Below are 57,671 nucleotides of genomic sequence, written 5' to 3'. Positions count from 1 at the left end.
GCTTCATGGACACCTACGGCGACGTCCTCTACAACCTGTACGGCTCGACCGAGGTGTCCTGGGCGTCCATCGCCGGGCCCGCCGAGCTGCGGGCCGCACCGACCACCGCCGGCCGCCCGCCGCACGGCACCCGGCTGCGCATCCTCGACGACGAGGGCCGACCGGTCCCCGCCGGCCGGGTCGGGCGGATCTTCGTCGGCAACGAGATGCTCTTCGAGGGCTACACCTCGGGTGCCGCCCGGGAGAGCCGGGACGGGCTGCTGGACACCGGCGACCTCGGCCGGGTCGACGCCGACGGGCTGCTCTTCGTCGACGGGCGGGCCGACGACATGATCGTCTCCGGCGGGGAGAACGTCTTCCCGTCCGAGGTGGAGGACCTGGTCGCCCGGCTGCCCCAGGTGCGCGAGGTGGCCGTCATCGGCGTGCCCGACGACGAGTACGGCCAGCGGCTCGCCGCGTTCCTCGCCCTGCATCCCGGCGAGACCCTGGACCCGGAGGCGGTCCGCGAGTACGTCCGGCACTACCTGGCCCGGTTCAGCGTCCCCCGCGACGTGGTCTTCGTGAAGTACCTGCCGCGCAACGCCACCGGCAAGGTGCTCACCCGCGAGCTGCGCCGCTACTTCGCCTGACCGGGCGACCGCTCGGCGATGAGTTCGTCCAGGGCCGCGGTGAGGTCGGTGCCGGTCGGCACGATGCGGACGTAGAGGCCGGTCAGTGCGCCGGCGAGTTGCGCGTTGAGGCCGCCCTGACCGATGCCGCCACGGTAGAGGTGCCGCTCGACGGCCACCACCGCGTGACCGTCCCGGATGAGCAGGTCCTCGACTCGGGTCGGCTTCATGGCGTTGACGAGATAGGTCCGAGGGTCCCGCGCATAGTCGATGATCTCCAGGCGCTCGCGGCCGAAGGCCCGGTCGAGCATCCGCTGCGCACCCCGCAACCGGGCCACCCCGTGGCCGATGACGGCCCCCCGCGCGTCCGAACCACTCTCCGTGGTCCGGGCGACGGCGACCTTCGTCCGGGTGCCGACGACCCGCGCGACCTTCATGATCACGACTCGTCCCGAGCACAGTTCGTTGACGAAGACCCCCAGGATCCGGGTCACCAACTCGGGTGCCGTGGCGGACAGCATCAGCCGACCGTCTGGTCCCGGCCGCACATCGGTGACCATGGCGGTAACCCGGTCGCCAACCGACCATGTGACCGGTTGGATCCCCTCGGGCAGGTCACCGTGGCGCGGACGGAACAACAGAGCGGATCGGCTGCGGCCGCCATCGTCGACCGTGCAGGTGTAGCCGGCCGCCTTACCTCCGGTGACGCGTGCGGTGACCGTCGCGCCGACCTCCACCGCCGCGTCGTCGTCGAGGACGAAGCTGACCGCCTCGTCCGGGGCCAACTCGCGCGTCTCGGCCACCAACGCGACGGGTGCCAACTCCCACTGGGGACAACTTTTGCACCTGGCTCGGTTGTCGTCGGTGACGTGCACCGTGTCCGCCAGGGTGCTGTCCGGATGCGCGCCCGACCAGGGGCAGCGCCACTTCCCGGACTCGCCCTGGGAGAATCCGAGCCGCTGGAGAACGGACGCGACATCCACCCGGTTGGCCTCGGCGATCCGCCGTAGCCGTGGCGAGACCTCTCGCGGTGCCACGACCGTCGCCGCGTCGGCCGCCGACCGACGCTGCTCCTCCTGGTACCGTCGGGCGGCGTCGACGACCGCGTACAGGTCGATACCCTGAAATGGATCGTCCTTCCTGGTCGGCACGGGCTCGTGGCCGGTCGACAGGTGCGGGAAGCGCTCGCCCTTGGGACGCCTCCGGATCGCCGCCACCCGGACGAACGCCTCCACCGCCGGTCGGGTCCCAGCGGGCGGCACGAACCGCAACCGGTTGGCGTGCCTGATCACCGTCACCTGGTCGGGGTCGTTCCCTTCCAACGGGACCCAGGGGATGCCCTCCGGCGGCGGACCGCCCGCCTGGGCCCACGGAAGCCACCTGGGTGGGCGGCCCGCATCAGGCAGGTCACCGGTCGCCCAGTCCGGCCTGGAGAGTTCGAGCACCGTGCCGCCCGCGTAGACGTCGACATGCCGACCCGCGAGCCCGTACAGCGCCGCATAGAGCACGAGCGTCTCCCGCGCGCCGCCAGTGTCGTCGTTCGCGAGGAGGACCACCCGGGACTTGAAGTCCGCGCGTCCCAGGCTGCTCCGCTCCAACGCCTCGACCGCCCGACCGACCGGATCGTCGTCCCAACCGTCGCCGAGCCGGAGGTCGACCGTCTTCACGCCGTTCGGTGCCGCAGGGGCGCCGGGACAGCGGACCGCGAGATCGTAGCCACTCAGCCCGCGAGACGCGCTCCCGATGAAGGCCATCGACAAAGGTTACTGCGGCAGAACGTCGCCACACGCATACGCGAACGTTCGCGCAGATTCCCGACATTCGGGTTGACCAGTGACCGACCGGTCCCCGGTCAGCCGGGGATCGTGATCCTGCCGTCGATGGCTGCGGCGGCGATGTCGGTGCGGTGGTGCGAACCCGCCAACCCGATGCCGCCCACCAGCTCGTACGCGGCGTCGCGCGCGGCGGCGAGGGTGGGGCCGGTGGCCGTACCGCAGAGGACCCGGCCCCCGGCGGAGAGCAACGCGCCGTCGGCGGCCCGGCGGGCGGTGCCCGCGTGGATGACTCCCGGGCGGTCGGCACCGGTGATCACGTCGCCGGTGCGCGGGGTGCCCGGGTAGTTGCCGGCGGCCACGACCACGGTCACCGCCGCGCCGTCGCGCCAACGCAGCGGCGGGTGGTCGGCCAGGGCGCCGGTGGCGGCGGCGTGCAGCAGGCCGCCAAGCGGCGTCTCCAGCAGCGCCAGCACGACCTGCGTCTCCGGGTCGCCGAAGCGGGCGTTGAACTCGATCACCCGGGGGCCGGCGGCGGTCATCGCCAGGCCGACGTAGAGCAGGCCGGCGAACGGGGTGCCCCGACGGCGCATCTCGGCCAGCGTGGGGTGGACGACGTCGGCCATGACCTCGTCGACGAGGCCGGGCGGGGCCCAGGGCAGCGGCGCGTACGCCCCCATGCCGCCGGTGTTCGGCCCGGCGTCGCCGTCGCCGACGCGCTTGAAGTCCTGCGCGGGCAGCAGCGGCAGCGCCGCCTCGCCGTCGGTGACCACGAAGAGGGAGACCTCGGGGCCCGCCAGGTGTTCCTCGACGACGACCCGGCCGCACTCGGCGGCGTGCGCCAGCGCGGCGGCCCGGTCGTCGGTGACGACGACGCCCTTGCCGGCGGCCAGCCCGTCGTTCTTCACCACGTACGGCGGGCCGAACTCGTCAAGCGCCCGCGCCGTGCCCTCCGGGTCGGTGCAGGTGTACGCGCGCGCGGTGGGCACCCCGGCGGCGGTCATCACGTCCTTGGCGAACGCCTTCGAGCCCTCCAGCCGGGCGGCCTCGGCGGACGGCCCGAACGCGGCGATGCCCTTGGCGCGTACGGCGTCGGCGACCCCGGCCACCAGCGGCGCCTCGGGGCCGATCACCACCAGGTCGACGCCGGTCTCCACGGCGAGCGCGGCGACGGCGGCGGGGTCGGCGGCGTCCACCGGCCGCAGCTCGGCGACCTCGGCGATCCCCGGATTACCCGGCGCCGCGATCAACACCTCGACGGCCGGATCGGCTGCGAGCCCCAGGGCGAGCGCATGCTCCCGCCCGCCACCACCCAGAAGAAGTACGCGCACGCCCACGGACTCTACCGACCCCTCGTCCGCCCCTTCCCCGCCCCTCAGGGGAGGAGGGGGTGGCGGGTGACGTTCTCCTCGCGGCCCGGGCCCACGCCCACCACGCTGACGCGGGTGCCGCAGAGCTCCTCGATGCGCGCGATGTAGCGGCGGGCGTTCTCCGGCAGCTCGTCCTCGGTCCGCGCCTTGGTGATGTCCTCCCACCAGCCGTCGTGCTCCTCGTAGATCGGAGTCGCGTGGTGGAAGTCGGTCTGCGTCATCGGCATGTCGTCGAAGCGCTCGCCGTTGATCTCGTAGCCGACGCAGAGCGGGACCTTCGGCAGGCCGGTGAGCACGTCCAGCTTGGTGATCACCAGGTCGGTGACGCCGTTGAGGCGGCAGGCGTACCGGGCGACGACGGCGTCGAACCAGCCGCAGCGCCGCTCGCGGCCGGTGGTCGTGCCGTACTCGTGGCCGACCTTGCGCAGGTGCTGCCCGTTGTCGTCGAACAGCTCGGTGGGGAACGGGCCGGAGCCCACCCGCGTCGTGTACGCCTTGCTCACCGCGATGACCTTGTTGATCGCGGTCGGCGGGATCCCCGCGCCCACGCACGCCCCGCCCGCCGTCGGGTTCGACGAGGTCACGAAGGGGTACGTGCCGTGGTCCATGTCGAGCATGGTGGCCTGGGCACCCTCCAGCAGCACCGTCTCGCCCCGGTCCAGGGCGTCCCAGAGCATCACCCGGGTCTCGGCGATGTACGGCTTGAGCCGCTCGGCGTACGCCAGGTATTCCTCGACGGTCGCGTCGACGTCGATCGCCTTGCGGTTGTAGACCTTGAACAGGATCTGGTTCTTCTCGCGCAGGGCGAGCTCCAGCTTCTTGCGCAGGATGCCCGGGTCGAGCAGGTCCTGGAGCCGGATGCCCATCCGGGCGACCTTGTCGCCGTACGCCGGGCCGATGCCCCGGCCGGTGGTGCCGATCCGGGCGCTGCCCAGGTAGCGCTCGACCACCCGGTCCAAAGCCCGGTGGTGCGGCATGATCAGGTGCGCGTCGCCGGAGATGCGCAGCCGGGAGACGTCCACGCCGCGCTCGGCGAGGCCGTCGATCTCGGTGAGCAGCACCTTCGGGTCGACCACCACGCCGTTGCCGATGATGATCATCGCGCTCGGCGAGAGCGCGCCCGACGGCATCAGGTGCAGCGCGTACTTCTGCCCGTCCGGGGTGATCACCGTGTGGCCGGCGTTGTTGCCGCCGGAGTAGCGCACGACGTAGTCGACCCGCTCACCCAGCAGGTCGGTAACCTTGCCCTTGCCCTCGTCGCCCCACTGAGCGCCGATGAGCACGATCGCTGGCATCTTCTCCGCCTCCAGAAGGCTCGGGTGCCAGGTGGCGACCGGTAAGCGAGCCCGGGGTGTCAGGCTAACAAGAGGTCACGGCGGGACCGGCAGGGGTTCGTCGAGAGGCAGGAGGCTCCTTCGTGTACGACGTGGTGCTGCTCACCCTCGGCTCGGGGCGGGACGCTCCCGGCGGGGCCTGCGGCAGCGGCGGGGCCTGCTGCGGAGGCGACGGCGGTGACGCGACGACCGACGGCCGGGCGACCGGTGACGACGGTCACGCCCCGGCCGGACAGCACTGCGAGACCCCCCGGGTGCCGGTGCTGGCCTGCGCGGACGCCCTGACCGCCCGGGGCGCCCGGGTGGAGACGGTCACCGCCCGCTCGGATGCGGAGATCGACGAGGTGCTCGCCCGGCTCGACGGCCCGCCCCGGCCCGACGGGCTCACCTGGCCCGACCCGGACTCGAAGACCCGGCTGGTCGTCGCCACGGCCAGCGACGGCCAGTTGCGCGCCGTCGTGCGCCGGCTCGTCCGGCGGTACGCCCCACCGCCCAGCCGCCGCCCGGCCGACCTGCCCGGCAACCGCACGGTGCCGGACCTGCCGCCGGTGGGCGTACTCCCGCTCGACCCGGCCCGGGGCGGCGGGCAGCGGGACCTGGCCGCGCAGCTCGGCCTGCCGCGCGACCCGGCGGGGGTGGCCGCCGCGGTGCTGGACGGCACCGTCCGGCGGCTGGACCTGCTGCGCAACGACGGCGGCTCGGTGACCCTGGACGGCGCGCTGATCGGTGCCGCCGACGACGCCGGCCGGCCGCTGCACTGGCGGGGACGCGTCGAGGTGGACGACGCCGTGCTCTCGGCCGGCGACGACCCGCTGCTGGCCTGCGCGATCGGCAACGCGGCCGGGTACGCCCGGCTCGACGCGCTGCCGCTGCTCACCGCCGGCGACCCGACGGACGGGCTGGTCGAGGTGGCGGTGGCCGTTCCCGTGGTGACCCGCTCGACGTTGGGTAGGAAACGGGTGCGGTTCGAGGTACGCCGCGCGCGGGGGCGCGCGGTGGCCGTCGTGCCGCGTGACGAGCGGGTGCCGTACCTCGACGACGGGGTCGAGGGCGAACTGAGCCGGAAGCGGTCCTGGTGGGTCGAGCCCGCGGCCTGGGCGGTCTACACGGCCTGACCCGGCGCGCCTCCGGGTCGGCCGTCCGCACCACACCGGGTACGCCGGCGGAGACCGGCGTCGATCCTGGCGGCTCGGCTCCGGGGCCTATCCTCGGCAGGAGGAATTGGGAGGAACCGCGTGGACGACAACGCCGACCGGGTCCACGTGCCCGGCCAGCAGCCGGTGCCGGAGCGGGACATCGAGCCGCTCTGGCCGCCGGAAGCGACCGGCCCCGGGTGGGCCGGCGCCGCTCCGGCGTGGGCCACGACAACCGCGGCGGGTCCCGTGCCGTACCGGGAGGAGGCCGAGCCGTCGTTCGTCGCCTCCGACGCCTACCCGTCGCTGGGGGCCACGCCGGGCGCCTACGCGCCGCCCTCCGACCAGGGAGTCGGGTCGCCGGGCGAGGGGTTCGCGGCGACGGGCCCGGAGCAGGGCGGGCCGGGGCCGGACGCCTGGGCCGCGCCCGGCACGGACGGGCCCGATACCTGGGCCGCACCCGGCACGGACGGGCGCGACGCCTGGACGGCACACGGCATGGACAGGCCCGATACCTGGGCCGCGCCCGGCACGGGCGGTCATGCGCCGGTGCCGGCGGAGACGGCCTGGGCACCGCCCGCCGTGGGCGGGGTGCCGGCTCCCCGGGCGGGGCAGCCGACGCCCGGTCCGGTCGACCTGCACCTGCCCTTCACCCTGGACCCGCAGGCAGCGCCGGGCCCGCTCCCGGGCGACTTGGGCGGGCCGCCGGGCGACACCGCGCTGCCGGAGCAGCCCACGGCCGCCGGGGGTCCTGTCGCCACCGACGGGACGACGGCCGCCGGGCCGATCCCGGTGGCACCCGGCGTGACGGCGGTCGGGCCGATGGCGGCACCGGGCGTGCCGGCGGCCGGGCCGACTGCGGCACCGGGCGCGCCGGCGGCCGGGGCCACCGCCACGAACAGCAACGGTGCGGCCGGCGGCGCGGAGGGGCCGGGCGGGGGGCGGGTGGCCGAGTCGCCGTGGGCGCTGCCGCCGCAGCGGCCCGCACCGTCGCGGGCGACCGGGGCGGAGGCGCGCCCGGCACCGCCGCAGCCGACCGTAACCGCGGCCCGTCCCGCACCGCCGGGTCCTGCCGACGGGGTGCCGCGCCCGGTCGAGGCGGTGCCGCCGCAGCCGGCCGACGGGGTGCCGCGCACGGTCGAGGCAGCGCCGCCGCAGCCGCCCGGGCCGTTCCCGCCGGTGATGAACCCGCCCGGGCCGTTGGCCCCCAGCCCGTACCCGCCGGCCGTCGCCGGGCCGGTCGAGCCGTACGCGGAGGGCTATCCGGCCACGGCCGGCGAGGCGTCGGCGGGGTGGGGTCCCGGGCCGCAGCAGCAGCCGCCCGGCCCGGCCCGGCCCGACGCGGCCCCGCCCGGCCCGAGGCGGCCCGGCCAGGGGCACCCCGACCAGGCCCACCCGGTTGCGGGGCAACCCGGGATCGGGCAGCCGGCCACGACGGGGTGGTACCCGCCGGGCTGGCCGCCGCAGCCGACGCCGCAGCAGCCCACGCCGGCCCGGCAGCCGGTGGCACCGGTGCCGCAGCCGCCGTACCGGGAGGCCGACGGGGTGACCCGGGTGCCGCCGGGGTACCCGGAGCCGGCGTGGACGCCGGACACCGGGGTCGCGCCGACCGCCGAGGACTTCGCCCGCCGCCGACAGGTGCGCCCGGCCGACCCGGTGGCCACGATGGGCGTACGGGCGGTGGTGAACAAGACGGGGCTGATCAAGCTCGCGCCGGGGCGGCACGAGCAGGAGATGCGCCGCGACATCGAGATGGTGCGCCGCAACTTCGGTGGGCTGCGCCAGGTGACCGTGGTCAACCCGAAGGGCGGCGCGGGCAAGACCGTGGCCATCCTGCTGCTCGCCATGACCTTCGGCCAGAAGCGCGGCGGGTACGTGCTGGCCTGGGACAACAACGAGACTCAGGGCACCCTGGGGATGCGCGCCCAGCAGGACTTCCACTCCCGCACGGTGCGCGACATGCTGCGTGATCTCGGCCAGTTCCAGGGCGCGCACGGGCGGGTCGGCGACCTGTCGCAGTACGTCCGCTCGCAGGGCGAGGGCATGTTCGACGTGCTCGCCTCGGACGAGTCGGCCACCGGCGGGGAGATGCTCACCGCGTCGGCGTTCGCCGAGATCCGGGAGGTGGTCAGCCGGTTCTACAAGCTGATCTTCGTGGACACCGGAAACAACGTCCGGGCGCAGAACTGGCAGGCCGCGATGGACGCCACCGACCAGCTCGTGGTGACCATGTCGGCCCGTAACGACTCGGCGGAGACGGCCGCCCGGATGCTCGACCACCTGGAGCAGAGCGGCCGGCACCGGCTGGTCCGGCAGGCGGTGACGGTGGTGTCCATGCCGCCGTCGCGCAAGGAGATCGACCTGCCCGCCATCCAGGAGCACTTCGCGGCCCGGACCCGGGCGGTGCTGCTCGCCCCGTACGAGCGGTTGATCGACACCGGGGAGCCGATCCGGTACGGGCAGCTCTCGTCGGCCACCCGCGACGCCTGGCTGAAGATCGCCGCATCGGTGGCCGAGGGCCTCTGACCGGCACCCGGTTCCGACCGGCGCGGCGGCCCTGGCCAGCGCGGCGGCCGGTCCGACGGGTGTCGGACCGGCCGCCGCACCTGCTCGGGAGAGGTCAGGCGCTGGCCAGGGCGTCCCCGGCGGCCGGGTCGCAGTCGCGCAGGAACTGGGCGCAGCGCGCGGCCTCGTCCGCCTCGCCGATCTCGCCGGCGGCCCGGGAGAGCACGTAGAGGCAGCGCAGGAAGCCCCGGTTCGGCGCGTGCGACCAGGGCACCGGGCCGTGGCCCTTCCAGCCGCTGCGGCGCAACTGGTCGAGGCCCCGGTGGTATCCGGTCCGGGCGTAGGCGTACGCGGGGACGACCTGGCCGTCGGCCAGGGCCCGGCTCGCGAGCGCACCCCAGCCCGCACTGTAGGTCGGGAAGCGGGCCGCGACCTCGGCGTACGCCTCGTCGGTGCCGGCCTCCTTGGCGGCGGCCAAGGCGGTGTCGGCCTCGTCGTGGGCCGGCAGGAGGGTGGCCGGCGGCTCAGGCAACAGGTTCTGCATCGTCCCATTCAACCCGCTTCGCTCTGCGCCGCGCGAGGGGGTCCGCAGACCCGGCCACCTGAACGGTTGAGGCTTTCGTCACGCCTGTGGTCGTGACGCCGACCCTGCGGTCCACGATGGCCGGACCTGCGGTCCGCCCCGGCCGGACCTGCGGTTCCCGGGGCCGGACCTGCGGCCCATGCCGGCGGGTGGTGTTTTCCACTACAACTATTGGTCCGGAGCCTCCCCAGGACCCGGTTGGAGCAGGAGCCCGGTGGCCTCGCCACCGGGCTCCTGTGCGTACGCGATGGTTTGCGGGGTTGACCGGGGTGGGCAGGATGGCGTCGTGCCGACCCCACCTCCCGCGGACGTCATCTCCCCGCACGACACCAGCGCCACCGAGATCGAGACCCGCAGCGCGTTCGAACAGCGGCTGTCCGGCGGAAGCCTGGCCGGGCTCACCGTGCAGGGCCTGCGCCTCGACGTGGACCCGATCCCCGACCTGAGCGGGACGGAGGTGACGGGCACCCTCTTCGTCGGCTGCCGGTTCGCCTCCCGCGAGGTGGGCGCGGACCTGGTCCGGCGCGGCGCGAACGTGGTGCCGCCCTTCTCCGGGCTGCCGTACCCGACCCAGCCCTCGCACCTCTACACCCCCGAGGACCTGGCCGCCGGGTTCGCCGAGGGCGGCTTCGCCGGCATGTACGACACCCGGGTGTACGAGCACTTCCGGGCGCACGGCGGTGCGCTGCCGGACGTCCGGGAGGCGCTCGGTCAGCGGCTGCACGATCACGGCGTGGACAACGCGCTGGTCGACGCCACCCGCGCCTGGCTGGCCACGCACGGGCCGCAGTCCGTGGTGGGCGTGATGGGCGGGCACGCGGTGCGCCGGGGCAGCGTGCCGTACCGGATGGCCGCGGTGCTGGGCTGGGAGCTGGCGCGGGCCGACCGGCTGGTGGTGACCGGCGGCGGGCCGGGCGTGATGGAGGCGGCCAACCTGGGCGCGTACCTGTCGACCCGCCCGGCCGGGGAGCTGACGGCGGCGATCGACCTGCTCGCGACCGCGCCGGACTTCACCGACCACGACCGGTACACGTCCGCCGCCCTGGAGGTCCGGGTGCGGTACGCCCCGGCGGTGCCCCGGCAGCGCGACCCGGACCTCAACCTGGACCTGGGCTGGGCGCGGGCCGGCGGGCTGGCCATCCCCACCTGGCTGTACGGGCACGAGCCGGCGAACCTGTTCGCGGGGCGGATCGCGAAGTACTTCTCGAACGCCATCCGGGAGGACACGATCCTGCGGCTGGCCCGGGGCGGGATCGTCTTCGCGCCGGGCCGCGCCGGCACGGTGCAGGAGGTGTTCCAGGCGGCGACGAAGACGTACTACGGCACGGACGGGGCGAGCGGCGCGTACGTCTTCCTCGACCGGGCGTACTGGACGGCGGAGCTGCCGGTGGAGTCGCTGCTGCGCCCGCTGCTGGCCGCCTCGCCGTTCGGCGACCTGTCGGGCACGGTGCACCTCACCGACGACGTGCACGAGGCGGTCCGCGTCCTGAGAGGGTGGTTTGGGAGCCTTTGTCTGGTGTGGGCTTGGCGGTTCGTTGGAGGCCCTGCTGGTGGGGTTACGCCGAGGTCGTCGGCGGGGCCAGGGTGAACAGTCCGGCCTCGGGTTCGGTGAGGATCTGGCGGGCGACGAGGCGTTTGAGCTTGGCGCGGAGATTCTCGGTGTCCTTGGCGGTGGCGCCGGTGCCGAGGGCCTGGCAGATGTCCTTGGCGCGCATCGGCGCGGTCCCGGCGTGGAATACGGCAAGGATCTGTTGGTAGGCGGGGCTGGCGACGGTCGGATCAGCAGGTGCCGTCGTGTCGAGTGGGCCGCCCAGGCTCAGGAGCGTCTTGCGGGTGATGGCGAGTTCGGCGACCTCGGTCTCGGCTGCGGTGAGTTGCTCGTCGAGGGAGGCGATCTGGGTGCGGAGCCGCTCAACGGCGAGGACGGCGGCGGTTTCGCGTTCGGTGAGCAGGGTCAGCAGCGTCGGCTGGGTCACCGTTGGTAGCGCCAAGACGTGGTGGCGGTGCCGGTCAACCGACGCACCAGGTTCGCCGTCGAGGCCCACCAGGTGCGGGACACCGCCGAGGCCGGTCGGCTTTCGTACTCGCGGACCAGGCGGCGGTGCAGCATCAGCGTGCCGTGGGTCTGCTCGACCACCCACCGGCGCTTCACCGGCACGAACCCGGCGGTCGTGTCGGACCGAAGGACCTGCTCGACGTCGATACCGTTAATCGCGCCGTGGATCTGCACGTCGTCCTTGAACCCGGCGTCGACCCACGCCTTGGTCACCGTCGGGGTGTGCGCGAGGACGTTGTCCAGCAGCCGGATGCCGATCGCGTTGTCGGTGACCGACGCCGCCGTGACCACCACGGCGATGATCAACCCGAGGGCGTCGACCGCGAGGCCCCGCTTCCGGCCTGGGACCTTCTTCGCGGCGTCCTTGCCGGTCGTCGCGGCCGGGACGTGGTTCGCCGCCCGGATCGACTGGGTATCCAACACCACCGCGGTCGGATCCTCCCGACGGCCGGCCTTCTCCCGCGCCTGACACCGCAGCAGATCATGAATCACCTGGTCGGTGCCGTCATCACGCCACAGGGCAAAGTAGTAGTAGGTGGCCGACTTCGGCGGCAGGTCGTGCGGCAGGTACGCCCACTGACACCCGGTCCGGTTCTGGTAGAAGATCGCGTTCACGATCTCCCGCAACTCGTACCGACCCTGATGCCCCGACACCGACGGGTGCCGGTCCTTCCACGCCTGCAGGAACGGCCCGACCACCGCCCACTGATCATCGTTCAGGTCGCTCGGATACGCCGCACGCTCACCCATGATCGGCCCAACGCGGCCGGAGCCCTACCGGTTACGACCACGCCTCACATTCACATGCCGGCCCAAACCCACAATGGACGGAAGCTACCGAACCACCCTCTGACGGCGGGCTAGGTGCAAGGAAGGGCCCCTTGTTATCGCTTTGGCGATAACAAGGGGCCCTTCCTTACATCACTTGAGCTTGGTGCCGGTGCTACGCAGGTGCTCGCAGGCCTCGACGACGCGGGCGGCGAGCCCGGCCTCGGCGAGCTTGCCCCAGGTGCGCGGGTCGTACTGCTTCTTGTTGCCGACCTCGCCGTCGATCTTCAGCACGCCGTCGTAGTTGCGGAACATGTGGTCGGCGACGGGCCGGGTGAAGGCGTACTGGGTGTCGGTGTCGATGTTCATCTTCACCACGCCGTAGTCCAGCGCCTCGCGGATCTCGGACAGCAGCGAGCCGGAGCCGCCGTGGAAGACCAGGCTGAGCGGCTTCTCCTTGCCGTACTTGGCGGCGACGGCCTCCTGGATGTTGTTCAGGATCTCCGGGCGGAGCTTCACGTTGCCCGGCTTGTAGACGCCGTGCACGTTGCCGAAGGTCAGCGCCGCCATGTAGCGGCCCTTCTCGCCCAGGCCGAGCGCCTCGACCATGGCCAGGCCGTCCTCGACGGTGGTGTAGAGCTTGTCGTTGATGGCGTTCTCGACGCCGTCCTCCTCGCCACCGACGACGCCGACCTCGATCTCCAAAACGATCTTGGCCTCGGCGGCGCGGTCGAGCAGCTCGGCGGCGATCTCCAGGTTCTCCGCCACGGGCACGGCGGAGCCGTCCCACATGTGCGACTGGAACAGCGGCTCCTGGCCGGCGGCGACCCGCTCCTTGGAGATCTGCATCAGGGGCCGGACGAACTTGTCCAGCTTGTCCTTCGGGCAGTGGTCGGTGTGCAGCGCGACGTTGACCGGGTACTTCTTGGCGACCTCGTGCGCGTAGGCGGCGAACGCCACCGCGCCGGTGACCATGTCCTTCACGGACGGACCGGAGAGGTACTCCGCGCCGCCGGTGGAGACCTGGATGATGCCGTCGCTCTCCGCGTCGGCGAAGCCCTTGAGCGCCGCGTTCAGCGTCTGCGAGGACGTCACGTTGATCGCGGGGTACGCGTACCGGCCCGCCTTGGCGCGGTCCAGCATCTCCGCGTAGACCTCGGGGGAAGCGATGGGCATGTCGAACGCTCCTTACTTACCGCTGTCGGCCGTCACCGGCCGCTGTCTTCCGTGGGTGCGCCGGACCGCGCTGTCCTCCGCCGGAAGTATCCCGCAGGAGGTGGCCACGAGCGAAACCGGCCCGGGGCCGACCCCTCCGCGGGCCGCCCGCCGGGCCCGGGACGGCGGTCGGAGCCTCACCGTTCCGCCAGGCTGTCGGGCACCGCGACGCTGATCAGCCAGCTCACCACCGCCATGACGATGGCCCCCCAGAACGCGGGCCAGAAACCCTCCACCCGGAACGGCAGGTCCAGCTGGCGGGCGATCCAGTCGGTCAACAGGAACAGCAGCGCGTTGACCACCAGCGCGAACAGCCCCAGGGTCAGCAGGTAGAAGACGCAGCCCACCACCTTGATCACGGGCTTGAGCACGGCGTTTACCACGCCGAAGATCAACGCCACCGCCACCAGGGTCAGCGCGGTGTTGCCACCGGTGCGCCCGCCCACCTCGACGCCGGGCACGATCAACGTGGTGATCCACAACGCGATCGCGGTGATCGCCAGCCGGATCAGGAAGCCCACGGCACCATCCTGGCACCGCCGGCCCGGTCCGGAGGGGGGAATCCACCGACTCGGCCACCCGCCGCCGAGCGGCGGCCCTGATCAGCCCGTACGGTGTGGGTAGCTTTCCGCCGATTCAGGGAGGGACGATGGGTCAGCCCGACGAGGACTTCACCCCGAGCGACCACCTCGCGCCGGAGGAGCGGGACCCGGAGGCCCCGGCGGCCGACGCCGTGGAGCAGGCCACCTCCACCGACCCGGCCGACGGCGAGGGCGAGCCGAGCCGGGGCCTGGAGGTCGGCGACTGGGACGCCATGGAACAGGCCCGGATCGTCGCCGGCGACGAGGACGACTACCGCTGACCGGGCCGCCCGCCCAGCCGGCGGCGGCGTACGGGCCGACACCACGAAGGGTTTCCGGGGAGCCCCGCCCGCGCAGGGATCAAGCCTGACCGCCCGGAGCGGGCGGGGCTCCCCGGAAACCCCCACCGCAACCCACCAGGCACCGAAAAGCGGACGACGCAAGATCGACACGCCTGACACCATGGGACCGTGCTGCTCACCCTCACCACGACGCACCGCCCCGCCACCGACCTCGGCTACCTGCTCGTCAAGCATCCGGACCGGATGCACTCCTTCGAGCTGCCCGTCGGCGCGGCGCACGTGCTCTACCCCGAGGCCGACGAGCAGCGCTGCACGGCCGCCCTGATCGTCGACGTCGACCCGCTGCGGCTGGCCGGCGGGCAGGGCCGGGGCCGCCGGCAGGCGGCCACCCCGGACACCTTCACCCTCGGCCAGTACGTCAACGACCGGCCGTACGCCGCGTCGAGCCTGCTGGCCTCGGCGCTGGCCAAGGTGTTCCGCTCGGCCCTGCGCGGCGAGTCCCGGGACCGGCCGGAGCTGGCCGCCGCGCCGATCCCGCTCCAGGTGCGGGTCCCCGTGCTGCGCTGCCGGGGCGGCGGCGACCTGGCGGCCCGGGTGTTCGCCCCGCTGGGCTGGGCCGTGACGGCCGCCCCGATCCCGCTCGACGAGACGCACCCGCAGTGGGGCGACAGCCGGTACGTCGACCTGACGCTCACCGGCACGCTGCGGCTCGCCGACGCCCTCAACCACCTGTACGTGCTGCTGCCCGTCCTCGACGACGCGAAGCACTACTGGGTCGCCCCGGACGAGATCGACAAGCTGCTCCGGGCCGGTGCGGGCTGGCTCGCCGACCACCCGGAGCGGGCCACCATCACCCGCCGCTACCTGGCCCACCGCCGCGCGCTGGCGGGGGAGGCGATGGCCCGGCTCGCCGAGCAGCGGCTGGCCGAGGAGCCGCCGGTCGACAGCGTGGCCGAGGAGGACCGCGCGGAGGTCCCGCGCCGGCCGGCGCTGGCGCTGCGCCGCCGGGAGGCGGTGCTCGCCGCGCTCGCGGAAAGCGGGGCGACCCGGGTGCTGGACCTCGGCTGCGGCCCCGGCGCGCTGCTGTCCGCCCTGGTGGGTGACCGGCGGTTCACGGAGGTCGTCGGCACCGACGTGTCCGCCCACGCGCTGACGCTGGCGGCCCGCCGGCTGCGGCTGGACCGGCTGCCGGAGCGGCAGCGGGACCGGATCCGGCTGTGGCAGTCCGCCCTGACCTACCGGGACGACCGGCTGCGCGGTTACGACGCGGCGGTCCTGATGGAGGTGATCGAGCACGTCGACCCGCCGCGCCTGCCGGCGCTGGAGGACGCCGTGTTCGGCCACGCCCGGCCGGCGACGGTCGTGGTGACCACGCCGAACGTCGAGCACAACGTCCGCTACGAGGGGCTGGGCGCGGGCCGGTTCCGGCACGCCGACCACCGTTTCGAGTGGACCCGGGCCGAGTTCGCGGCCTGGGTGGACCGGGTCGCGGCGACGTACGGCTACACGGCGGAGGTCCGGGGCGTCGGCGACGACGACCCGGAGGTGGGCCCGCCCACCCAGCTCGCCGTGTTCCGCACCGCCGGGACGACGACCGGCGCAACGACGACAACCGCAGGAACGGGCACGAAGGGGAGGGCCGCATGATCGAGATTCCCGAGCTGGCCCTGGTGGCGCTGGTCGGCGTCTCCGGCTCCGGCAAGTCCACCTTCGCCCGGCGGCACTTCGCGCCGAGCCAGGTGCTCTCCTCCGACGCGTTCCGGGGCATGGTCGCCGACGACGAGAACGACCAGTCGGCCTCCGCCGACGCGTTCGACGCCCTGCACCACGTGGCGGGGATCCGGCTGCGGCGGGGCCTGCTCACCGTCGTGGACGCCACCAACCTCCAGCCGCACGCCCGCGCCGGGCTGGTGCGGGTGGCCCGGGAGCACGACGTGCTGCCGGTGGCGATCGTGCTGGACGTCCCGGAGGCGGTGGCGTGGGAGCGCACGCAGGGGCGGGCCGACCGCACCCACGGCCGGCAGGTGCTGACCCGGATGCAGCGGGACCTGCGGCAGTCGTACGGGCGGCTGGCCCGGGAGGGCTTCCGGAAGGTGCACGTGCTGCGTGGCGTCGACGAGATCGACGCGGCGCGGATCCGCTACGCGAAGCTGTTCAACGACCGGCGGGAGCTGACCGGCCCGTTCGACGTCGTCGGCGACGTCCACGGCTGCCGCGAGGAGCTGGAGGCGCTGCTGCTCCGGCTGGGCTGGGTGCTGCGCCGCGACGACGCGGGCCGCCCGGTGGACGCGGCGCACCCGGCCGGGCGTACCGCGGTCTTCGTGGGTGACCTGGTGGACCGCGGCCCGGACTCCCCCGGGGTGCTCCGCCTGGGGATGGGCATGGTGGCGGCCGGTCACGCGATCTGCGTGCCGGGCAACCACGAGCAGAAGTTGCTGCGCCGGCTGCGCGGCCGGGACGTGCGGCTCACGCACGGCCTGGCCGAGACGATGGCCCAGCTCGACGCGGAGGACCCGGCGTTCGTGGCCGAGGTCGCGACGTTCGTGGACGGCCTGGTCAGCCACTTCGTGCTCGACGGCGGCCGGCTGGTGGTCGCGCACGCCGGGCTCAAGGAGGAATACCACGGCCGCGCGTCGGGCCGGGTCCGCGCGTTCGCGCTGTACGGGGAGACCACGGGCGAGACCGACGAGTACGGCCTGCCGGTGCGCTACCCGTGGGCGCGCGACTACCGGGGCTCGGCCATGGTCGTGTACGGGCACACGCCCACCCCGACGCCGGAGTGGGTGAACAACACGATCTGCGTCGACACCGGCTGCGTGTTCGGCGGAAGGCTGACGGCGCTGCGGTACCCGGAGAAGGAGCTGGTCTCCGTCCCGGCGGTCAAGGAGTGGTACGCGCCGGCCCGCCCGCTGGTCGCGCCCGCCCCGGCCCGCCCCGACGCGGTGCTGGACCTGCGCGACGTGACCGGGCGGCGGCACGTCGAGCACGCGTACGGGACGCTGACCGTGCCGGCGGAGAACGCCGCCGCCGCGCTGGAGGTGATGAGCCGCTTCGCCGTGGACCCGCGCTGGCTGACCTGGCTGCCGCCGACGATGGCGCCCTGCTCGACGGCGACGGCCGACGGGTTCCTGGAGCACCCGGCGCAGGCGTTCGCCGACTACCGGGCGGCCGGCGTCGACCGGGTGGTGTGCGAGGAGAAGCACATGGGCTCGCGGGCCGTGGTGCTGGTCTGCCGCGACCCCGGCGGCGGCCCGTTCGGGCCGGGCGGCGGGGTGGTGCACACCCGCACGGGCCGGCCGTTCTTCGGCCCGCCGCTGGACGGCGAGCTGCTCGGCCGGGTCCGGGCGGCGGTCGGCGCGGCGGGGCTGTGGACCGAGCTGGACACCGACTGGCTGCTGCTCGACTGCGAGCTGCTGCCCTGGTCGGCGAAGGCGGGCGGGCTGATCCGCGAGCAGTACGCGAGCGTGGGCGCGGCGGGTCGCGCGGCCCTGCCGGCGGTGCTGGCCACCCTGGACGCGGCGGCCGGGCGGGGGCTGCCGGTGGGCGACCTGCGGGCGCGGATGGCGGCGCGCCGGGCCGACGTCGAGGCGTACTCGGCGGCGTACCGGGCGTACGTGGGGCCGACGGACGGGCTGACCGGGGTGACCCTCGCCCCGTTCGCGGTGCTCGCCTCGGCCGGGGCGAGCCACGTCGAGCGGGACCACGGCTGGCACCTGGACCTGGCCGACCGGTTGTGCGCGGCCGACCCGGAGCTGTTCACCGGCACCCGGCGGCGGGTCGTCGACCTGGCCGACGCCGCGGCCGAGGCGGACGCGACCGACTGGTGGCTGGCGCTGACCGCCGCCGGCGGGGAGGGCATGGTCGTCAAGCCGTACGCGGGGCCGGCCGCCCGGTCGCCGAAGGGGTCGCTGCTCCAGCCGGGCATCAAGTGCCGGGGCCGGGAGTACCTGCGGATCATCTACGGCCCTGGTTACACCGAGCCGGAGCAGTTGGCCGCGCTGCGCCGCCGGTCGCTGGGGCGCAAGCGGGGGCTGGCCCTGCGCGAGCACGCGCTCGGCCTGGCGGCCCTGGCCGCGCTGGCGGACGGCGCTCCGTTGTGGCGTCGGCACGAGCTGGTCTTCGCCGTCCTGGCCTGCGAGTCGGAGCCGGTCGACCCCCGGCTGTGAGGCGGGACCGGGGCGGTCGGCCCGCGGCGACGCGGGGCGGCGGCCGTCCCGGTCCGGGGCGGCGGGGGACGCGGCCGGTTCCGGGTTCGGTACCCTGTGTGGCCGTGGACACAGCAGAGAAGGCACGGGCGGTCTCCGAGACCGTCGCCCTGAACCCGCTCGATCCGAAGGATCTACTCCAGACCTTCGGGCTGATCGGCGTCTGGGTGATCCTGTTCGCCGAGACCGGGCTGCTCGTCGGCTTCTTCTTCCCCGGCGACTCGCTGCTGTTCCTGGCCGGCGTCGCCGCCTCGCCGGTGGCGGACGCGATCTTCGGCGACGGCACCCGGCTCTCCCTGGTCGGGCTGCTGATCGGGGGTCCGATCTGCGCGATCGTCGGCGCCCAGCTCGGGCACTGGCTCGGCGCGCGGTACGGCCGGCGCATGTTCGAGCGCCCCAACTCGCGGCTGTTCAAGCGGGAGTACGTGGAGAAGGCCGAGCACTACTTCCGGAAGTTCGGCCCGGCCAAGGCCGTGGTGCTGGCCCGGTTCATCCCGATCGTCCGCACGTTCCTCAACCCGGTCGCCGGGGTGCTCGGCATGCCGGCGAAGCAGTTCTTCCTGTGGAACGTCGTCGGGGCGATCCTGTGGGTGGACGGCATCCTGCTGATCGGCTACCTGCTCGCCGAGCAGATCTACAACGCGATCGGCGACAAGATCGACCGGTACATCCTGCCGGTGGTCGCGCTGATCATCCTGATCTCGGTGCTGCCGATCTTCTTCGAGTTCCTCCGCGACCGGCGGGCCCGCAAGCGGGGCGAGGTCATGACGGTGATCGCCGCCGCCAGCGCGGCCGGTGCCGTGGAGGCCGTCCGGGACGCGGTCGAGCACCACCACGACCACCACGCCCAGACCCCGCACGGCGGCGAGCAGGGGCAGCAGCCGCCGCAGCAACAGGGCGGCGGTCGGTGGCCGGAGCACGGCGAGGGCCGCTGAGGAAGAAGGCGTGCGTCGATGGCCGGCCCCGTCGAGACGGGACCGGCCATCGGTTCAAGCCGCAATGAAGAAACGAGGCGACTGCCGGTCACCCGGGCAGCCGGCACCGTCCGATGGTGACGCCACCCCTGGCACGCCACCAGATGCCGTCCTGAGGCGGGACGGCCGGAACGGAAACCTCGTCAGCGGGCCTTCTTGGTGGCCCGCTTACGCGGCGGGGTCAGCAGATCCGCGATCGTGGCGATCGCGGTCGGCACCAACCGGTAGTACGCCCAGACCCCGCGCTTCTCCCGCTCCAGCAAGCCGGCCTCGGTGAGGATACGCAGGTGGTGGCTGACCGTCGGCTGGGAGAGGCCGAGCGGCGCGGTCAGGTCGCACACGCACGCTTCGCCCTCGGGGGCCGACTGGATCAGGCTGAGCAGCCGCAGCCGGGCGGGGTCGGCAAGGGCCTTGAGGACCCCCGCCAGCCGCTCGGCGTCGGCGCGTTCGATCGGCTCGCCGGCAAGCGGCGAGATCTGAGGCATGGTCATTTCAGCCAACGCAGTTCCCACGTATTCCATCCTTCCACCAGCAGCATCGATCCGCCTGCATATCAGCAGATCCGAATCGGCAAACTTTTAGGCCACAAGGCCGAGGTCAGCCAACGTATAGGCCGCCCGATACGGCAGTCCGGCGGCTTCCACCGCGTCGCCGGCGCCACGATCAACAATAACCGCCACACCCACTACATCGGCTCCGGCCTCGCGCAGCGCCTCAACTGCGGTCAGCACGCTGCCACCCGTCGTCGACGTGTCCTCGACCGCCAGTACCCGTCGTCCGGCCACGTCCGGCCCCTCGATGCGGCGTTGCAGACCGTGGGCCTTACCCGCCTTACGGACGACGAACGCATCGAGCGACCGGTCGGTCGCCGACGCGGCGTGCAACATGGAGAGGGCCACCGGATCGGCGCCCAGGGTCAGGCCACCGACGGCGTCGTACTCCCAGTCGGCGGTCAGGTCGAGCAGCACCCGACCGACCAACGGAGCGGCCTGGTGATGGAGCGTGACACGTCGCAGATCGACGTACCAGTCCGCCTCCCGACCGGAGGAGAGCACCACCCGCCCATGGACCACAGCCAGGTCGATGATGAATTTACGCAGGTCGTCGTGGTCCCCCATGGCGATAGAGGGTACTGCGCAAGTCTGGGAGGTGTGTGTGGGGTCCACCCCGGTCAGCCCCACGGGCGACCGATGGTTGGCGATATTCCGCTACTCTGTGCGATCGATTTGCCGGGCCGGGTCGGCCGGGCCGCCGCCGAGCCGGCCTGCCGGCGCTGCGCCGCAGGTCAGCCGGGGTGCCGGTCGTCGCGGCCCCGGGTGTCCCGGGCGAACCGGCGCAGCAGCCCGCGTGGGGCGTGCCGCACCGCCGCGACGGCCAGCTTGTAACGCCGTGACGGGACGCTGACCGAGCGCCCTTTCCGCAGGTCACGCAGGGCTTCGTCGACGACCTGCTCGGCGCGCAGCCACATCAGGCGGGGCGTGCCGGACATGTCGATGCCGATCCGCTCGTGCGCGCCGGTGCGGGTGTAACCAGGGCAGAGGGCCATCACGCGTACGCCGCGCGGGCGGGTGGTGAGGTCGATGGACTCGCTGAAGGCCGTCACCCACGCCTTGCTCGCCGGATACGTCGATCCCGGCATCACGGGGCCGAAGCCGGCGACCGAAGAGACATTTATCACTGCCCCGTCGCCCCGTCGGATCATCGGGCCGATCGCCGCGCGGGTCAGCCGCAGCACCGCGTGCACGTTGAGCCCCAGCAGGCGGGACTCGTCGTCCGGCGAGGACCGCAGGAACGGCTGGTTGAGGCTGATCCCGGCGTTGTTGACGAGCAGGTCGACCTGCCCGTCGCCGGTCAGCCGCCGTTCCACTTCGGCGCAGCCGTCGGCGGTGGACAGGTCCGCCGGGATCACCTCGACGGGGTGGCCGTACCGGCCCGTCAGCTCGGCGGCCTTCTCCGCGAGCCGGGCGGCGTCGCGTGCCACCAGCACCAGGGCCCAGCCGTCGGCGGCGAGCCGGCGGGCGAACTCCGCGCCGATGCCGGCCGTCGCGCCGGTGACCAGCGCCCGGCGCACGGCGGGAACCTGCTCTGACGTCACGGACGGTCCTCAGCGGAACGGGTGGTGGGCGGTGGCGGGCGGCGCCGGCGCGGGGGGCCGCCGACGGAACCACGCGCTGGCGCTCGGCGAGACCAGCAACGCGGCTACCCCAAGGTAACCGAGCGCCTGGCCGACCGAAAGCGCGGCGTTGACCGCGAGCCAGAAGCCCGGGTAGGCGTCGCCGACGAGGCCCAGCAGCTCGGCGGCGGACCGGCCGTCGGCGGACAGCCGCAGCGGCACGGCCCGCTGGCCGACCAGCGCCGTCACCGCGCAGCAGCCGAACAGCGCGCCCAGCCCGCAGACCGCCCAGGTCGCCACCCGGGCCCCGGGCCGGCCGGCGCGCAGCCCGGCCGCCAGGCCGACCAGCACGACGCCCACCAGGACCGTCACCACCGCCGAGGCGACCGTCGCGCCCCGCAGCAGGAGGACCACGTCGTCGACCTGCGTCGCGGCGGCCGACGTGCCGGCCGCCGCCGACCGGAACCGCTCGACGGTGCCGCCGAGGACGAGCAGCGCGGCGACCGCCGAGGCCACGGCACCGGCGGCCATCAGCACCAGCACCGTCGCCGCCAGCCCGACGGCTGCGGGGCGGCGGGCCGGCGCCTGATCGGGGTACGACACGACGAGGTCCCTCCGGTAGGCGTCCGGTTGGAACCTACTCGGAGGGACCGTCGGTGTCGCCGATATCCGGCGTCGCCCCGCCCGGCGGTCACGGGCGGGGCGACGCCGGCGCTCAGTCCGACGAAGAGGACGAGGACGAGCCGGAGTCCGACGAGCCGCCGGACGAGGAGCCGGAGTCCGAGGAGCCACCGGACGACCAGCCCGAGTCCGACGAGCCGGCGGAGGGCGACGGTCCGGGGTCGCCGCCCTGGCCGGGCCCGTACGGGTCCGGCCGGTCGGACGCGGACGGCCCCGGCTGGTCCGGGTACGGCGGCTGGTCCGGGGTGGACGAGCCGTGGGTGCCGTGCGGGTACGTCGCGTGGCCGGGGGCGCCCGGGTAGCCCGGGGCCGGCGGGTAGCCGGGCTGCTGCGGGTACGCCGGGTAGGCGGCGCCCGGGACCGGCGGCTCCCAGCCCTGCTTCGGCTTGCGGAAGAACTCGTTCGCCTTCGGCAGGGCCAGCAGGATCAGCGCGGCCAGCACGGCGAGCAGGCCCACGACCCCGAGCAGCATGCTGACCGGGGTGTACCAGGAGGGCAGCGCCGCGTTCAGGCTGCGCTCGATCTCCTCGGCGCTCGGCGCGTCGCCGCCGGCCGACGGCCCGCCCATCGAGCCGGCCGCGCCGTTGAGCAGGCTGCCGCCGACGCAGCAGAGCAGGATGCCGCCGAGCACCCAGGTGGTGATGCGGCTGCCGTTGCTGCCGCGGTTGTTGAAGATCCCCAGGACGACCAGGACCAGGGCGAGGACCAGCATCAGCACGGCGCTGCCGATGGCGAAGCCGACGACGAAGGTGCCCAGCCCCTCGGCCCCGCCCGTGGTGCCCTCGAAGGCGTCCTCGAAGCCCTGCCGGAGCTTGCCGCTCACGGCGATCGTCGTGACGAGGTTGAACAGCTGGAGCAGCGCGAAGAACATGAGCAGGTAGGTGGAGATCGTCACGATGCCCGGACGGGCCCGCGACGGCGTGCTGTGGGTATCGACCATGACTTCTCCCTTCTAGATCACGACGTCACGGTATCGTCCGCAGTCCCGTGCCGCCCGTCGGCGAACCGCGCCGGGCCGCCCGTCGTGTCGACGGCCCGCCCGAACGGGCGCGGCGGGGGTCAGCCGGCCCGGGACAGCCGGCGGTGCTCGGCCGTCACCACGGCGAGCAGGAACAGGTCGAAGACCAGCGCGGCGACCGCCCCGAACTGGTTGACGGTGAAGTTGAAGATCTGCCCGAACAGCAGGTCGACCAGGATCGCCAGCTTGAACAGCCGGAACGCGCCGATCCGGTCCCGCCGCAGCCGGACCGCCGCCGTGACGCTGAGCACCGCCGTGGCCAGCGCCGACGCCGACACGCCGAGCACCGCGCCCCACTCCCGCTGTTCGTCCAGCGCCCCGGTGACGCCGTCGACCGCCACCCCGACCACGGTCAGCGCCGGCTCCACCACGAGGTAGAGCACCACGAAGCGGACCACCCACCGCTGGTCGGTCAGCCCGACGGCGACCCGCCGGGCGCGGGCCAGCCAGGGCTGCCAGAACCTGGGCGGCGGCGGTTCCCGGCGGGGCACCGCGTCGAGCAGCGCGGCCACGGCGGCCTCGGTGCCCGCGCCGGAGCCCCGGGCCAGCCGCAGCACCTGCGCCCGCCGCCGGTCGGTGAGCCCGTCGATGAGGCCGCCGGCCACGGCGTCCAGGGCGTTCGCGGTGCGTTCCTCGGGGATCAGCCGGGTCCGCTCCCGGACCGCCTGGGTGATGACCACGAGCACCGCGAAGACGGCGTAGATGATGCCGGCGGCGGGGGCGTAGAAGTAGTCGGTGCGGGCCGTGACGAACTTGCCCACCTCGTCGATGAACAGGCCGAACCCGATCCCGCCGAGGATCGCGCCGGTCATCCGGGCCGCGCCGCCGAGGAAGACCAGCGCCACGCCGAGGCCGGCGGCCAGCAGCAGGCCGCCCCAGAGCACGTGCGCGATGTGCAGGCCGCCGCCGCCGAGCTGGGGGTAGCCGGTGGCCCGCAGGAGCACCCGGGTCAGCAGCACGGCGGCCACCCCGGACAGCACGAACGCCTGGAGGTACGCCGCCGCGGCCAGCGCCCGGGGCGGCATCCAGTGACGACGCGACGGTCCGCGCACCATGGTCCCGACGCTAGTAGCCGCGCCACTCGACGCGGGCGTACTCCAGCACACGGGGTCGCAGCAGCGTGGAGGCGGGCACGTCGAGCCGGCCCCGGTCGGCGGGGAAGTTCGCGGCCGACGCCAGCGTGCCGGCGGTGAGGAAGCGCAGCCGGGGCGCGTCGGCCGGCAGCGCCAGCGGCGGCGGGGCGGCCCCGGGCGCGGCGAGCACGAAGCCCCAGTCGCCGAAGCTGGGCACGTCGACGTGGTACGGCACGGTGGCGAAGCCGGCCTCGCGTACCGACGCCTCGATCGACCAGTACGACCGGGGCGCGAAGTACGGCGAGCCGGACTGCACGACGAGCCGCCCGCCGTCGGCGAGCACGGCCCGGACCAGCGCGTAGAACTCCACGGTGTAGAGCTTGGCGGTGGCCGTCTCGTCGGGGTCGGGCAGGTCGGCGACGACCACGTCGAACCGGTCGGTGGCGGAGCGCAGCCAGCCGAACGCGTCGACGTTGACCACCCGCACCCGGGGGTCGGCGAACGCGTCGCCGTTCAGCTCGCGCAGCTGCGGTTCGCTGCGGGCCAGCGCCACCACGGCCGGGTCGAGGTCGACGACGGTCACCCGCCGCACGTCGGGGTAGCGCAGGATCTCCCGCACCGCGAGCCCGTCGCCGGCGCCGAGCACCAGCACCTCGCCGCGCGGGCCGTTCAGCACGGGATGCACGAGCGCCTCGTGGTAGCGGTACTCGTCGACGGAGCTGAACTGGAGGTCGCCGTTGAGGAACAGCCGCAGGTCGGTGTCGGCGTGGCCGACCTCCCGCACCGAGCGGGTCAGCACGATCTCCTGGTAGCGGCTGCGCTCGGCGTGCACCACCGGGTCGCGGTAGAGCTGCTGGCGGGCGGTCACCTCGAAGTCGGCGGCGGTGATCCAGGCGTACCCGAGGCAGAGCGCGACCACGACGGAGCCGGCGCCGACGGCGACGCGCGCCCGGCGGCTCAGCTCCGCCCGGAACACGGTGCAGACCAGCGCCACGCCGGCCACCGCGTTCACCGCGCCGACCACCAGGGCGCCCTTGAGCTGCCCGAAGACCGGGATCAGCAGGAACGGGAAGGCCAGCCCGCCGAGCAGCGCGCCGACGTAGTCGGCGGCGAACAGGTCGGCCACGGCGCTGCCGGCGGACTGCTGGCGGATGCGTTGCAGCATGACCATCAGCAGCGGGATCTCCGCGCCGATGAGCAGCCCGAGCACGAACGCGGTGCCGACCAGCGCCGGGCCGTACAGGTCGAGCCAGGCGAACGCGGCGTAGAGGCCGAGCACCGACAGCCCGCCGAGCAGGGCGAGGACCAGCTCGACCAGGGCGAACGCGGCGGCGGCCCGGGACTGCAACGGCTTCGCGGCGAGCGCGCCGACGCCCATCGCGAAGACCATCACGCCGAGCACGATCGACGCCTGCCCGACGGCGTCGCCGATCAGGTAGCTGCCGAGCGCGACCAGGGCCAGCTCGTAGACCAGGCCGCAGGCGGCGCAGACGAAGACCGCGACCAGCACCGCCGAGCGGGCCAACCGCCAGCGCGGCCGGGCGGCGGCGGGGGCACCGCCGTCGACCGCCGCCGCCGGCGTCTCGGTGGTCACGCCTTCCCCGGGGTACGCCCGACGGACGCCGCCGCCCGCTGCCGGCCCCGCTGCACGAAGCCGACGGTGAACAGCAGCGCGGTGACCAGCAGCAGCCCGCCGGTGGCGAGCAGCCAGCCCCAGCGGTCCCGCCAGAAGTCGCTGCCGGCGTCGGGCAGCGGGGCGGCGGTCGCGCCGGGCTGCGCGGTGGGGGCGGCGGCCGGCGGCACCACGCCGGTCTCGGCGAGCAGCAGCGGCAGCGCCACGGCGGCCCGGCAGACCGCCCAGCCGGGGTCGTCGACGAACACGTCCTCCACGAGGCCGAAGCGGGCGAGCCCGGTCTCGACGGCGTACAGGTCGGCGCGGTCGATGTCGGGCGAGCCGTTCACGTCGATGAGCGCGTAGTCGCTGCTCTCGCTGCTCTCCGACGTGTAGCGGACGTCGGCGGTCACCTCGACCCAGCGCGGGCAGGCCGGGTCGTCGACCACGGGGACCCCGTCGCCGAGGTTGGAGCCGACGCTGACCGGGTCGGAGGCGTACCAGCTCTCCAGCCGCCAGCCGTAGCAGATGCCCTGGCTGGTGGCGGCCTGGGCGAGGATCGGCACGGTGTCGGCCCGCTCGTCGGCCGCCGGGGCGGGGACGGTGGTGCCGCCGGAGTCGCCGTTGACCACGCTGATGCCGACGCAGCCGCCGACGAGGACGACGGTCACCAGCGCGACGACCCAGCCGCTGGCGGCCGACGACTTCTTCGCCGCCGCCGGCTGGCCGGGCCGCCCGCCGCCCGGGTGCTTGCCTGCGGCCATCAGCTGATCGCGGCGGCGATGATCGCGCCGGTGGCAAGGTGCACGACGGCGGACACCCACACGGCGGGGTGCGGCTCCGGGTCGACCAGCAGCTCGCCGAGCCGCCCCGGGGTCACGGCGTCGAGCAGCAGGAACGCGGCGGCCATGATGACCAGGCCGACGATCCCGTACGCCGCCGCCCCGACGAGGCCGAGCACGAAGTCGTCCTCGCTGGCGACGATCGCGGCGACCACGATGGTGCCGACGCCGAGCAGGTTGGACGACAGCAGCAGGGCGGCGTTGCGGTTGCGCTCGGTCCAGATCAGCTCGTGCAGCTTGCCGGGGGTGGCCACGTCGACCAGCCCGTAGCCGACGCCCATCAGGACGACGCCGACCACGCCGTAGGCGAGGGTGACCAGCAGATCGGTGACGAGGTTCTGCAAGGGGGACACTCCAGGGTGAGGGGCGTTCGTCGGGCTACTTGCCGGCGCCGGGGCCGCCGCCCCGGACGGTGCTGCCGCGTCCCCAGCCCCAGTGCGACCCGACGGTCGAGTGGTAACGGGGGTAGGCGGTGGTCATGCGTTCGAGCAGGATCACCGAGCCGGCGGCGATCGGCAGGATCACCACCGAGTCGTCGTCGTAGCGCAGGTAGACGCCGCTGCCGTCGACGTACTGGTCGGCCGGCTGCCAGGCGTCGGTGACCTCCTTGGCGACCTGGCTGGGCGTCTTCGACGAGGTGTACGCCACGGCGTCCCGGCCGATGTCGCGGCTGGCGGCCCGGGTGTACCGGTCCTGCACGTAGCCGCGCGGGGAGAAGTTGCCGTAGAAGATCGCGAAGGCGGCGAGCAGCGCGCCGACCACGGCGACCGCCGCTCCCACCACGAACCAGCGTCGGTACGTCATAGGGACACCACCGTCTCGGTCAGGACCAGCTCGTTGGTCTGGGGGTACGCGTGCCAGGTGCGCCAGCCGACCGCCCCGTCCGGCGGGTCGGTGCGCACGGCGAGGGCCGTCACCGCGTCGGCGTCGCCGGGGAACACCCCGACCAGCGCGTACGGGTCGCCGGCCAGCTCGGCGCGGAGCGCGGCGACCCGGGTGCTCAGCTCCGCCCCGGCCGGGCGCAGCACGGTGGCGGTGAACCGGTAGCCGTTCGCCTCGTCCAGCCGGGTCGCGGGCAGCTCGGGCGGGCGGCCGGGGAGGCAGGCGACGGTCTCGGTCAGCTCGGTGCCGGCCGCGCGCAGCACCACCTGGTGTGACGCGCCGAGCAGCCGCAGCCGCAGCCGGATCCCGGCGGGCAGGTCGAGGTCGAGCACGTGCAGCGCGGGGCGTTCGCCGTCGCCGAGGGCGAGGCTGAGGTCGGCGGCGCTGGTGTCGACGTACGGGGCGTCGAGGGTGACCAGCACGGGGTCAGCCCACCTTCGCCGGGCCGGACTGCGGGTAGATCATCACGTCGGAGCGGTGCAGCTCGTCGCCCCGGGCCACCTCCCACGCGGCGTTGCCGTACGCCTCGAAGGAGAGCCGCAGCTTCCCCGGCCCCCGGTAGTCGTGGTAGCGCATCGCGCCGGACGGGTCGAGGCCCGTGCTGCCGGTGGCGGTGAACCGCGCGTGCCCGGCCTCCTTGCTGACGTACCGGTGGCCGTCGAGGTCGATGCTCGGCGCGCCCGGGGTGATGGTGAGCGCCGGGTCGGTCGTCCAGAGCACCATGATCACGTCGGGGTCCTCCTCGACGGAGAGCCAGAGCTGACCGCCGGCCGCGTCGTCGAGCAGGTGCTCCGACCAGGTCCAGCTGCCCTCCTTGAGCAGCACGGAGCCGCGCACCCCGTACGAGGTGCCGCGGATCTCGACGATGTCGCCGGGGCTCAGCCGGCGCGGGTCGCCCCGCAGCGCGTCGGCGTCGCGGTCCCGGAACGGGTCCACCGGGCCGGGCCGCCCGCCCGTGCCCCTGCGGGAGCGCTGCATCGCCACCACGGCGACGACGATGCCGGCCACCGCGATGAGGCAGCCCAATCCCGTCACCAGATACGCCACCGAACCGTTCAACCCGATCGCCTCCCCCAGTCGCGTCGGCGGAGACGGTAACAACCCCGCGCACGTGGGGAAACCCGAGCACGACTGAGTAACTACTCAGTTACGAGCCGTCGTCGGCGCTGTTGAGCTGGGCGGCGGCGTAGTCACCGAGCCGGGTCCGGCCCATGATGCAGCCGGCGAAGGTGACGAACTCGGCCTCGAAGCCGCGCAGCGCCTCCCAGGCGGCACGGGCGGCGGCCGGGTCGACCCGCCCCAGCAGGGTCGCCGCGTACGCCCGACCGGCCGGCGAGCCGTGCGCGAGCAGCCAGTCGACCTTCCGCCGGGCCCGCCCCGGGTGCGCGTCGAGCTGCCGCTCGACCTCGAAGTACGCCTCGGTCTCCGGCAGCACCGTGCCGGCGAAGCCGACCCCGCCGAAGGCGAGCGTGTCGGTGTCCGCCAGCTTCCGCACGGCCGCGTCGAGCCGATCGCCCATCCCGAACCCCCTTGGAAGGAAGGGCCCCCTGTTAACGCAAAACGTTGTACAGGGGGCCCCTATTAACATTCACGCCAGCGGGTCAGGCCGCGGCGACCGTCAGGCCGTCCTTGCCGTCGGCCAGGTCGACCTGGACCGTGTCGCCGTCGCGGATCGCGCCGGACAGCAGCGCCCGGGCGAGCTGGTCGCCGATGGCGGACTGCACCAGCCGGCGCAGCGGGCGGGCACCGTAGATCGGGTCGTACCCGTGCTCGGCGAGCCAGCCCCGCGCGGCCTCGCTGACGTCCAGCGTCAGCCGGCGGTCGGCGAGCCGCTTCCGCATCCGGTCGAGCTGGATGTCGACGATGGCCCGCAGGTCGTCGCCCAGCAGCGCGGCGAAGACCACGATGTCGTCGAGCCGGTTGAGGAACTCCGGCTTGAAGTGCGACCGGACCACCGCGAGGACGCCCTCCCGGCGCTGCTCCTCGGCCAGCGTCAGGTCGCTGATCACCGACGACCCGAGGTTGGAGGTGAGGATCAGGATCGCGTTGCGGAAGTCCACCGTGCGGCCCTGGCCGTCGGTGAGCCGGCCGTCGTCGAGCACCTGGAGCAGCACGTCGAAGACGTCGGGGTGGGCCTTCTCGACCTCGTCGAGCAGGATCACCGAGTACGGCCGACGGCGCACCGCCTCGGTGAGCTGGCCGCCCTCCTCGTAGCCGACGTACCCGGGCGGGGCGCCGACGAGCCGGGCGACGGAGTGCTTCTCGCCGTACTCGCTCATGTCGATGCGGACCATGGCCCGCTCGTCGTCGAAGAGGAACTCGGCGAGCGCCTTGGCCAGCTCGGTCTTGCCGACGCCGGTCGGGCCGAGGAAGAGGAAGCTGCCGGTGGGGCGGTCCGGGTCGGCGACGCCGGCCCGGGCGCGGCGCACCGCGTCGGAGACGGCCGAGACGGCCTCGGCCTGGCCGACCACGCGCGCGCCCAGCGACTCCTCCATCCGCAGCAGCTTGGCGGTCTCGCCTTCGAGGAGCCGGCCGGCGGGGATGCCCGTCCAGGAGGCGACGACGGCGGCGATGTCGTCCGCGCCGACCTCCTCCTTGAGCATCGCGCCGTCGGCCTGGAGCCGGGCCAGCTCCTCCTCGGCCTTCGCGAGGTCGGCCTTGAGGGCGGGGATACGGCCGTAGCGCAGCTCGGCGGCCCGCTCCAGCTCGCCGTCGCGCTCGGCCCGCTCGGCCTCGCCACCGAGCCGCTCCAGCTCCTCCTTGGCGGTGGACAGCTTGGTGATGTGGCTCTTCTCCGTCTGCCAGCGCTCGGAGAGGGCGGTGAGCTGCTCGCGCTTGTCGGCCAGCTCCTTGCGCAGCCGGTCGAGGCGCTCGGCGGAGGCGGCGTCGGGCTCCTTGGCCAGCGCCATCTCCTCGATCTCCAACCGGCGCACGGCCCGCTCGATCTCGTCGACCTCGACCGGCCGGGAGTCGATCTCCATGCGCAGCCGGGACGCGGACTCGTCGACCAGGTCGATCGCCTTGTCCGGCAGGAACCGGTCGGTGATGTAGCGGTCGGACAGGGCGGCGGCGGCGACCAGGGCGGCGTCGGTGATGCGTACGCCGTGGTGCACCTCGTAGCGCTCCTTGAGCCCGCGCAGGATGCCGATGGTGTCCTCGATGGTCGGCTCGCCGACCAGCACCGGCTGGAAGCGGCGCTCCAGGGCCGGGTCCTTCTCGATGTGCTCGCGGTATTCGTCGAGGGTGGTCGCGCCGACCATCCGCAGCTCGCCGCGCGCGAGCATCGGCTTGAGCATGTTGCCGGCGTCCATCGAGCCCTCGCCCTTGCCCGCGCCGACGACGGTGTGCAGCTCGTCGAGGAACGTGATGACCTGGCCGTCGGAGTTCTTGATCTCCTCCAGCACGGACTTGAGGCGCTCCTCGAACTGGCCCCGGTATTGCGCCCCGGCCACCATTGCGCCGAGGTCGAGCGAGACCAGCTTCTTGTCGCGCAGCGACTCGGGCACGTCACCGGCCACGATCCGCTGGGCGAGGCCCTCGACGATCGCGGTCTTGCCGACGCCGGGCTCGCCGATCAGCACCGGGTTGTTCTTGGTACGCCGGGACAGCACCTGGATGACGCGGCGGATCTCGGAGTCCCGGCCGATCACCGGGTCGATCTTCCCGTCGCGGGCGCTGGCGGTCAGGTCGACGCCGTACTTGGCCAGGGCCTGATAGGTCTGCTCCGGGTCGGCGGTGGTGACCCGCCGGTCCCCGCCCCGGACGGTCGGGAACGCGGCGACCAGGCTCTCCTCGGTCGCACCGGCGTTGCGCAGCGCGGTGGCGACCGCGCCGCCGACCCGGGCCAGGCCGGCGAGCAGGTGCTCGGTCGAGGTGTACTCGTCGCCGAGCGGCCGGGCGATCTGCTCGGCGGCGCCGATGGCGTTGACGAACTCGCGGGCCAGCGTGGGCTCGGCGATGCTGGAGCCCCGGGCGGCCGGCAGGGCGTCGACGGCGCGCTGGGCGGCCCGGCGCAGCTCGGCGGGGTCGGCCCCGGCGGCGCGCAGCAGGCCGGCGGCGGTCGACCCCTCGGTGTCCAGCAGCGACAGCAGCAGGTGCCAGGGCTCCACGGTGGCGTGACCGCGCTGGTTCGCCAGCGCGACGGCACCGGTGATGGTCTCGCGGCTCTTGGTGGTGAGACGTTCCGTGTTCATGGGCTCCCCCGGATCGGCGTGTCCACTAGGAAGGACACAACCAGAGTTGAGCCTATTCCGCTCAACCTTGCCAGTGTGACCCGAGTCACTTCCACCCTGGTTCGGTCGGGACGGCGGTGCGGCACGGACCGCCCGGCCCGCAGGCGCGCGGCACGCCCGCTCAGGCCGGGTCCAGCACCACGCGCACCCAGCGACGGTTGCCGACCGGCCCGGCGGCCAGCAGCACCTCGTCGGGGGCGCGGCCCACCAGCGTGCCGTCGGCCAGCAGGGTCAGGTGGTGCTTGGGGGCGACCGGCCAGTCGAGCCGGTCGTACCGGCCGTCGGCCACCACGCCCGCGCCGTCCGGACCGTTGACGGCGAAGCGGCCGGTGGTCAGCGGGACCACGGAATCCGCCCGCGCGGGATGCCCTGTGGCGAACACCGGCACCCACCGGCCCAGGTACCGCCAGAGCGCCGGGAAACCCGTCCGGTCCGGCGGCCAGCCGACCAGGCGTGCCTCGCCGTCCGGCCCGACCACCGGCCGCAGCACCCCGACCTCGCCGCCGGGCGCGGGCACCGGGGTCTGCTGCCAGGTGCGTCCCCGGTCCGTCGAGACCGCCGCGTACGGCCTGCCGCCGTCGACGCCGGCCACCACCAGCAGGCCACGGGCCTCGACGACGCCGTGCAGGGGCCGCACGGGCGGCTGGGCGGGCAGGGGCGTCGCCCGCAGCCCCGCCCAGCGGACCACCCGGCCGGTGGCCTCGTCGATCTGGAACCGACCCTGGGCGGCGCGCCAGGCGACGGGCTCCTGCCCTCCGGTGGTGTGCGCGAAGGTGCGCCCGCCGTCGGTGGAGGTGTACCAGCCGTGCGGCTCGGCGAGCAGCGCCAGCACCTCCGGGGCGGCGTAGAGCTGCGGGTTCTCGGCAACGAGGCGGGGGAGGACGAGCCGCCGCCAGGACCGGCCGCCGTCGACCGTGGCGTAGAGCACCGCCGGGCAGTCCCGCGTCGGGCAGCTGGAGAAGAGGGCGTACGCCTGCTCGGCGGTGACGAACTCGACGTACGGAAGGTCGTACCCCTTGCCGACCGGGACCCGGACCTCGCGCAACTCGACCTCGGGGGCCGGGGGCGACGGCGTCGGTGCGGTCGCGGGCGGCCGGGGCGACGGGGCGGCGCGGTCCGGCGGCGGGCGACGGACGTCGCCGATCGAGCAGCCGGTCAGCAGGGGCGTGAGCAGCAGCGCGACCATTCTGCGGCCGAACCGACGAGTCATCGGCCTACCCCCCAACCGGTAGCCTGACGCCGTGCGAGTACGTGTCGAACAGACTGCCCTACCCGGGATCGGAATGCGTCACGACCTGTTGACGGAATCCGGACGCCGGCTCGGTGTGGTTTCCCACCGCAATGGCCGCCGCGACCTTGTCCTCTACGACCCCGATGATCCCGATTCCTGCCAGCACGACATACCGCTGACGGACGACGAGGCGGAGGCGCTGGCGGACATCCTGGGCGCGTCGCTGATGCTCGGCCAGCTCTCCGGGCTGCGCGAGCAGGCCGCCGGGCTGCTCACCGAGCAGATCGCCATCCCGGCCAGCTCCAAGTACGTCAACAGGCGGCTCGGCGACACGAAGGCCCGCACCCGGACCAGCGCCTCGATCGTCGCGGTGCTGCGCCAGGGCGAGGTGATCGTCTCGCCCGACCCGGCCTTCCGATTCGACGCCGGTGACGTGGTGGTCGTGGTCGGCACCCGCAAGGGGCTCGACGGCGTGACCGCCATCCTCGCCGACAGCGACCCGGACGGCTGAGGCGCGGATGCACGAGGAAACCACGATTCTGCTCATCGAGGTCGGTGCGCTGCTGTTCCTGCTCGGGCTGCTGGGGCGGCTCGGGCGGCGGATCGGCCTCTCCCCCATTCCCCTCTACCTGCTCGCCGGGCTCGTCTTCGGCCACGGCGGCGTGCTGCCGCTGACCGCCAGCGAGGAGTTCTTCGCCGTCGGGGCGGAGATCGGCGTGATCCTGCTGCTGGTCATGCTCGGCCTGGAATACTCGGCGGGCGAACTCGTCGGCAACCTGCGCTCGGCGGCGCCAGCCGGCCTGATCGACGGGGTGTTCAACGCGCTGCCCGGCGCGGCCTTCGCCTTCCTGCTCGGCTGGGACTGGGTGGCCGCGATCGTGCTGGCCGGCATCACCTGGGTCTCCTCCTCCGGCGTGATCGCCAAGGTGCTGGCCGACCTGGGCCGGCTCGGTAACCGGGAGACGCCGGTGGTGCTGTCGGTGCTGGTCATCGAGGACCTGGCGATGGCGCTCTACCTGCCGTTGCTCACCGCCGTGCTGGCCGGCACCGGCCTGCTCGGCGGCGGCATCGCGCTGGGCGTCGCCGTCGGCACCGTCATGCTGGTGCTCGTGGTGGCGATCCGGTACGGCCACCTGATCTCCTCCGCGATGTCGGCGAAGGACCCGGAGGCGCTGCTGCTCGGCGTGCTCGGGCTCACCCTGCTGGTCGCGGGCGTCGCGGCGAAGCTCCAGGTGTCGGCGGCGGTCGGCGCGTTCCTCGTCGGCATCGCCCTGTCCGGCCCGGTGGCGCACCACGCCACCGAGATGCTCTCCCCCCTGCGGGACCTGTTCGCCGCGGTGTTCTTCGTCTTCTTCGGCCTGGTCACCGACCCCCGGGACATCCCGCCCGTGCTGCTGCCGGCGCTCGCGCTGGCCGTGGTGACGATGGGGACGAAGACGCTGACCGGATACCTGGCCGCCCGGCGGGTGGGGATCAAGGAACCCGGCCGGTGGCGGGCCGGGCTGGCCCTGGTGCCGCGCGGCGAGTTCTCCATCGTCATCGCCGGGCTCGCCGTGGCCGCCGGCAGCGTCGAGCCGAAGCTGGCGGCGCTGGCCACCGCGTACGTGCTGATCACCGTGGTGACCGGGCCGATGCTGGCACGGCTGCCCGACTTCGCCTGGTTCAAGCTGTGGCTGCGGCAGCGGGCCGTCACCCAGCGCGCCGAGCCGCTGGTCACCACCGACTGAGCAGTCACTCAGTTTCCGTCCGCCGGGGCGGGGTCGGCCGTACGGTCGGCCCCGCCCCGCGTCCATCGGATGCCGAATTGTGCTGGGAGCCCCTTCCCCCTGGTCGGCGCAGCGGGTTACCGTTTCGCCCCAGCAGCAAGGGTCCGTGGGTGGCCGGTCGGTCGCCCCGGGCGCGAGCGGAAGGTTGGCCGGTGAGCGTGCAGGACTCGACGTTCCACGGCTTCGCCAACCCCGTCGACCCGTCCCCGGCGGAGTTGCGGGCGTGGGCGTACCACCCCGACTCGGTGCCGTTGACGTCGATGCCGCCGGACTGGGACCTGCTGGTCTCCGGCGACCACCTGGTGCAGACCCTCTTCGAGCTGGCCATGGACCCGGCCTGCCCGGCCCGCCGGTTCGCGCTGCACTGCCTCTACATCTACGCCGCCGACGGCATCCGGACGAACTTCCGCGCCCACCCGAAGCGCCGCTTCCGCAAGCTGGTCGAGCAGTCGGAGCGGACCGGCGACGAGATGATGCGGACGTGGGCGCACAACAGCCGCGTGCTGCTGGCCCGCCCGCACCTGTTCGTCTACCGCGACTGGTGCGAGGGCGGCCTGGTCCGCGAGAACCGCCGGATCGGCTGACGCCGGGGCCGCCTCAGGCGGCCGAGCCGCCGCGCCCCTCGCCCCGATCCCGGTCGGTGCCGTCGCCCCGGTCGGCGAACCGGCCCTCCCGGACCTTGTCGGTGAACCGCCCCTCGGTGATCTTGTCGAACTGCTGTCGGGCGGACCTGGCGACCCGGTCGAGCCGCTCCTCCGCCTGCTGCGCCACCTTCTTGGCCTGTTTCGACATGGCTCCCCCTCGCCAGCGCGGTGGGCCCGGATCGCGCGGGCCGGCCTGATTCGCAGGTTAGTGGAGCCGGCCCGGCCCGCGCCGGGGTTCCGGGAAGCGGACCGGGCCGTCGGGGCTCCGGCGGGGCGAGCGGCGGGTCAGCGGTCGCGCCGGGGACGCCAGACCACCAGGGCGGTGGAGGTGCGGTTGGTCGGCACCAGGTCGCTGCCCGGGAACCGGGCGAGGGACTCCAGCTCCACCACCCGCCGGTACGCGGCGTCCAGCTCGGCCTCCAGCCGCGCGATCCGCTGCTGGGCCTGCTCCAGCAGGCGTTCCAGCCCGATGATCCGCTTGACGCCGGCGAGGTTGACCCCCTCGTCCTGGCTGAGCCGCTGCACCTCGCGCAGCAGCACCACGTCCCGGACGCTGTAGCGACGCCCGCCACCGGCCGCCCGGCCGGCCTGCACCAGGCCGAGCCGGTCGTACTGGCGCAGGGTCTGGGGATGCATCCCCGCCATCCGCGCCGCGACCGAGATCATCAGCACCTTGGCCTCGTAGGCAGGGTCACCCGAGCCGACGTGCTCTCCCGCCATCCCCGCTCACCTCCGCACACACTCCAGCAGGCTCAACTGAACCGACGCACCCGGGCGTCGAGATGTTCCCGGGCGGCCGGCGGGGTCTGCTCGGCGAACGCCTCCAGCGCCGCCCGCGCCTCGTCGGACACCCCGGCCGGCACCACCACGTCGAGGGTGACCAGCAGGTCACCGGCCTTTCCGTCGCGGCGCACGACGCCCTTGCCCCGGGCACGCAGCACCCGGCCGCTCGGCGTGCCCGGCGGGACCCGCAGGGTCACCGTGCCGTCGAGCGTGGGCACCCGCAGGTCCGTGCCGAGCACGGCCTCCGGGAAGGTGATCGGCACGGTCAGGGTCAGGTCGTCCCCGGTGCGCCCGAACAGCTCGTCCGGCCGCACCTTGACGTGCACGTACAGGTCGCCGGCCGGGCCGCCGCGCTCGCCCGGCTCGCCGCGCCCGTTCAGCCGGATCCGCTGGCCGTCGGCCACCCCGGCGGGGAAGCGGACGTTCAGCGTGCGGGTCTTGGTGACCCCGCCGGTGCCGTGGCACTCCGGGCACTTCTCCTCGACGACCGTCCCCACGCCCTGACAGTTGCGGCACGGCTCGGAGAAGCTGAACGAACCCTGGTTGCGGTTGGTCACCCCGGCGCCGTGGCAGACCTGGCAGGTCACCGGCGAGGTGCCCGGCTTCGCCCCGCTACCGGAGCACGTGTCGCAGACCCCGGGCGCGCGCAGGGTCAGCGGGAGGGTGACCCCGCGTACCGCGTCGCCGAAGTCGAGCGCCACCTCGGTCTCGATGTCCCGGCCCTTCGCCGGGCCGCGCGGGCGGGCCGGGCCGCCGGCACCGCCGCCGCCGGAGAAGATCGAGCTGAACAGGTCCTGGAAGCCGGCCCCGCCGAAGCGCCGGTCACCGCCGCCCGCCGCGCCGCCGAACAGGTCGGACACGTCGAACGGCTGCCCGCCGGGGCCGCCCGCGCCCCGGGCGTTGCGCCGGAACTGGCCGGAGCCGAACAGCGAGCGCATCTCGTCGTACTCGCGGCGCTTGGCCTCGTCGCCGAGCACGGCGTACGCCTCGGAGACGGCCTTGAACCGCTCCTCGGCCCCGGTGTCGCCCGGGTTGTGGTCCGGGTGCGACTCCCGGGCCAGTTTCCGGTACGACTTCTTGATCTCGTCCGAGGAGGCGGACTTCTGCACGCCCAGCGTGGCGTAGTAGTCCTTCTCGATCCAGTCCTTGGTACTCACCGGTCCACCCCCTTCCACGGGACGTACCCCGGACGTCCCGCCCGCCCGGTGCGGGCGGACGGGACGACACGGGTCGGCACTACTCCGGGTCGGCGACCGCGACCATGGCCGGCCGCAGCAGCCGCTCGCCGAGCTGGTAGCCCCGGCGCATGACCTGCACGCAGGTCGGCTCGGTCACGTCGGCGGACGTCTGGTGGGCCACCGCCTCGTGCCGGGTCGGGTCGAACGGGTCGCCCTGCTCGCCGAACGCCGACAGGCCGAACTTGCCCAGCGCGGTGGTGAGCTGCTCGGCGACGGTGCCGAACGGGCCCACCAGGTCGCCGTGCTCGCGGGCGCGGTCCAGGTCGTCGAGGATCGGCAGCAGCGCGGCGAGCACCGAGCCGGTCGCCTGCTCCTGGACGAGGCTGCGGTCCCGGTCGACCCGCTTGCGGTAGTTGGCGTACTCCGCCGTCACCCGTTGCAGGTCCCGGGTCCGCTCGTCCAGCTCGGCCCGCAGCGCCTCCAGCTCGGCGCCGAGCGGTGCCGCGGCGGGCGGCGCGCCGCCCTCGACGGGCTGGGCCGGGGCGTCGACGACGGGCGGCCCGTCGACCGACGCGGCCTCGACCTCGATCTCGTCGACCACGATCTCGGCGTCCTCGACCAGGCCCTCCGCCGGGGTGTCGGCCCCGGCGTCGGCCGCGGCGGGCACCTCGGACTTGCTGATCTTGCGATTGTCACGGATGACGACCCGCGGCTGCTCACCGGCGGACTGGCCGGCGGTCGCGGAGCCACCCGGCGTCGACCCGGACTCCACCGGGTCGGCGGCTCGTGGCTTCTCCGTCATGCGGTTACCTCATCCCTTGGCCGTCGATACATGTCCGAGGCGCATCGTCACTTCTTGTCCTCGTCCACGATCTCCGCGTCGACCACGTCGTCGGCGCCGCCGGCCTTCGCGCCGCCGGTTGCGCCGGCGCCCGGGCCGGCCGCCCCCGGCTGCTCGCCCTGCTCGGCCTGCTGCGACGCGTAGAGCAGCGAGCCGGCCTGCTGGGAGACCTGCGCGAGCTTCTCGTGGGCCGCCTTGATCTTGTCGATGTCCTGGCCGCCGAGCGCGCCGCGCAGCTCGCCGAGCGCCTCGTTGAGCTGCTCCCGGTTCTCGCCCGGCAGCTTGTCGCCGCTCTCGGCGAGGAACTTCTCGGTCTGCCACTGGAGCGCCTCGGCGAGGTTGCGGGTCTCCGCCTCCTCGCGGCGACGCTTGTCGTCCTCGGCGTGCTCCTCGGCGTCGCGGCGCATCCGCTCGATGTCGTCCTTCGGCAGCGAGGAGCCGCCGGTGATCGTCATCTTCTGCTCCTTGCCGGTGCCCAGGTCCTTCGCGTGCACGTTCACGATGCCGTTGGCGTCGATGTCGAACGTGACCTCGATCTGGGGCACGCCGCGCGGCGCGGGCGGGAGGCCGGTCAGCTCGAAGGTGCCGAGCTTCTTGTTGTAGGCCGCGATCTCCCGCTCGCCCTGGAACACCTGGATCAGCACCGACGGCTGGTTGTCGTCGGCCGTGGTGAAGACCTCGGAGCGCTTGGTCGGGATGGTGGTGTTGCGCTCGATGAGCTTGGTGAAGATGCCGCCCTTGGTCTCGATGCCCAGGCTCAGCGGGGTCACGTCGAGCAGCAGGACGTCCTTGACCTCGCCCTTGAGCACGCCGGCCTGGAGGGCGGCGCCGACGGCGACGACCTCGTCGGGGTTGACGCCCTTGTTGGGCTCCTTGCCGGTGAGCTGCTTGACCAGGTCGGTGACGGCCGGCATCCGGGTGGAGCCGCCGACGAGGATGACGTGGTCGACGTCGGCGACCTTGATCCCGGCGTCCTTGACGGCCTGCTCGAACGGGCCCTTGCAGCGGTCCAGCAGGTCCTGCGTCATCCGCTGGAACTCGGCGCGGCTGAGCGTCACGTCCAGGTGCAGCGGGCCGGCGGAGCCGGCCGTGATGTACGGCAGGTTGATGTTGGTGGTGGTGGCCGCCGACAGCTCGATCTTGGCCTTCTCGGCCGCCTCGCGCAGCCGCTGGAGGGCCATCTTGTCCTGGGCCAGGTCGATGCCGTGCTCGCCCCGGAAGGTCTTCACCAGGTGGTCGATGATCCGCTGGTCCCAGTCGTCGCCGCCGAGCTGGTTGTCGCCGCTGGTCGACTTGACCTCGACGACGCCCTCGGCCAGCTCCAGCAGCGACACGTCGAAGGTGCCGCCGCCGAGGTCGAAGACCAGGACGGTCTGCTCCTTGGAGCCCTTGTCCAGCCCGTACGCCAGGGCCGCCGCGGTCGGCTCGTTCACGATCCGCAGCACGTTGAAGCCGGCGATCTCGCCGGCCTCCTTGGTGGCCTGACGCTGGCCGTCGTTGAAGTAGGCCGGGACGGTGATCACCGCGTCGGTGATCTGCTCGCCCAGGTACGCCTCGGCGTCCCGCTTGAGCTTCATCAGCGTCCGGGCCGAGATCTCCTGCGGGGTGTACTTCTTGCCGTCGATGTCGACGGTCCAGTTGGTGCCGATCTCCCGCTTGACCGACCGGATGGTCCGGTCCGGGTTCGTCACCGCCTGGCGCTTGGCGACCTCGCCGACGAGGACCTCCCCGTTGCGGGCGAACGCGACGATCGACGGGGTCGTCCGCGAGCCCTCAGCGTTCGCGATGACGGTGGGCTCACCGCCCTCGAGAACGCTGACGCAGGAGTTCGTCGTGCCGAGGTCGATACCGACCGCACGTGCCATCTTCGCTTCCTCGCTTCTTACGTTGGAGGCTTCTCGCGTCGGAGCAGGTGACGGGGGCTCTCCCGTCGCTCGCTCGCCACAAGTTGAGTGAACTTGACTCAATAGTGCCACGCGTACGGCGATCGTCAAGTCGAGTTGAGCCGACCCGACGCAACCTCGCGTTCGGGGGAGCCCGGTTGTCTTACCTTGCGTCGGTCGGGCACGCTTTAGCGGTGACGACGCACGGCGAGCCCGCCATCGATCCCGGTTCGCCCGCCGTCGCCGCCCGTACCGGCACGGGGGATGCCGGGGAGGACCCGTCCGGCCCTTCCGCGGACGGCCTGCCCGCCGCGCTCACCGCCCTGCGGGCCGCGATCGGCGCGGCCCGGTTCCCGCTCGCCCTGCCCTCGGCCGAGGCCGCCCGACAGCTCGGCGCGAGCCTCACCGCGCAGCTCGACGACTACCTCCTGCCCCGGCTCGCCCGGCTCGACGCGCCACTGCTCGTGGTCGTCGGCGGCTCCACCGGGGCCGGCAAGTCGACACTGGTCAACAGCCTCGTCCAGGCCCGGGTCAGCGCCGCCGGGGTGCTCCGGCCGACCACCCGCTCGCCGGTGCTCGTCTGCAACCCCGCCGACTCCGGCTGGTTCCGCCAGGGCGAGCTGCTGCCCGGCCTCACCCGCACCAACGAGCCGAGCGAGGACCCGGGCACCCTCCAGCTCGTCACCGCCCCGGCGCTCCCCGCCGGGCTGGCCTTCCTCGACGCCCCCGACATCGACTCCGTGGTCGACGCCAACCGCGCGCTCGCCGGCCAGCTCCTCGCCGCCGCCGACCTCTGGCTCTTCGTCACCACCGCCGCCCGCTACGCCGACGCGGTGCCCTGGGAGCTGCTGCACACGGCCCGGGCCCGGGGGGTGGTGATCGCCATGGTGCTCGACCGGGTGCCGGCGGAGGCCACCGACGAGGTCGCCGCCCACCTGGCCGAGATGCTCGCCGAACAGGGCCTCGGCGCGGCGCCCCTGTTCGTCCTCCCGGAGACCTGGGTCGACGGCCAGGGCCTGCTGCCCGACAAGGTCACCGACCCGCTGGGCGGCTGGTTCTCCCGGCTCGCCGCCGACGCCGAGGCACGCGCCGCCGTCGTCCGGCAGACCCTCGACGGCGCGCTCGCCGCGCTCGTCCCGGCCGTCGTGGGCCTGGCCGACGCCGCCGACGAGCAGGGGGACGCCGCCGACGCCCTCGACGACCGGGTCACCGCCGCCTACCAGGGGGCCGAGCGCACCGTGGAGCAGGGGCTGCGCGACGGCCGGCTGCTGCGCGGCGAGGTGCTCGCCCGGTGGCAGGAGTTCGTCGGCACCGGCGAGTTCTTCCGCACCCTGGAGGCCCGGATCGGCCGGCTGCGCGACCGGCTCCTGGCGGCGGTGACCGGCCGGCCCGCCCCCGCCACCGAGCTGCGCGACGCCATCGAGTCGCAGCTCGTCACCCTGCTGCGCGGGGTCGCCGCCGAGGCGGCCGAGAACACCTACACCGGGTGGCGGGCGCACCCCGCCGGGGCGGCCCTGCTCGAACCGCCGCTGGCCCATCCGGGCGCCGACTTCCCCGACCGCGCCGAACGGCTGGTCCGCGACTGGCAACGCGGGGTGCTGGAGCTGGTCCGGTCCGAGGGCGCCGACCGGCGGTTCGTCGCCCGCACCGCCGCGTACGCGGTCAACGCCACCGGGCTCGCCGTGATGATCGCCGTGTTCGCCTCGACCGCGTTCATCCCGACCGGGCTGGAGGTCGCCACGGGGGCCGGCACGACGGTCGCCGGGCAGGCCGTGCTCCAGGCGATCTTCGGCGACCAGGCCGTGCGTACGCTGGCCGCGAAGGCCCGGGGCGACCTGCTGGCGCGGGTCCGCGAGCTGCTCGACGCCGAGGCCACCCGGTTCCTGTCCCGCACGGCGACGGCCCGGCCGGCGGCGGACGCGGGGGACGCCCTGCGGGCGGCGGCCGAGCGGGTGGAGCAGGCCCGGCACCGCAGCGGCCTCGCGGCGGCCGGCGCGGCCGCCCTGCCCCCGGCCCTGGCCCCGGAGGGTGGGGCGCGGTGAGCCCGAACATCGTCGGCCGCGTACGCGAGGCGCTGCGCGGCGGCCAGCGGGTCGACCCGGACGCGCTGATCGCCCGCCTCGCCGCCGTCCGGCGGTTCCTCGAAGCGGCCGACGGCCAGCTTCCCGACACCCAGCTCGTGCCCGCGCACACCCTCGTCGAGCGCGCCGGCACCCGACTCTCGCTCTCCCGCGACCACACCGTCGTCGCCCTCGCCGGCGCCACCGGCAGCGGCAAGTCGAGCCTGTTCAACGCGCTCGCCCGGTTCGAGTTGTCCCCCGTCGGGGTACGCCGCCCCACCACCGGCGTGGCCCACGCCTGCGTCTGGGGCCCGCTCGACGGCGCGACCCGGCTGCTCGACTGGACCGGCGTGCTGCCCCGGCACCGGTTCGTCCGGGAGAGCGCGCTCGACGGCGACGACGAGTCGGCCCTGCACGGGCTGGTCCTGCTCGACCTGCCCGACTTCGACTCGGTGCAGCGGTCGCACCGGCTGGAGGTCGACCGGCTGCTCGGCCTGGTCGACCTGGTGATCTGGGTCGTCGACCCGCAGAAGTACGCCGACCGGGTCGTCCACTCCAGCTACCTGCGCGAGTTCCACCGGCACCGGGACGTGACGCTGGTCGTGCTGAACCAGGCCGACCGGCTGCCCCCGGCCGAGCTGCCCCGCGTCCTGGCCGACCTGCGCCGGCTGCTCGACGCCGACGGCCTGGACGGGGTGCCGCTGCTGGCCACCACCGCCGTCGACCCGGGCGGGATCACCGAGCTGCGGGCCACGCTGGAACGCACGGTCGCCGAGCGGCAGGCCGCCCTGCTCCGCCTCGCCGGCGACGTGGACACGGTCGTCGCCGGGCTGGCGGAGCTGGTCGCCGCCGAGCCCCCGGCCGACGTGCCGGACGCCGGGCCCGCCTCCGGGCTGAACCGGGCGCTGGCCGGGGCGGCCGGGGTGCCGGCGGTGGCCGAGGCGGTCGAGGGCGCCTACCGGCACCGGGCCGCCGCGAGCACCGGCTGGCCGCTGGTGCGCGGCTGGCGGCGGCTGCGCCCCGACCCGCTGCGCCGGCTGCACCTGCCCGGCCCGACCGGCGGCGGCGACGCCGGCGACCCGGCGGAGAGCCTGGTCGCCGCGACCTCCGTACCCGATCCGACCGCCGCACAGCGCTCGGCGCTGGGCCTGGCCGTGCGGGCGGTGGCCGACCGCGCCGGGGCCGACCTGCCCGACGCGTGGGCGACCGCCGTGACCACCGCCGCCCGGTCCCGGCTCGGCGACCTGCCGGACGCCCTGGACCGCGCGGTGGCGCAGACCGACCTCGGGCTGGACCGGCGGCCCGCCTGGTGGCGGATCGTCGGCGGGGTGCAGTGGCTGGTCACCCTCGCGGCCGTGGCCGGCCTCGGCTGGCTCGCGCTCGGCTACGCGCTGCGCGCCCTCGGCCTGCCCGCCCTGGACAATCCCCGCGTCGGCGAGGTGCCGCTGCCCACCGTGCTGCTGCTCGGCGGCCTGCTCGCCGGGCTGCTGGTGGCAGCCTCGACCAGGCCCGTGGTGCGGTGGGCGGCCCGCCGGGCGCGCGGCCGGGCCGAGAAGCGGCTCGCCCTCGCCGTCGGCGCGGTCGGGCAGGAGCACGTGGTGGAGCCGGTGCGGGCGGTGCTGGCCCGTCACGGGCAGGCGTGGCAGGCGTTGCACGACGCCGCCGGCCGCTGACGACCGGCGTCTTTCTTCGCTGTTCGGGGACCGTCGGCGGGCGTAGGGTCGACGCATGGCCACGCCTCAGACCCCCTACGACGCGGTGCTGCACGCCGCACGCGACGTGACCAGGCTCGACACCGCCCTCGATGCCGAGATGCTCGGCGCGGCGCTGCTCGGCAGCGTCTACTCGGTCGCGGAGACCGACCGGGAAACGGCCGTCCGGGAGTTCGTCACGGGCTTCCTCGCCGCCACCTCCCGCCGCCGCACGGCCGCGGCGAGGACCATCCGCTCCGTCTTCGCCGCCCTGGTGCCCGACGCCGAGGGCGCGGCGAAGGTCAACCCCGGCACCCAGGCCCCGGCCTGGGCCGCGCACCTCGGGCGGGTGCGCCTCACCGGCACCTGGAGCTACGGCGACGTGTACGGCGACCAGACCTCCTACCTCGCCACGTTCGCCTACGACGACGCTGCCGGCGGCCCCGAGCACGCGCTGGTGGCCCTGGTCGACCACAACATCGGCATCACCAAGGACGTCTTCGTGGGCGGCCCTGCGGGGCGCATCGTCGAGCAGGTCCGGGAGATGGTCGACGGCGACGAGCTGACGTGGTTCCGGGAGGAGGACCCGGCCCGGATGCACGGCGAGGTCGGCCGGCACCTGGCCGTCACCGACGACCTGGGCGAGCTGCCCGCCGAGGGGTCCCTCGCCACCGACCGGGCGCTTGCCGGTGCCCGGCTGGCGTTGCTGCCCCCGCCGGCCCCCGGGTCCACCCGGGACGCCGAGCCCCTCTCCGGCGACCAGCGCACGGAGCTGGTCCGGGCGTTCCTCGCCTCGCCCGAGGCCGCCCGCTACGACCTCGACCCGTCCGACGACGCGGGGTTGGCCTCGCTGCACTTCTGCCTCAGCCTGCTGCTCGACCACGCGGCGAGCTTCCCCGACGCCGACGCGCTGCGCTGGAGCCCCACGGTCGCCGAGCTGTTCCTGCTCGACTGGGTCCACCGGCGGGCCGTGCTCGACATGGACGACGCCGCGATGCTGCCCCGGGTGCTGCGCGGCTGGGCGGCGTACGCGGCCCGGCGCAAGGGGCTGCCGCAGGCGGCGGCGGAGCGCACCGACACGGCGGTCGAGGAGATGATCCCCGAGTTCGCCCGGCTCTACTCCACCGGTGAGCGCCGCAGCCCCGCCACGGCGGCGGTCGCTCAGCTGATGGCCGACGGGGTGGACCCGGACGACCCGGCCGCCCTCGACGCCTGGATCGAGGCGAACCGGCACCGGCTCGCCGACGACGGGGCCTGACCCGACGCGGCCCGGGCCCGACGGGGCCTGACCCGACGCGGCGCGGCCCCGGTCGCAGCGCCCTGGCCGGGCCCGGCCCCGGTCGGGGGCCCGGCCGGGGCCGCGCGGGGGTGGTCAGGCCAGCGCGCCGTAGACGGCTCCGGCCACCAGCCCGCCGACGGTCCCGCCCACCAGGACCTGCGGCAGGGTGTGGGCCCGCAGCCGCACCCGCGACCAGCCGGCCAGCACCGGCACCGGTGCGGCGGCCACCAGCGGGGGGCCGAAGGTGAGCACCAGCACCACCACCGCGCCGGCGGCCACCGCCGTGTGGATCGACATCTTCCACCGGTGGCTGACGGTCACCGCCACCACGAGCCCCACGACGCCGGCCGCCACCAGCGCCAGCAGCGGGCGGGGCGCGCCGAACGCGGCCAGCAGGACCCAGCCGGCCGCCGCCGAGGCGAGCCCGAACAGCAGCGGCGTCCGGCGCTGTTCGCGTACGCCGACGTGGTGGTCGGTGAGCCGCCCACGACGTACCCCGCCGACGATGTACGCGAACGGGATCCCGCTGGCGAAGACGGTGGCGAGCAGCCCCCAGGCCAGCCCGTGCGCGCCGCCGTCGCCGCCGAACCAGCCAACCAGCATGGTCAGCGTGGTCACCAGGACGGCGGGCGCGGTCAGCTCGGTGACCAGGCGGGCGACGCGCAGCCCCGGGCCGGGCGTGACGTGGCGGCGCTCCTGTCCCGCCGGGGGGCGATCCGGTCCGCTCAGCCCTGTCGCTCCCCGGTGGCGGTGGGCCGGGGCGGGACCGCCGGAGCCTGCGGAGCCGGGCTGGGGCGGCGGCCGGGCGCGGCGGCCGTCGGGCGACGCTGCGGGGGCGGGCCGGGCACCGCCCTGAGCGCGGCCGGGGCAGGTCCGCCACCCGTCGTCGGCCCGGGGTCCGGGGCGGGTTCCCCGGTCGCCGTCGGGCCGGGGCCGGCCGTCGGGCCGGGGCCGGCCGTCGGGCCGGGGCCGGCCGTCGGGTCCGCGCTCGCGGTCGGCTCGGTGCCCGAGGACGGTTCCGGCACCTGGGCCGAGGCGGAGAGGGTCGCCGTCGGCCCGGTCGGCGGGGTCGGTTCCCCGCTCGGGGCCGGCGCCGGGGAGGGGCGCGGCGTCGGGGTGGGGCTGGGGGTGACCGTCGGCGGCGGGGGCAGGGTCGGCACCCGCAGCGGCGGCGGGCGGTGGACCACCTCGGGGTCCGACCGGTCGGGAGCGGCCGGCACGATCGGCGCGGGCGCGGGCGGCGGGAGACCCGGGCCCGGCAGCCCGGTCTGCGGCGTCGCCACCGGGCCCTTCGGGGTGGCGGGGGCGACCGCGGGTGGACCGGTCGCCGGCACGATCACCGGCCCGACCGAGCGCGTGGGGATGAACGGGGTGCTGCTGTCGGGGAGGGCGGTGCTGCCCACCGTGGCCGACCCGGTGCTGATGGCGGCGAGGATCGGCATCGAGGCGGTGCCGGCGAGCAGGGCGACGGTGAAGAGGTATCCGCGCCCGGGGCCGCCGGAGCCGGGGGCGCGGTGGACTCCCACGACCCGACGGTAGCCGCCCCCGGCCGCACGGTGCCGGCCGAGCAGCGGCACGGTGGGACCCTCGCCTGGCTGGGACACGCGCACTCCTCGTCCGTCGTCGGTCATCGATGCAGGCCGGTGAACCACCAAGGGTCGAAACGGGCATAAACCCATGAAACACCCACCGACTCCATCAGCTTGACTCAGTGACGGCCAGTTCACCAGGAGCCACCGCGTGTCGACACACAAATTGTCCGGCCCGCCCCGGCGACTCACGGTCCTCGCCGGACAGAGGGCCCCACCAGCCACAAACCCGACAGCCCCCGGAATCCGGGGCGGGCGTACTGTGGGCGCGCTCACCTCCTCTGCCATGATTTGTGGCACGACGGCAACGCAGCCGCGACCTCCGCGCACCCTGCGGCAGGCGCGGTACGACGCCGGCGCTCCCGAACCGGGTTCGCACGGAATCCGGCTCACGCCGCGCGGCAACCCTCACCGGGGCTAGGCGCGGCCGCCAGGAACCAGCCCGGCACCAGCCGGGCGGGTGCACGCACTGCGCGGAGCGGGTCACCCCCGGTGCCGGCGCAGACCACGACAGGGAGAGACGGATGGCAAAGGGCGACCCCGGGGTCACCACCACCCGCGGCCGGCGAGCCGCACCCCGTGCCAAGCGAACGGCCGCGACGGCTGGCGGCGACCCGGAACTCGTGCAGCTGCTCACGCCCGCCGGCGAGCGCATCGAGAGCGCGTTCGGGCCGGACGGCACGGAGTACCGCGCCGACTTCACCGACGAGGAGTACCGCGGGCTCTACCGCGACCTCGTGCTGGTCCGCAAGCTCGACGCCGAGGCCACCGCCCTGCAACGGCAGGGCGAGCTGGGGCTGTGGGCCAGCCTGCTCGGCCAGGAGGCGGCGCAGGTCGGCTCCGGGCGGGCGCTGCGCCGGCAGGACATGGCCTTCCCGACCTACCGCGAGCACGGCGTGCTCTATTGCCGGGGCATCGACCCGATCATGCCGCTCGGCCTGTTCCGGGGCGTCGACCAGGGCGGCTGGGACCCGAACGAGTTCAAGTTCAACATGTACACGATCGTGATCGGGGCGCAGACCCTCCACGCGACCGGGTACGCGATGGGCGTCCACATGGACGGCAAGACCGGCGGCGACGACGGCGAGGCGGTGATCGCCTACTTCGGCGACGGCGCGACCAGCCAGGGCGACGTGAACGAGGCGTTCGTCTGGGCCAGCGTCTTCAACGCCCCGCTGGTGTTCTTCTGCCAGAACAACCAGTACGCCATCTCCGAGCCCCTGGAGCGGCAGACCCGCGTCCCGCTCTACCAGCGGGCGCGCGGCTTCGGCTTCCCCGGCGTACGGGTGGACGGCAACGACGTCCTCGCCTCGTACGCGGTGACCCGGCACGCGCTGGACAACGCGCGGCACGGCCAGGGCCCGAGCCTGATCGAGGCGTACACCTACCGGATGGGGGCGCACACCACCTCCGACGATCCGACCCGCTACCGGATCGCCAGCGAGGTCGAGGCCTGGCAGGCCAAGGACCCGATCGCCCGGATGAAGACGTTCCTGGAGAAGCAGAAGATCGCCGACGGGGCGTTCTTCGCCGAGGTCGACGAGCAGGCCCGCGCCGAGTCGGTGCACCTGCGCGAGCGGGTGCTCGCCATGCCCGACCCCGAGCCGGTGACGATGTTCGACCACGTCTACCCGCACGGGTCCCCGGAGCTCGACGAGCAGCGGGCGCAGTTCAGCCGCTACCTGGAGTCGTTCGAAGGGAGCGCCCACTGATGGCCACGGAGACGCTCACCCTCGGCAAGGCCCTCAACGCCGGCCTGCGCCGGGCCCTGGAGCACGACCAGAAGGTCGTCATCATGGGCGAGGACGTCGGCAAGCTCGGCGGCGTGTTCCGGATCACCGACGGCCTCCAGAAGGACTTCGGCGACCAGCGGGTGATCGACACCCCGCTCGCCGAGTCCGGCATCATCGGCACCGCGGTCGGCCTGGCCATCCGCGGCTTCCGCCCGGTCTGCGAGATCCAGTTCGACGGCTTCGTCTACCCCGCGTACGACCAGATCGTGTCGCAGGTGGCGAAGATGCACTACCGCTCGCAGGGCAAGGTCCGCATCCCGATGGTCATCCGGATCCCGTACGGGGGCGGCATCGGCGCGGTCGAGCACCACTCGGAGTCGCCGGAGGCGTACTTCGCGCACACCGCCGGTCTGAAGGTCGTGACCTGCGCCAACCCCCAAGACGCCTACTGGATGATCCAGCAGGCGGTCGCCTCGGACGACCCGATCGTCTTCCTGGAGCCGAAGCGGCGCTACTGGGAGAAGGGCCCGGTCGACCTGGAGGCCCCGCTGTCGGCGGCGTACCCGCTGCACTCGGCCCGGGTGGCGCGGGCCGGGACGGACGCCACCGTCCTGGCGTACGGGCCGATGGTGCGGACCTGCCTGGACGCGGCGGCCGCCGCGGCCGAGGACGGCCGGGAGCTGGAGGTCGTCGACCTGCGCACGCTCTCCCCGCTGGACCTGACCGCCGTCTACGAGTCGGTGCGGCGCACCGGCCGGTGCGTGGTGGTGCACGAGGCCCCGGGCAACCTGGGCCTGGGCGCGGAGATCGCCGCCCGGGTCACCGAGGAGTGCTTCTACTCGCTGGAGGCCCCGGTGTTGCGGGTGACCGGCTTCGACACCCCCTACCCGGCGTCCCGGGTGGAGGAGGAATACCTTCCGGACCTCGACCGGGTGCTCGACGCCGTCGACCGCGCCTTCGGGTGGTGAGCGGGGTGTCGCGGATCAAGGAGTTCAACCTGCCCGACCTGGGCGAGGGGCTGACCGAGGGCGAGATCCTCGCCTGGCTGGTCAAAGAGGGCGACACGATCGAGCTGAACCAGCCGATCGTGGAGGTGGAGACGGCGAAGGCGGCCGTCGAGATCCCCGCCAAGTGGGCCGGCCAGGTGCGGTCGATCTTCCACCCGGAGGGGAGCACGGTCGAGGTCGGCACGCCGATCATCGCGATCGACACCGACCCGGGCGCGGGCCCGGTCGAGGCGTCGACGACGGGCGCGCCGGCCGCCGACCTGCCGACCCCGTCGGCGGCGTCCCTGGCCGCCGTCGAGATCGCGCCCGCGGAGGGCATGGTCGAGCCGGGGCTGATCGGCGGCGTGGCGCCGGGCGGGCGCACCGCCGTGCTGGTCGGCTACGGCCCGCGCAACGCGCCGGCCAAGCGCCGCCCGCGCAAGGGCACGCCGCCGGAGCGGCCCGCCACCGCTCCGGCCGCGTCCGCCCCGGCGGCGGCTCCTGTCACTGCGGCGGCCCCGGTCGCTGCGGCGCCGGCACCCGTCGCACCGGCACCGGCGACCGTGAACGGCAACGGGCGACCCGGCGGGCTGGTGCTGGCCAAGCCGCCGGTGCGCAAGCTCGCCAAGGATCTCGGCGTCGACCTCGGCGCGCTGACCGGGTCGGGGCCGCTGGGCTCGATCACCCGGGAGGACGTACAGCGGGCGGCGAGCGGCACCGCGACGGCGGCCGGGCCGCCGACGGTCGCGGCGCCGGCCGCGTCGGCCGCGTCGTTCGGCGCGGACCGCGAGCGGCGCATCCCCGTCAAGGGGGTACGCCGGCTCACCGCCGAGAACATGTCCCGCTCGGCCTTCACCGCGCCGCACGTGACGGAGTTCCTGACCGTCGACGTGACCCGGGCGATGAAGGCCCTGGACCGGCTTCGCGGCCGGCGGGAGTGGCGCGACGTGCGGGTCTCGCCGCTGCTGCTGGTCGCCAAGGCGGTGCTGCTGGCGGTGCGGCGGCACCCGATGGTCAACTCGACGTGGGCCGGCGACGAGATCGTCGTCAAGGAGTACGTCAACCTGGGCATCGCGGCGGCCACGGAGCGCGGCCTGATCGTGCCGAACGTCAAGGACGCCGGCCGGCTCACGCTGCGTGAGCTGGCGGACGCGCTGACCGACCTGGTGCAGACGGCGAAGGCCGGGCGGACGTCGCCGGCCGACATGTCCGGCGGCACCCTGACGATCACCAACGTCGGGGTGTTCGGGGTGGACACCGGCACGCCGATCCTGCCCCCGGGCGAGTCGGCGATCCTGGCCTTCGGCGCGGTCCGCGAGATGCCCTGGGTGCACAAGGGCAAGGTCCGCCCACGCCAGGTGACCACGCTGGGGCTCTCCTTCGACCACCGGATCATCGACGGCGAACTCGGCTCGAAGTTCCTCCGCGACATCGGGGACTTCCTGACCGACCCGGAGGCGGCGCTGCTCGCCTGGACCTGACGGATCACGACACCGCAGCCACGGCCGGTGTGCCACGGGTGAACGCCCGGCACACCGGCCGTGGCCGTTGGAAGAAGAAAGCGCCGCCACATCACCCCGTTGACCTACGATCCTTAGGCAGGTGTCTCAGCTCACCTACTAATCGTTGGAAGTTCCGGGCTGGATGCGGTTCAATTGAGTCATCAAGGGGTCGACAACCGAATAGCCAGGAGGAGAACCCAGATGAGCATGATCGAGCGAATCCGCAACCGCCGCGACGCCAACCGCCGGGCCCGTGCCATCGAGCACGCGCTGCGGTCCGCCAACTCGCCCGCGGTCCGCGAGGAGCTTCTCGCCATCGCCCAGCGTCACATGAGCTGACGCCCCACACTTTTCTCACCCTCCTCCAGTTCGACGACCCGCCCGGTTCGCCCGGGCGGGTCGTCGGCGTTTCGGGCCTATTGACACCGGGATTCCGCCTCGCCGCACCGCCCGGTACGGTGGGGCTCGGTCGTCAACCGCCCGCCCGGACCCCGTCGCGCCGATAGAAGCTGCTCGACACCGTCCGGCGACGCGGAGTGACGGCCGGTGCTCCCCGGAGGCCGCGGGCGGCCACCGGATACGGTGCGGGGAGTCCCCACGGCCGGCACCGCCGGCCACACCGGCACCCACGCCGACGCACCGTCGGCATCGGCGGCCGACATGTGATGGAGGAGGCGCACCGATGACGTCCGAGGGCCCGCACCACCCCGGCCAGGAGCCGGACGAGGTGTCGCCGGGCACCGGCGCACCGGCGCCGTACGGCGTCGCCAACCCGGACCTGGGCTGGGCGCCCCCGCCCCCCACGGCCCGGCCGAACCCGCCCGCCCCCGCCTGGGCTACCCAGAACGACCAGCCGCCGACCGCCGCTTGGGGCGCGCCCCCGCAGGGCGAGCAGCCGCCGACCGCCGCCTGGGGCGCGCCTCCCCACGGCGAGCAACCGCCGCCGGCTGCCTGGGGTGCCGGGCCGCAGGGCGACCAGCCGGCCACTCCCCACTGGGGCGCGGCACCGGGCGACCAACCGCCGACCGCCGCTTGGGGCACGCCCCCGCAGGGCGAGCAGCCACCGACCGCCGCCTGGGGTGCCGCCCAGGTGCCGGCGCAGCAGCCGGAGCCGAACCGCCCGGCCGCCTGGGGGCCGCCGGCCGCCGCGACGCAGCCCTCCTGGGAGCAGAACGAGCAGTCCGGCCCAGGCTGGCAGCAGAACGAGCAGGCACCGGGCTGGCAGCAGAACGAGCCGGCCAGCCCCGGCCGGGCCGCCGTGAGCGCGCCGAACGGCGAGCCGGCCCAGCCGGCCTGGGCCACGCAGCCCGAGCAGTCGGCCCCGGCCTGGGCGGGCGCGGCCGAGCAGCCGCCGGCCCCGTGGGGCCAGGCCGAGTCCGGTGCCCGGGGCGCCGCCCGCGTGCCCGGCCAGGCGACCCCGCCCCCGGACTGGGCCGCCGCGCAGGACGACCCCGCCCGCTCCGGCGGCTGGAACGGCGGCCAACAGGCCGACGGCCCCGCCAGCGGAGAAGGCTGGAACACCACGCCGCAGCAGGCCGACGACCCCGCCCGCTCCGGTGGCTGGCCACGGGCCGAGCAACCCGACGCCCCCGGCCAGGCGGGCCAGGCCACCCCGTCCGGGCAGCCCGGATTCGGCGGCCCGGCCGCGCAACCCACGTTCGACGGCGCGTCCGGGCAGCCCGGATTCGGCGGGCCGGTCGAGCAGCAGCCGCCGGCCCCGTGGGGCCAGGCCGAGTCCGGCGCCCGGGGAGCCGCCCGCGTGCCCGGCCAGGCGACCCCGCCCCCGGACTGGGCCGCCGCGCAGGACGACCCCGCCCGCTCCGGTGGGTGGGCGGCCACGGCGGTCCACGCCGACGATCAGCCGCAGCCGAACGCCTGGCCCGCCGCAGCCGACGAGTCGGGACAGCCCGGCGCGTGGGGCGCGGCAGCGGTGCCGCAGCGGCAGGACGACCGGCCGGAGGTTCCCGACTGGGCGGCGGCCGAGCCGACCTCCGTCCCACCGGCGCGGGCCACCGCCACCGTCGGCACGGACGGGCCACCCGCCTGGGCGACGCCCGGCGAGAGCCCGCAGCGGCCCGGTGCCGACCGGGCCGACCGGCCGGTCATGCCGGATGTCGAGCCGTGGGCACCGGGCGAGGCGTGGGGGCGTACCGAGGCGGAGACCGCCGCGCCGCCGCAGCAGGCCGGCAACGGCTGGGAGCCCGAGCGGTCCGAGGACCGTCCGCTCTACCAGCCCGCCCCCGGGCCGGGGATCTCACCGGCCAACGCCGTGCCGCTGCCGCCGCAGGAGCAGCGCGTGCCCGGTGCCAGCCTGGCCGCCCTGCCGCCGGCCGACTACGCCCCGCCGGCCCAGTTCCCACCGGCGATCGAACCTCCGGCGGCCGGCGATCCGTCGGGTCGGGAGGGCGCCCCGCCGCCGTACGCGCCCGACTCGGGTGCCGGCTGGGGCCGCGCCGAGGAGCCGCACCCGCAGGGCACCCCGTTCGTGCCCGCCCCCCGGGTCTCGCCCGAGTCCGGGGCGGCCGCCCGGGCCGCCGTACCCCCGGCGGAGGCCGGGGAGATCGGAGCCGGCGCGGTGGGCAGCGTCTCGGCGAGCGCCTCCGTGCCCATGGCCAGCCGGGTGGTGCCCCCCACCGACCAGGCGCTGCACCCCGGCGGCGCGCCCGCGCCGCAGCCCCGGGTGTACGGCCGGCCGGCCCGCCCGGAGCCGGCCGACGAGCCGGAGCCGGCCGACGAGAGCCCGTTCCGCCCCGAGCACAACCCGCCACCGTCGCGGTTCGACGAGCCGGGCCCGCAGGGTCGCTTCGACGATGCCCCGGGCCGGTTCGACGAGCCGGGCCGGTTCGACGATGCCCCGGGGCGCTTCGAGGAGCCGGGTCGGTTCGACGAGCCGGGCCCGCAACGGCGCTCCCCCGAACACGACCACCCGGGCGGCTTCGACGGGCGCGACCAGCACCGCGGGTTCGACGATGTCGGTCCGCCGCAGCGCTTCGACGACCGGGGGCCACAGGCGGGGCAGCGCTTCGACGCCCCGGACCGGCAGGCCGGCCAGCCCCACGGCTTCGGCGACGGCCCGGCGGCCGGGGTGGCCGGCGCGGCGGCCCCGCCGACCTTCCCGCCCGGGGTGCCGTCCTTCGTGGACCCGCCGGCCAGCAACCGGCCCGTCAACGGCGTCCGCCCCCACGAGGGCGACCGACCGGGCGACCAGTTCGGCGGCCCGATGGGTGGGGCCACCGCCGGGCAGGGCACGATGCCCGGCCACGGTCCCGCCCCGTACGGCGAGCCGACCCAGGTCGGTTTCCCGGCGCAGGGGGCGCAGTCCGGCCCCGCCTGGGGCCAGGAGCCCGAGGAGCAGGGCCGGTTCGACGCGTTCAAGCCGGAGGCGGACGCGCCGAAGGCCGAGGCTCCGCCACCGAAGGTCCGCAACGGCCGGGTGCTGGCGGCTGTGCTGGTGGCCGCCGTGCTGATCCTCGCGGTGCCGCTGGGGCTGCTCATGCTGCTCGGCAAGGTGGGCGGCGACAACACGAAGGCGTTCGACCCGGCCGTCGGCTCCTGCGTCAAGCAGTCGGGCGGCAACGCCACGGCGGCCACCTGCGGCGAGGCCGGATCGTTCACGATCGTGTCCAAGGTCGAGGCCAAGGAGAAGTGCGCCGACCCGGCCCAGCCGCACGTCGTCCTCCGTGGCGACGTGCCGAAGAAGGTGCTCTGCCTCAAGCCGGCCGCCAAGTAGCGACCCCCGGGGGCGGGGCCACGGACCGTCGTGGCCCCGCCCCCGTCGTACGCCCGGGGGTGTGACCGGGCCGCGCGGGGTGCCGGCCGGTCGGGGCCTCGCGGTCGGGCAGACTGGGGGCATGAGCGCACGAGTACGGGCTCCCGAGCTGCGCGGACGGGGCTGGCTGAACACCGGCGGGCGGGACCTGAAGCTGGCCGACCTGCGCGGCAAGATCACCATTGCCGACTTCTGGACATCCTTGCCGGTCTAACGATCTCGGCCCTACGCTCGCCGCATGACCCGCCCCCACGAACCACTAGACCCCTCACGCTGCTGCGCCCTCTACCTGCGACGGTCGCACCGCCACGCCGAAGGCGACGCCCGTAACGGCCGGTCGCTAGCCGAACAGGAATCCGAGTTACGCGACCTCGCGGCCCGCCTCGGCCTCATCGTCGTATACGTCTTCATCGAACGCGAGGGAACCGGCGCGTCCCGGTTCTCACTGAAGGCCCGCCCCGAGTGGACGAAGGGCCTAGAGTGCCTGCGCGTCGGTGATCGCTTCCGGACCCTCCTTGCGTGGTCGCTGGACCGCGCCGACCGCCGAGGCGCGGTCGAGATCGGCAAACTGCTGGACGAGCACGCCGACGGCTCTCGGCGGATCGTCGGCGCGGACGGCACCGACACAGGCGACCCACGCCGCCGGCTGGAACTCATCATCCGCGCCGAAATCGCCTGTGAGGAGGTCGAGAACCTATCGCGCCGGGTCAGCCGCGCGAAGAAGTTCCGCCGCGCCGAGGGTCGCTGGCTGGGCGGCCCCGCCCCGTTCGGTCTGCGCGTCGCGGACGGCCAACTCGCCCGCGATCCCGACTCCTACCCGGTCGCCCGGCGCATCGCTGACGAACTGCTCGCCGGGCGGACGATCTGGCAGACCGTAAAGGGCCTCAACGACAACGGCGTGCCCTCGCCGCGCGGAAAGTCCTGGGGCATTGGCACCGTATCCAGCATGGTCCGCTCGCCCGGCTGGGCGGGCCTTCAGAGCATCCGCGAGCGCTCGGCCTCGGGCCGCTGGGCGACGATCGCCGAGCCGTTTCGCGACGAGCACGGCCAGACCGTCAGCGTCGGCGAAGGCGTCATCACCCCGGGCGAGCGTGCCCGCATTCTGAACGCCCTCGATGGTCGCTCGGCAACCCTCGCCGAGGGCGGGCGGTTCGTCCGGCGCGGCGACCGGCGCTCGGCCGCGCTGCTGGCCGACATCCTGCGCTGCGCCGAGTGCGACGGCCGGACGGCACAGAGCGGGGCGGTCGGTAAGAAGGTCTATCGCTGCGGTCGGTACGGCAACGGCCGAGACTGCGCCGGGTTCACCGCCCCTACCGCCGAGACCGAGGACGCCGTGTCGCTCGCCTTCCTTGGCCGCCTCGCCGCTCTGGAGCCTGGCGACCCGTTGCTAGAGGCCGTCGCCGATGCATGGGTCGCCCGCGTCGCCCCCGACGACATCGCCGCCCGTAATGCCGCTCAGGACGCCCTAGACGCCGCCCGCGCCGACCTCGCCCGCGTGCGCCGCCTCGCCGCCTCGGGGGCGTTCACTGAGGAGGACGCGGCCGAGGTCATGCCCGAGCTGCGCGCGAAGGTCAAGGCCGCCGAGGACACCTTAGCCCTTATCCCGATCTCCGAGGCCGATATTTCGCCCCTCCTCGACCTGGCGCAGAGCGTGCCCGCGTTCTTCGATCTGCCCGAGCTCGAGCGCCGGGGACTCCTCAGCCTCGCCATTGCCAAGGTCACCGCTACCCGCGCGGGCACCCGCGGCGTACGGTTCAAGCCCGCCGAGCGACTGGTGATCACCTGGGCGGACGGTACGACCTCGCGGCCCGCCGCCTGAGACCTCACCACGCATCAACAGCCAAAAGGCAGGCCCCAGCCGAGCGATTCCGCCGCTGACCAGGGCCCTAACGGAACATCAAAGGTTCCGCTAATGCTCAACACTATCCACCCCCTCGCCTACGTCGCCGCCCCCGCGCGCTCTATCGCCGCGCTCGCTGCCGCCCTGCTGGGCCTCGGCTTCGAGGTCGCCACCGCGACGCCGTTCGGCTCTGGTAGACGACCTCCTCGCGGCGGTCGCCGCCGATTAGGACACTGTCGAGCGCGCCGCTCTGGTCGTCACGCTGCCCGGCGCTGACGACCTCTGGGAACCCGCCTACGCCGCCGAGTACGGCGTCCCGGTCGTCACTCTCGCGGACGCTCTCGGGTCCGCCTGACGCGCGGGCGGGTGCGGGGCGTCTCCCGGCGAGACGCCCGGCACCGCCCGAGCTACCCGCCCGACGTACGCCCGCCACACGCCCAGCTCTGCTCGGCGCCCGCCCGGGTCACGCCCGGCGGACAAGGCGAAGGGCGCCCATCCCTACGCCGGCGGCGGGCGCTCTTCGGGCGTCCGCGACCGCACCGCCCGGCGCTACCTGCCTGCCGACGAGGCGCCGCCAGGGTGCGACGGTGCCCGCGTTGGCGGACGCCTGGCCGCTGCCCCTGGGGTCGGCCCTTGGGCTGGGTCCCGCAGCCCGCGGGGCGGTCATCGGGCCGCCAGCGCAACGACAAGGCCCGTCACCGCCGCGAGAAGGGCGCTCAGGCTCGAGAGGAAGCCCGGGGCAGTCCGCAGGTATTCGAGGATCAGGCCGTGCCGGTCGCGCGGCGCGCTGCCTGTCTGCTCTTCGGTCGTCACGCTGTCGAAGGTAGGACGCTTCGGGGTTAGTGTCCCGCAGCCCTTTTGCGCTGTGCGTTGCGCTTCGTCTGCGGATCACCGCGCTCCGTCATCGCCGCCGGGAAGCTATGCAGAACTATTCGCAGTAGTGCAGTTGATCTATCCATTCGGGGGAGGCGTCAGCCCAGCCGTTCACCACGCAGACTGTGCGCATTCGGGCGCACTGAGCGCAGTGCGTCGTATGT

General features: G+C 74.4%; 52 protein-coding genes (1 of these 52 only partly in view). 21 read left to right on the top strand and 31 right to left on the bottom strand.

Features of this window, described 5'->3' with window-relative positions; genetic code table 11:
* On the top strand, positions 1-629 hold the final stretch of the coding sequence (locus tag O7633_RS19825) for an AMP-binding protein (RefSeq protein ID WP_282323483.1). Its footprint begins 934 nt before the window's first position; only the last 629 of its 1,563 coding nucleotides appear in the window; the start codon falls outside the window, past its left edge; the stop codon is at positions 627-629.
* Here the strand turns inward: O7633_RS19825 and O7633_RS19820 are convergent.
* The 3 genes from O7633_RS19820 to O7633_RS19810 form a co-directional block, all read right to left on the bottom strand.
* Positions 617-2,275, bottom strand: a complete 1,659-nt coding sequence (locus O7633_RS19820; RefSeq protein WP_282323482.1) for a hypothetical protein — start codon at positions 2,273-2,275, stop codon at positions 617-619. The genes O7633_RS19825 and O7633_RS19820 overlap by 13 nt on opposite strands.
* Before the next feature lie 185 nt (positions 2,276-2,460).
* Positions 2,461-3,711, bottom strand: coding sequence for a phosphoribosylamine--glycine ligase (gene purD / locus O7633_RS19815; RefSeq protein WP_282323481.1), 1,251 nt, complete (start codon positions 3,709-3,711; stop codon positions 2,461-2,463).
* A 44-nt stretch (positions 3,712-3,755) separates the two neighbouring features.
* Positions 3,756-5,045 carry an adenylosuccinate synthase gene (locus tag O7633_RS19810; protein WP_043961166.1) on the bottom strand — a complete coding sequence of 430 codons (1,290 nt, stop codon included), beginning with the start codon at positions 5,043-5,045 and terminating at the stop codon, positions 3,756-3,758.
* 122 nt (positions 5,046-5,167) lie between these two features.
* Here O7633_RS19810 and O7633_RS19805 point away from each other — a divergent pair, with 122 nt between their 5' ends.
* Together O7633_RS19805 and O7633_RS19800 are read left to right on the top strand one after the other, a co-directional pair.
* Positions 5,168-6,199 carry a hypothetical protein gene (locus O7633_RS19805; RefSeq protein WP_282323480.1) on the top strand — a complete coding sequence of 344 codons (1,032 nt, stop codon included), beginning with the start codon at positions 5,168-5,170 and terminating at the stop codon, positions 6,197-6,199.
* Between the two features lie 516 nt (positions 6,200-6,715).
* Entirely contained in the window at positions 6,716-8,743 is a 2,028-nt protein-coding gene (locus O7633_RS19800; protein WP_348776341.1) for a chromosome partitioning protein, read from the top strand.
* A 94-nt stretch (positions 8,744-8,837) separates the two neighbouring features.
* On the opposite strand, the gene O7633_RS19795 is transcribed toward O7633_RS19800, so the two are convergent.
* Complete coding sequence (locus tag O7633_RS19795; RefSeq protein ID WP_043961161.1) at positions 8,838-9,266, bottom strand: DUF3151 domain-containing protein; 429 nt, start codon at positions 9,264-9,266, stop codon at positions 8,838-8,840.
* A gap of 325 nt (positions 9,267-9,591) precedes the next feature.
* Between O7633_RS19795 and O7633_RS19790 the strand changes: the two genes are divergently transcribed.
* Positions 9,592-10,893: a hypothetical protein gene (locus O7633_RS19790; protein WP_282323478.1), complete on the top strand. Its 1,302-nt coding sequence runs from the start codon at positions 9,592-9,594 to the stop codon at positions 10,891-10,893.
* On the opposite strand, the gene O7633_RS19785 is transcribed toward O7633_RS19790, so the two are convergent.
* The 4 genes from O7633_RS19785 to O7633_RS19770 all read right to left on the bottom strand — a co-directional run bounded on the left by O7633_RS19785 (position 10,862) and on the right by O7633_RS19770 (position 13,865).
* A complete protein-coding gene (locus tag O7633_RS19785) occupies positions 10,862-11,281 on the bottom strand; it encodes a hypothetical protein (protein WP_043960814.1) in 420 nt (139 codons plus the stop codon). The two genes, O7633_RS19790 and O7633_RS19785, sit on opposite strands and share 32 nt — an antisense overlap.
* The gene (locus O7633_RS19780) at positions 11,278-12,111 is read right to left on the bottom strand and encodes an IS5 family transposase (protein WP_229406985.1); all 834 of its coding nucleotides are present in this window, start codon (positions 12,109-12,111) and stop codon (positions 11,278-11,280) included. Before O7633_RS19780 ends, O7633_RS19785 begins: the two co-directional genes overlap by 4 nt.
* 171 nt (positions 12,112-12,282) lie before the next feature.
* On the bottom strand, positions 12,283-13,305 hold the full coding sequence (fbaA, locus tag O7633_RS19775) for a class II fructose-bisphosphate aldolase (RefSeq protein WP_007073962.1): 1,023 nt from the start codon (positions 13,303-13,305) through the stop codon (positions 12,283-12,285).
* A gap of 176 nt (positions 13,306-13,481) precedes the next feature.
* Complete coding sequence (locus O7633_RS19770; protein ID WP_278130604.1) at positions 13,482-13,865, bottom strand: phage holin family protein; 384 nt, start codon at positions 13,863-13,865, stop codon at positions 13,482-13,484.
* Between the two features lie 128 nt (positions 13,866-13,993).
* On the opposite strand from O7633_RS19770, the gene O7633_RS19765 reads away from it, so the two are divergent.
* The 4 genes from O7633_RS19765 to O7633_RS19750 all read left to right on the top strand — a co-directional run bounded on the left by O7633_RS19765 (position 13,994) and on the right by O7633_RS19750 (position 19,367).
* Complete coding sequence (locus tag O7633_RS19765) at positions 13,994-14,206, top strand: hypothetical protein (RefSeq protein ID WP_282323477.1); 213 nt, start codon at positions 13,994-13,996, stop codon at positions 14,204-14,206.
* A gap of 189 nt (positions 14,207-14,395) precedes the next feature.
* Positions 14,396-15,874, top strand: a complete 1,479-nt coding sequence (locus O7633_RS19760) for a 3' terminal RNA ribose 2'-O-methyltransferase Hen1 (protein WP_282323476.1) — start codon at positions 14,396-14,398, stop codon at positions 15,872-15,874.
* Positions 15,871-18,393 (top strand): polynucleotide kinase-phosphatase, encoded by a 2,523-nt coding sequence (locus O7633_RS19755; RefSeq protein ID WP_282323475.1) that lies wholly within the window; start codon positions 15,871-15,873, stop codon positions 18,391-18,393. The genes O7633_RS19760 and O7633_RS19755 overlap by 4 nt, the downstream gene beginning before the upstream one ends.
* 98 nt (positions 18,394-18,491) lie before the next feature.
* On the top strand, positions 18,492-19,367 hold the full coding sequence (locus O7633_RS19750; protein ID WP_246384253.1) for a DedA family protein: 876 nt from the start codon (positions 18,492-18,494) through the stop codon (positions 19,365-19,367).
* Between the two features lie 182 nt (positions 19,368-19,549).
* On the opposite strand, the gene O7633_RS19745 is transcribed toward O7633_RS19750, so the two are convergent.
* From O7633_RS19745 to O7633_RS19675, 15 genes are all read right to left on the bottom strand, one after another.
* Complete coding sequence (locus tag O7633_RS19745; RefSeq protein WP_007073957.1) at positions 19,550-19,927, bottom strand: metalloregulator ArsR/SmtB family transcription factor; 378 nt, start codon at positions 19,925-19,927, stop codon at positions 19,550-19,552.
* Positions 19,928-19,984: 57 nt separating this feature from the next.
* Positions 19,985-20,524 carry an orotate phosphoribosyltransferase gene (gene pyrE / locus O7633_RS19740; protein WP_074475750.1) on the bottom strand — a complete coding sequence of 180 codons (540 nt, stop codon included), beginning with the start codon at positions 20,522-20,524 and terminating at the stop codon, positions 19,985-19,987.
* A 167-nt stretch (positions 20,525-20,691) separates the two neighbouring features.
* Positions 20,692-21,501: an SDR family oxidoreductase gene (locus tag O7633_RS19735; RefSeq protein ID WP_178062801.1), complete on the bottom strand. Its 810-nt coding sequence runs from the start codon at positions 21,499-21,501 to the stop codon at positions 20,692-20,694.
* A gap of 9 nt (positions 21,502-21,510) precedes the next feature.
* Entirely contained in the window at positions 21,511-22,122 is a 612-nt protein-coding gene (locus O7633_RS19730; RefSeq protein WP_282323474.1) for a hypothetical protein, read from the bottom strand.
* Between the two features lie 112 nt (positions 22,123-22,234).
* Complete coding sequence (locus O7633_RS19725; RefSeq protein ID WP_278130595.1) at positions 22,235-23,140, bottom strand: hypothetical protein; 906 nt, start codon at positions 23,138-23,140, stop codon at positions 22,235-22,237.
* A 119-nt stretch (positions 23,141-23,259) separates the two neighbouring features.
* Positions 23,260-24,243, bottom strand: coding sequence for a hypothetical protein (locus tag O7633_RS19720; protein WP_282328599.1), 984 nt, complete (start codon positions 24,241-24,243; stop codon positions 23,260-23,262).
* 40 nt (positions 24,244-24,283) lie between these two features.
* Positions 24,284-25,885, bottom strand: a complete 1,602-nt coding sequence (locus tag O7633_RS19715; RefSeq protein WP_282323473.1) for a polyamine aminopropyltransferase — start codon at positions 25,883-25,885, stop codon at positions 24,284-24,286.
* Positions 25,882-26,667 (bottom strand): hypothetical protein, encoded by a 786-nt coding sequence (locus O7633_RS19710; RefSeq protein WP_282323472.1) that lies wholly within the window; start codon positions 26,665-26,667, stop codon positions 25,882-25,884. Before O7633_RS19710 ends, O7633_RS19715 begins: the two co-directional genes overlap by 4 nt.
* A complete protein-coding gene (locus tag O7633_RS19705) occupies positions 26,667-27,089 on the bottom strand; it encodes a DUF350 domain-containing protein (RefSeq protein WP_229405662.1) in 423 nt (140 codons plus the stop codon). Before O7633_RS19705 ends, O7633_RS19710 begins: the two co-directional genes overlap by 1 nt.
* A gap of 34 nt (positions 27,090-27,123) precedes the next feature.
* A complete protein-coding gene (locus O7633_RS19700) occupies positions 27,124-27,549 on the bottom strand; it encodes a DUF4247 domain-containing protein (protein WP_282323471.1) in 426 nt (141 codons plus the stop codon).
* Complete coding sequence (locus O7633_RS19695) at positions 27,546-28,049, bottom strand: DUF2617 family protein (protein ID WP_278130589.1); 504 nt, start codon at positions 28,047-28,049, stop codon at positions 27,546-27,548. The genes O7633_RS19700 and O7633_RS19695 overlap by 4 nt, the downstream gene beginning before the upstream one ends.
* Positions 28,050-28,053: 4 nt before the next feature.
* Complete coding sequence (locus O7633_RS19690; RefSeq protein WP_074475629.1) at positions 28,054-28,686, bottom strand: DUF4178 domain-containing protein; 633 nt, start codon at positions 28,684-28,686, stop codon at positions 28,054-28,056.
* 88 nt (positions 28,687-28,774) lie between these two features.
* Entirely contained in the window at positions 28,775-29,146 is a 372-nt protein-coding gene (locus O7633_RS19685; protein WP_282323470.1) for a hypothetical protein, read from the bottom strand.
* Between the two features lie 82 nt (positions 29,147-29,228).
* Positions 29,229-31,820 carry an ATP-dependent chaperone ClpB gene (gene clpB / locus O7633_RS19680; RefSeq protein WP_178062794.1) on the bottom strand — a complete coding sequence of 864 codons (2,592 nt, stop codon included), beginning with the start codon at positions 31,818-31,820 and terminating at the stop codon, positions 29,229-29,231.
* Positions 31,821-31,980: 160 nt separating this feature from the next.
* On the bottom strand, positions 31,981-33,069 hold the full coding sequence (locus O7633_RS19675) for a hypothetical protein (protein ID WP_282323469.1): 1,089 nt from the start codon (positions 33,067-33,069) through the stop codon (positions 31,981-31,983).
* Positions 33,070-33,100: 31 nt separating this feature from the next.
* On the opposite strand from O7633_RS19675, the gene O7633_RS19670 reads away from it, so the two are divergent.
* From O7633_RS19670 to O7633_RS19660, 3 genes are all read left to right on the top strand, one after another.
* The gene (locus O7633_RS19670) at positions 33,101-33,601 is read left to right on the top strand and encodes a cation:proton antiporter regulatory subunit (RefSeq protein ID WP_178062792.1); all 501 of its coding nucleotides are present in this window, start codon (positions 33,101-33,103) and stop codon (positions 33,599-33,601) included.
* Positions 33,602-33,608: 7 nt separating this feature from the next.
* A complete protein-coding gene (locus O7633_RS19665; RefSeq protein WP_178062791.1) occupies positions 33,609-34,817 on the top strand; it encodes a cation:proton antiporter in 1,209 nt (402 codons plus the stop codon).
* Between the two features lie 191 nt (positions 34,818-35,008).
* On the top strand, positions 35,009-35,440 hold the full coding sequence (locus tag O7633_RS19660) for a hypothetical protein (protein WP_074475634.1): 432 nt from the start codon (positions 35,009-35,011) through the stop codon (positions 35,438-35,440).
* 13 nt (positions 35,441-35,453) lie between these two features.
* Here the strand turns inward: O7633_RS19660 and O7633_RS19655 are convergent, their stop codons facing one another.
* From O7633_RS19655 to dnaK, 5 genes are all read right to left on the bottom strand, one after another.
* Complete coding sequence (locus O7633_RS19655) at positions 35,454-35,648, bottom strand: hypothetical protein (RefSeq protein WP_282323468.1); 195 nt, start codon at positions 35,646-35,648, stop codon at positions 35,454-35,456.
* Between the two features lie 137 nt (positions 35,649-35,785).
* Positions 35,786-36,220: a MerR family transcriptional regulator gene (locus tag O7633_RS19650; protein WP_282323467.1), complete on the bottom strand. Its 435-nt coding sequence runs from the start codon at positions 36,218-36,220 to the stop codon at positions 35,786-35,788.
* A 32-nt stretch (positions 36,221-36,252) separates the two neighbouring features.
* Positions 36,253-37,440 (bottom strand): molecular chaperone DnaJ, encoded by a 1,188-nt coding sequence (gene dnaJ, locus O7633_RS19645; RefSeq protein WP_178062789.1) that lies wholly within the window; start codon positions 37,438-37,440, stop codon positions 36,253-36,255.
* A gap of 79 nt (positions 37,441-37,519) precedes the next feature.
* Positions 37,520-38,263, bottom strand: a complete 744-nt coding sequence (grpE, locus tag O7633_RS19640; protein ID WP_043961131.1) for a nucleotide exchange factor GrpE — start codon at positions 38,261-38,263, stop codon at positions 37,520-37,522.
* 47 nt (positions 38,264-38,310) lie between these two features.
* Positions 38,311-40,167 carry a molecular chaperone DnaK gene (gene dnaK, locus O7633_RS19635; RefSeq protein WP_074475639.1) on the bottom strand — a complete coding sequence of 619 codons (1,857 nt, stop codon included), beginning with the start codon at positions 40,165-40,167 and terminating at the stop codon, positions 38,311-38,313.
* Positions 40,168-40,379: 212 nt separating this feature from the next.
* On the opposite strand from dnaK, the gene O7633_RS19630 reads away from it, so the two are divergent.
* The 3 genes from O7633_RS19630 to O7633_RS19620 are packed head-to-tail and all read left to right on the top strand — an operon-like array spanning position 40,380 to position 45,194.
* Positions 40,380-42,227: a GTPase domain-containing protein gene (locus O7633_RS19630; protein WP_282323466.1), complete on the top strand. Its 1,848-nt coding sequence runs from the start codon at positions 40,380-40,382 to the stop codon at positions 42,225-42,227.
* The gene (locus tag O7633_RS19625) at positions 42,224-43,918 is read left to right on the top strand and encodes a GTPase (RefSeq protein ID WP_282323465.1); all 1,695 of its coding nucleotides are present in this window, start codon (positions 42,224-42,226) and stop codon (positions 43,916-43,918) included. Before O7633_RS19630 ends, O7633_RS19625 begins: the two co-directional genes overlap by 4 nt.
* A gap of 55 nt (positions 43,919-43,973) precedes the next feature.
* Positions 43,974-45,194, top strand: coding sequence for a hypothetical protein (locus O7633_RS19620; RefSeq protein WP_074475642.1), 1,221 nt, complete (start codon positions 43,974-43,976; stop codon positions 45,192-45,194).
* Positions 45,195-45,308: 114 nt separating this feature from the next.
* Here the strand turns inward: O7633_RS19620 and O7633_RS19615 are convergent, their stop codons facing one another.
* Both O7633_RS19615 and O7633_RS19610 read right to left on the bottom strand, forming a co-directional pair.
* Positions 45,309-45,881: a phosphatase PAP2 family protein gene (locus O7633_RS19615; protein ID WP_282328598.1), complete on the bottom strand. Its 573-nt coding sequence runs from the start codon at positions 45,879-45,881 to the stop codon at positions 45,309-45,311.
* 59 nt (positions 45,882-45,940) lie between these two features.
* Positions 45,941-46,819: a hypothetical protein gene (locus O7633_RS19610; protein WP_282328720.1), complete on the bottom strand. Its 879-nt coding sequence runs from the start codon at positions 46,817-46,819 to the stop codon at positions 45,941-45,943.
* Positions 46,820-47,328: 509 nt separating this feature from the next.
* Here O7633_RS19610 and pdhA point away from each other — a divergent pair.
* The 7 genes from pdhA (at position 47,329) to O7633_RS19575 (ending at position 56,613) form a co-directional block, all read left to right on the top strand.
* On the top strand, positions 47,329-48,516 hold the full coding sequence (gene pdhA, locus O7633_RS19605) for a pyruvate dehydrogenase (acetyl-transferring) E1 component subunit alpha (RefSeq protein WP_282323464.1): 1,188 nt from the start codon (positions 47,329-47,331) through the stop codon (positions 48,514-48,516).
* Entirely contained in the window at positions 48,516-49,505 is a 990-nt protein-coding gene (locus O7633_RS19600) for an alpha-ketoacid dehydrogenase subunit beta (RefSeq protein WP_091282661.1), read from the top strand. Before pdhA ends, O7633_RS19600 begins: the two co-directional genes overlap by 1 nt.
* Positions 49,502-51,004 (top strand): dihydrolipoamide acetyltransferase family protein, encoded by a 1,503-nt coding sequence (locus O7633_RS19595; protein WP_282323463.1) that lies wholly within the window; start codon positions 49,502-49,504, stop codon positions 51,002-51,004. The genes O7633_RS19600 and O7633_RS19595 overlap by 4 nt, the downstream gene beginning before the upstream one ends.
* A gap of 222 nt (positions 51,005-51,226) precedes the next feature.
* Positions 51,227-51,364 (top strand): hypothetical protein, encoded by a 138-nt coding sequence (locus O7633_RS19590; protein ID WP_165823299.1) that lies wholly within the window; start codon positions 51,227-51,229, stop codon positions 51,362-51,364.
* Positions 51,365-51,707: 343 nt separating this feature from the next.
* Entirely contained in the window at positions 51,708-54,755 is a 3,048-nt protein-coding gene (locus O7633_RS19585; RefSeq protein WP_282323462.1) for a hypothetical protein, read from the top strand.
* Positions 54,756-54,876: 121 nt separating this feature from the next.
* Positions 54,877-55,008, top strand: coding sequence for a hypothetical protein (locus O7633_RS19580; protein ID WP_282323461.1), 132 nt, complete (start codon positions 54,877-54,879; stop codon positions 55,006-55,008).
* A gap of 24 nt (positions 55,009-55,032) precedes the next feature.
* A complete protein-coding gene (locus O7633_RS19575; protein WP_282323460.1) occupies positions 55,033-56,613 on the top strand; it encodes a recombinase family protein in 1,581 nt (526 codons plus the stop codon).
* Between the two features lie 684 nt (positions 56,614-57,297).
* Here O7633_RS19575 and O7633_RS19570 read toward each other — a convergent pair.
* Complete coding sequence (locus O7633_RS19570) at positions 57,298-57,447, bottom strand: hypothetical protein (RefSeq protein ID WP_282323459.1); 150 nt, start codon at positions 57,445-57,447, stop codon at positions 57,298-57,300.
* Positions 57,448-57,671 lie beyond the last annotated feature (224 nt).

This window comes from Micromonospora sp. WMMD712 (assembly GCF_029581295.1).
Lineage (GTDB): Bacteria > Actinomycetota > Actinomycetes > Mycobacteriales > Micromonosporaceae > Micromonospora > Micromonospora carbonacea.
This window is presented reverse-complemented; position numbering and strand designations above follow the sequence as displayed.

Bases quoted from the DNA above. Each gene is read 5' to 3' on its own strand.
- O7633_RS19810 (WP_043961166.1), bottom strand. From the start codon at position 5,045: ATGCCAGCGATCGTGCTCATCGGCGCTCAGTGGGGCGACGAGGGCAAG.
- O7633_RS19800 (WP_348776341.1), top strand. From the start codon at position 6,716: ATGGACAGGCCCGATACCTGGGCCGCGCCCGGCACGGGCGGTCATGCG.
- O7633_RS19795 (WP_043961161.1), bottom strand. From the start codon at position 9,266: ATGCAGAACCTGTTGCCTGAGCCGCCGGCCACCCTCCTGCCGGCCCAC.
- O7633_RS19780 (WP_229406985.1), bottom strand. From the start codon at position 12,111: ATGGGTGAGCGTGCGGCGTATCCGAGCGACCTGAACGATGATCAGTGG.
- fbaA (WP_007073962.1), bottom strand. From the start codon at position 13,305: ATGCCCATCGCTTCCCCCGAGGTCTACGCGGAGATGCTGGACCGCGCC.
- O7633_RS19765 (WP_282323477.1), top strand. From the start codon at position 13,994: ATGGGTCAGCCCGACGAGGACTTCACCCCGAGCGACCACCTCGCGCCG.
- O7633_RS19755 (WP_282323475.1), top strand. From the start codon at position 15,871: ATGATCGAGATTCCCGAGCTGGCCCTGGTGGCGCTGGTCGGCGTCTCC.
- O7633_RS19745 (WP_007073957.1), bottom strand. From the start codon at position 19,927: ATGGAATACGTGGGAACTGCGTTGGCTGAAATGACCATGCCTCAGATC.
- pyrE (WP_074475750.1), bottom strand. From the start codon at position 20,524: ATGGGGGACCACGACGACCTGCGTAAATTCATCATCGACCTGGCTGTG.
- O7633_RS19725 (WP_278130595.1), bottom strand. From the start codon at position 23,140: ATGGTCGATACCCACAGCACGCCGTCGCGGGCCCGTCCGGGCATCGTG.
- O7633_RS19720 (WP_282328599.1), bottom strand. From the start codon at position 24,243: ATGCCGCCCCGGGCGCTGGCCGCGGCGGCGTACCTCCAGGCGTTCGTG.
- O7633_RS19710 (WP_282323472.1), bottom strand. From the start codon at position 26,667: ATGGCCGCAGGCAAGCACCCGGGCGGCGGGCGGCCCGGCCAGCCGGCG.
- O7633_RS19700 (WP_282323471.1), bottom strand. From the start codon at position 27,549: ATGACGTACCGACGCTGGTTCGTGGTGGGAGCGGCGGTCGCCGTGGTC.
- O7633_RS19685 (WP_282323470.1), bottom strand. From the start codon at position 29,146: ATGGGCGATCGGCTCGACGCGGCCGTGCGGAAGCTGGCGGACACCGAC.
- clpB (WP_178062794.1), bottom strand. From the start codon at position 31,820: ATGAACACGGAACGTCTCACCACCAAGAGCCGCGAGACCATCACCGGT.
- O7633_RS19675 (WP_282323469.1), bottom strand. From the start codon at position 33,069: ATGACTCGTCGGTTCGGCCGCAGAATGGTCGCGCTGCTGCTCACGCCC.
- O7633_RS19665 (WP_178062791.1), top strand. From the start codon at position 33,609: ATGCACGAGGAAACCACGATTCTGCTCATCGAGGTCGGTGCGCTGCTG.
- O7633_RS19655 (WP_282323468.1), bottom strand. From the start codon at position 35,648: ATGTCGAAACAGGCCAAGAAGGTGGCGCAGCAGGCGGAGGAGCGGCTC.
- O7633_RS19650 (WP_282323467.1), bottom strand. From the start codon at position 36,220: ATGGCGGGAGAGCACGTCGGCTCGGGTGACCCTGCCTACGAGGCCAAG.
- grpE (WP_043961131.1), bottom strand. From the start codon at position 38,263: ATGACGGAGAAGCCACGAGCCGCCGACCCGGTGGAGTCCGGGTCGACG.
- dnaK (WP_074475639.1), bottom strand. From the start codon at position 40,167: ATGGCACGTGCGGTCGGTATCGACCTCGGCACGACGAACTCCTGCGTC.
- O7633_RS19620 (WP_074475642.1), top strand. From the start codon at position 43,974: ATGGCCACGCCTCAGACCCCCTACGACGCGGTGCTGCACGCCGCACGC.
- pdhA (WP_282323464.1), top strand. From the start codon at position 47,329: ATGGCAAAGGGCGACCCCGGGGTCACCACCACCCGCGGCCGGCGAGCC.
- O7633_RS19600 (WP_091282661.1), top strand. From the start codon at position 48,516: ATGGCCACGGAGACGCTCACCCTCGGCAAGGCCCTCAACGCCGGCCTG.
- O7633_RS19590 (WP_165823299.1), top strand. From the start codon at position 51,227: ATGAGCATGATCGAGCGAATCCGCAACCGCCGCGACGCCAACCGCCGG.
- O7633_RS19585 (WP_282323462.1), top strand. From the start codon at position 51,708: ATGACGTCCGAGGGCCCGCACCACCCCGGCCAGGAGCCGGACGAGGTG.
- O7633_RS19580 (WP_282323461.1), top strand. From the start codon at position 54,877: ATGAGCGCACGAGTACGGGCTCCCGAGCTGCGCGGACGGGGCTGGCTG.
- O7633_RS19575 (WP_282323460.1), top strand. From the start codon at position 55,033: ATGACCCGCCCCCACGAACCACTAGACCCCTCACGCTGCTGCGCCCTC.